Annotated in this window: 52 protein-coding genes and 1 pseudogene (2 of these 53 running past the window's edge); 27 read left to right on the forward strand and 26 right to left on the reverse strand. The window is 60.3% G+C overall.

The features are described from left to right. Window positions 1–190, forward strand: the end of a protein-coding gene (locus tag PR017_RS02485) for a zinc-binding metallopeptidase family protein (protein ID WP_111217806.1). 896 nt of this gene lie to the left of the window's left edge; only the last 190 of its 1,086 coding nucleotides appear in the window; its start codon lies beyond the left edge, outside the window; it ends in the stop codon at window positions 188–190. A gap of 29 nt (window positions 191–219) precedes the next feature. Here PR017_RS02485 and PR017_RS02490 read toward each other — a convergent pair whose 3' ends face one another. The 4 genes from PR017_RS02490 to thrC all read right to left on the reverse strand — a co-directional run bounded on the left by PR017_RS02490 (window position 220) and on the right by thrC (window position 6,507). Further along, entirely contained in the window at window positions 220–3,057 is a 2,838-nt protein-coding gene (locus tag PR017_RS02490) for a sensor domain-containing phosphodiesterase (RefSeq protein ID WP_240538896.1), read from the reverse strand. A 74-nt stretch (window positions 3,058–3,131) separates the two neighbouring features. Further along, a complete protein-coding gene (locus tag PR017_RS02495; RefSeq protein WP_111217811.1) occupies window positions 3,132–3,743 on the reverse strand; it encodes a GNAT family N-acetyltransferase in 612 nt (203 codons plus the stop codon). 47 nt (window positions 3,744–3,790) lie between these two features. Next, a complete protein-coding gene (locus PR017_RS02500; protein ID WP_111217813.1) occupies window positions 3,791–5,089 on the reverse strand; it encodes a M16 family metallopeptidase in 1,299 nt (432 codons plus the stop codon). Between the two features lie 17 nt (window positions 5,090–5,106). After that, window positions 5,107–6,507: a threonine synthase gene (gene thrC / locus PR017_RS02505; RefSeq protein WP_111217815.1), complete on the reverse strand. Its 1,401-nt coding sequence runs from the start codon at window positions 6,505–6,507 to the stop codon at window positions 5,107–5,109. 311 nt (window positions 6,508–6,818) lie between these two features. Between thrC and PR017_RS02510 the strand changes: the two genes are divergently transcribed. Continuing rightward, complete coding sequence (locus PR017_RS02510) at window positions 6,819–7,442, forward strand: hypothetical protein (RefSeq protein WP_111217817.1); 624 nt, start codon at window positions 6,819–6,821, stop codon at window positions 7,440–7,442. A 92-nt stretch (window positions 7,443–7,534) separates the two neighbouring features. On the opposite strand, the gene PR017_RS02515 is transcribed toward PR017_RS02510, so the two are convergent. From PR017_RS02515 to PR017_RS02525, 3 genes are all read right to left on the reverse strand, one after another. Then, window positions 7,535–7,837 (reverse strand): helix-turn-helix domain-containing protein, encoded by a 303-nt coding sequence (locus PR017_RS02515; RefSeq protein WP_111217818.1) that lies wholly within the window; start codon window positions 7,835–7,837, stop codon window positions 7,535–7,537. Then, window positions 7,809–8,204, reverse strand: a complete 396-nt coding sequence (locus tag PR017_RS02520; protein ID WP_164498232.1) for a type II toxin-antitoxin system RelE/ParE family toxin — start codon at window positions 8,202–8,204, stop codon at window positions 7,809–7,811. The genes PR017_RS02515 and PR017_RS02520 overlap by 29 nt, the downstream gene beginning before the upstream one ends. Window positions 8,205–8,440: 236 nt before the next feature. Further along, window positions 8,441–9,133 carry an HAD family hydrolase gene (locus PR017_RS02525; RefSeq protein WP_111217934.1) on the reverse strand — a complete coding sequence of 231 codons (693 nt, stop codon included), beginning with the start codon at window positions 9,131–9,133 and terminating at the stop codon, window positions 8,441–8,443. Window positions 9,134–9,291: 158 nt separating this feature from the next. Between PR017_RS02525 and PR017_RS02530 the strand changes: the two genes are divergently transcribed. The 3 genes from PR017_RS02530 to PR017_RS02540 all read left to right on the forward strand — a co-directional run bounded on the left by PR017_RS02530 (window position 9,292) and on the right by PR017_RS02540 (window position 11,145). Continuing rightward, complete coding sequence (locus tag PR017_RS02530) at window positions 9,292–9,960, forward strand: GntR family transcriptional regulator (RefSeq protein ID WP_111217822.1); 669 nt, start codon at window positions 9,292–9,294, stop codon at window positions 9,958–9,960. Window positions 9,961–10,135: 175 nt separating this feature from the next. After that, on the forward strand, window positions 10,136–10,720 hold the full coding sequence (locus PR017_RS02535; RefSeq protein ID WP_111217824.1) for a biotin transporter BioY: 585 nt from the start codon (window positions 10,136–10,138) through the stop codon (window positions 10,718–10,720). Between the two features lie 32 nt (window positions 10,721–10,752). Next, entirely contained in the window at window positions 10,753–11,145 is a 393-nt protein-coding gene (locus PR017_RS02540; RefSeq protein WP_240538892.1) for a DUF1284 domain-containing protein, read from the forward strand. Here PR017_RS02540 and PR017_RS02545 read toward each other — a convergent pair. After that, window positions 11,112–11,825 carry an ArsR/SmtB family transcription factor gene (locus PR017_RS02545; RefSeq protein WP_111217828.1) on the reverse strand — a complete coding sequence of 238 codons (714 nt, stop codon included), beginning with the start codon at window positions 11,823–11,825 and terminating at the stop codon, window positions 11,112–11,114. The two genes, PR017_RS02540 and PR017_RS02545, sit on opposite strands and share 34 nt — an antisense overlap. A 71-nt stretch (window positions 11,826–11,896) precedes the next feature. On the opposite strand from PR017_RS02545, the gene PR017_RS02550 reads away from it, so the two are divergent. Beyond that, the gene (locus tag PR017_RS02550) at window positions 11,897–12,226 is read left to right on the forward strand and encodes an NIPSNAP family protein (protein ID WP_111217830.1); all 330 of its coding nucleotides are present in this window, start codon (window positions 11,897–11,899) and stop codon (window positions 12,224–12,226) included. Further along, entirely contained in the window at window positions 12,223–12,561 is a 339-nt protein-coding gene (locus PR017_RS02555; protein ID WP_111217833.1) for an antibiotic biosynthesis monooxygenase family protein, read from the forward strand. The genes PR017_RS02550 and PR017_RS02555 overlap by 4 nt, the downstream gene beginning before the upstream one ends. 19 nt (window positions 12,562–12,580) lie before the next feature. Here the strand turns inward: PR017_RS02555 and PR017_RS02560 are convergent, their stop codons facing one another. Next, a complete protein-coding gene (locus PR017_RS02560; protein WP_111217835.1) occupies window positions 12,581–12,928 on the reverse strand; it encodes a HepT-like ribonuclease domain-containing protein in 348 nt (115 codons plus the stop codon). After that, entirely contained in the window at window positions 12,928–13,224 is a 297-nt protein-coding gene (locus PR017_RS02565; protein WP_111217936.1) for a nucleotidyltransferase family protein, read from the reverse strand. The genes PR017_RS02560 and PR017_RS02565 overlap by 1 nt, the downstream gene beginning before the upstream one ends. 144 nt (window positions 13,225–13,368) lie before the next feature. Here PR017_RS02565 and PR017_RS02570 point away from each other — a divergent pair, with 144 nt between their 5' ends. Further along, window positions 13,369–14,502 carry a site-specific DNA-methyltransferase gene (locus PR017_RS02570; protein ID WP_111217837.1) on the forward strand — a complete coding sequence of 378 codons (1,134 nt, stop codon included), beginning with the start codon at window positions 13,369–13,371 and terminating at the stop codon, window positions 14,500–14,502. 114 nt (window positions 14,503–14,616) lie between these two features. Here the strand turns inward: PR017_RS02570 and PR017_RS02575 are convergent, their stop codons facing one another. Genes PR017_RS02575 through mutY form a run of 3 tightly spaced genes read right to left on the reverse strand, consistent with a single transcriptional unit; the run spans window position 14,617 to window position 16,700 of the window. Beyond that, a complete protein-coding gene (locus PR017_RS02575; RefSeq protein WP_111217840.1) occupies window positions 14,617–14,982 on the reverse strand; it encodes a nuclear transport factor 2 family protein in 366 nt (121 codons plus the stop codon). 4 nt (window positions 14,983–14,986) lie between these two features. Beyond that, window positions 14,987–15,601, reverse strand: coding sequence for an HAD family hydrolase (locus tag PR017_RS02580; RefSeq protein ID WP_111217842.1), 615 nt, complete (start codon window positions 15,599–15,601; stop codon window positions 14,987–14,989). Between the two features lie 16 nt (window positions 15,602–15,617). After that, entirely contained in the window at window positions 15,618–16,700 is a 1,083-nt protein-coding gene (gene mutY, locus PR017_RS02585; RefSeq protein ID WP_425070013.1) for an A/G-specific adenine glycosylase, read from the reverse strand. Between the two features lie 96 nt (window positions 16,701–16,796). On the opposite strand from mutY, the gene PR017_RS02590 reads away from it, so the two are divergent. The 5 genes from PR017_RS02590 (at window position 16,797) to PR017_RS02610 (ending at window position 22,645) form a co-directional block, all read left to right on the forward strand. Continuing rightward, window positions 16,797–17,288: a DUF721 domain-containing protein gene (locus PR017_RS02590; RefSeq protein ID WP_111217938.1), complete on the forward strand. Its 492-nt coding sequence runs from the start codon at window positions 16,797–16,799 to the stop codon at window positions 17,286–17,288. A gap of 18 nt (window positions 17,289–17,306) precedes the next feature. Then, on the forward strand, window positions 17,307–17,651 hold the full coding sequence (locus tag PR017_RS02595) for a type II toxin-antitoxin system ParD family antitoxin (RefSeq protein ID WP_341798001.1): 345 nt from the start codon (window positions 17,307–17,309) through the stop codon (window positions 17,649–17,651). After that, window positions 17,641–17,943 (forward strand): type II toxin-antitoxin system RelE/ParE family toxin, encoded by a 303-nt coding sequence (locus tag PR017_RS02600; RefSeq protein ID WP_111217846.1) that lies wholly within the window; start codon window positions 17,641–17,643, stop codon window positions 17,941–17,943. Before PR017_RS02595 ends, PR017_RS02600 begins: the two co-directional genes overlap by 11 nt. A gap of 136 nt (window positions 17,944–18,079) precedes the next feature. Then, window positions 18,080–18,775 (forward strand): DsbA family protein, encoded by a 696-nt coding sequence (locus PR017_RS02605; RefSeq protein ID WP_111217848.1) that lies wholly within the window; start codon window positions 18,080–18,082, stop codon window positions 18,773–18,775. A gap of 411 nt (window positions 18,776–19,186) precedes the next feature. Continuing rightward, window positions 19,187–22,645: a chromosome segregation SMC family protein gene (locus tag PR017_RS02610; protein WP_111217850.1), complete on the forward strand. Its 3,459-nt coding sequence runs from the start codon at window positions 19,187–19,189 to the stop codon at window positions 22,643–22,645. A gap of 83 nt (window positions 22,646–22,728) precedes the next feature. On the opposite strand, the gene PR017_RS02615 is transcribed toward PR017_RS02610, so the two are convergent. Next, entirely contained in the window at window positions 22,729–23,421 is a 693-nt protein-coding gene (locus PR017_RS02615; protein WP_111217852.1) for a helix-turn-helix transcriptional regulator, read from the reverse strand. A 123-nt stretch (window positions 23,422–23,544) separates the two neighbouring features. Here PR017_RS02615 and PR017_RS02620 point away from each other — a divergent pair, with 123 nt between their 5' ends. Then, on the forward strand, window positions 23,545–24,180 hold the full coding sequence (locus tag PR017_RS02620; RefSeq protein ID WP_111217854.1) for a LysE family translocator: 636 nt from the start codon (window positions 23,545–23,547) through the stop codon (window positions 24,178–24,180). 93 nt (window positions 24,181–24,273) lie between these two features. Here the strand turns inward: PR017_RS02620 and PR017_RS02625 are convergent, their stop codons facing one another. Beyond that, a complete protein-coding gene (locus PR017_RS02625; protein ID WP_133255556.1) occupies window positions 24,274–24,558 on the reverse strand; it encodes a hypothetical protein in 285 nt (94 codons plus the stop codon). 170 nt (window positions 24,559–24,728) lie between these two features. Here PR017_RS02625 and PR017_RS02630 point away from each other — a divergent pair, with 170 nt between their 5' ends. The 8 genes and pseudogenes from PR017_RS02630 (at window position 24,729) to PR017_RS28395 (ending at window position 36,044) form a co-directional block, all read left to right on the forward strand. After that, window positions 24,729–25,901: a glycosyltransferase gene (locus tag PR017_RS02630; protein WP_111217856.1), complete on the forward strand. Its 1,173-nt coding sequence runs from the start codon at window positions 24,729–24,731 to the stop codon at window positions 25,899–25,901. A gap of 160 nt (window positions 25,902–26,061) precedes the next feature. Beyond that, a pseudogene (locus PR017_RS02635) lies at window positions 26,062–27,096 on the forward strand (glycosyltransferase); the annotation flags it as partial. An 87-nt stretch (window positions 27,097–27,183) separates the two neighbouring features. Then, window positions 27,184–30,414 (forward strand): glycosyltransferase, encoded by a 3,231-nt coding sequence (locus PR017_RS02640; protein ID WP_111217861.1) that lies wholly within the window; start codon window positions 27,184–27,186, stop codon window positions 30,412–30,414. Next, entirely contained in the window at window positions 30,411–32,642 is a 2,232-nt protein-coding gene (locus PR017_RS02645) for a glycosyltransferase family 4 protein (protein ID WP_111217863.1), read from the forward strand. Before PR017_RS02640 ends, PR017_RS02645 begins: the two co-directional genes overlap by 4 nt. Window positions 32,643–32,834: 192 nt before the next feature. Then, window positions 32,835–33,698: a tyrosine-type recombinase/integrase gene (locus PR017_RS02650; protein WP_111220930.1), complete on the forward strand. Its 864-nt coding sequence runs from the start codon at window positions 32,835–32,837 to the stop codon at window positions 33,696–33,698. 4 nt (window positions 33,699–33,702) lie between these two features. Further along, a complete protein-coding gene (locus tag PR017_RS02655; protein ID WP_111220929.1) occupies window positions 33,703–34,890 on the forward strand; it encodes an IS91 family transposase in 1,188 nt (395 codons plus the stop codon). A gap of 396 nt (window positions 34,891–35,286) precedes the next feature. Then, window positions 35,287–35,676, forward strand: a complete 390-nt coding sequence (locus tag PR017_RS02660) for a transposase (protein WP_111220069.1) — start codon at window positions 35,287–35,289, stop codon at window positions 35,674–35,676. Further along, window positions 35,667–36,044 carry a transposase gene (locus PR017_RS28395; RefSeq protein WP_425070035.1) on the forward strand — a complete coding sequence of 126 codons (378 nt, stop codon included), beginning with the start codon at window positions 35,667–35,669 and terminating at the stop codon, window positions 36,042–36,044. The genes PR017_RS02660 and PR017_RS28395 overlap by 10 nt, the downstream gene beginning before the upstream one ends. Before the next feature lie 19 nt (window positions 36,045–36,063). Here the strand turns inward: PR017_RS28395 and PR017_RS02665 are convergent, their stop codons facing one another. After that, complete coding sequence (locus PR017_RS02665) at window positions 36,064–36,528, reverse strand: hypothetical protein (protein WP_111220071.1); 465 nt, start codon at window positions 36,526–36,528, stop codon at window positions 36,064–36,066. Between the two features lie 482 nt (window positions 36,529–37,010). On the opposite strand from PR017_RS02665, the gene PR017_RS02670 reads away from it, so the two are divergent. After that, a complete protein-coding gene (locus PR017_RS02670) occupies window positions 37,011–37,997 on the forward strand; it encodes a sensor histidine kinase (protein WP_240538982.1) in 987 nt (328 codons plus the stop codon). Window positions 37,998–38,167: 170 nt separating this feature from the next. On the opposite strand, the gene PR017_RS02675 is transcribed toward PR017_RS02670, so the two are convergent. From PR017_RS02675 to PR017_RS02715, 9 genes are all read right to left on the reverse strand, one after another. Next, window positions 38,168–38,665, reverse strand: coding sequence for a YciE/YciF ferroxidase family protein (locus PR017_RS02675; protein WP_111220073.1), 498 nt, complete (start codon window positions 38,663–38,665; stop codon window positions 38,168–38,170). Between the two features lie 390 nt (window positions 38,666–39,055). After that, window positions 39,056–41,602: an HWE histidine kinase domain-containing protein gene (locus PR017_RS02680; protein ID WP_111220075.1), complete on the reverse strand. Its 2,547-nt coding sequence runs from the start codon at window positions 41,600–41,602 to the stop codon at window positions 39,056–39,058. Between the two features lie 449 nt (window positions 41,603–42,051). Then, window positions 42,052–43,050, reverse strand: a complete 999-nt coding sequence (locus PR017_RS02685) for an ABC transporter permease (RefSeq protein ID WP_111220077.1) — start codon at window positions 43,048–43,050, stop codon at window positions 42,052–42,054. Window positions 43,051–43,053: 3 nt separating this feature from the next. Then, the gene (locus PR017_RS02690) at window positions 43,054–44,076 is read right to left on the reverse strand and encodes an ABC transporter permease (RefSeq protein WP_111220079.1); all 1,023 of its coding nucleotides are present in this window, start codon (window positions 44,074–44,076) and stop codon (window positions 43,054–43,056) included. Continuing rightward, complete coding sequence (locus tag PR017_RS02695) at window positions 44,066–45,610, reverse strand: sugar ABC transporter ATP-binding protein (RefSeq protein WP_111220081.1); 1,545 nt, start codon at window positions 45,608–45,610, stop codon at window positions 44,066–44,068. Before PR017_RS02695 ends, PR017_RS02690 begins: the two co-directional genes overlap by 11 nt. Window positions 45,611–45,680: 70 nt before the next feature. Next, window positions 45,681–46,694, reverse strand: a complete 1,014-nt coding sequence (locus PR017_RS02700; RefSeq protein ID WP_111220084.1) for a sugar ABC transporter substrate-binding protein — start codon at window positions 46,692–46,694, stop codon at window positions 45,681–45,683. A gap of 148 nt (window positions 46,695–46,842) precedes the next feature. Then, complete coding sequence (locus PR017_RS02705; RefSeq protein ID WP_111220086.1) at window positions 46,843–48,240, reverse strand: LLM class flavin-dependent oxidoreductase; 1,398 nt, start codon at window positions 48,238–48,240, stop codon at window positions 46,843–46,845. A gap of 50 nt (window positions 48,241–48,290) precedes the next feature. Beyond that, complete coding sequence (locus PR017_RS02710; protein WP_111220088.1) at window positions 48,291–49,349, reverse strand: ABC transporter permease; 1,059 nt, start codon at window positions 49,347–49,349, stop codon at window positions 48,291–48,293. Further along, window positions 49,346–50,827, reverse strand: coding sequence for a sugar ABC transporter ATP-binding protein (locus PR017_RS02715; RefSeq protein WP_111220090.1), 1,482 nt, complete (start codon window positions 50,825–50,827; stop codon window positions 49,346–49,348). The genes PR017_RS02710 and PR017_RS02715 overlap by 4 nt, the downstream gene beginning before the upstream one ends. 239 nt (window positions 50,828–51,066) lie before the next feature. On the opposite strand from PR017_RS02715, the gene PR017_RS02720 reads away from it, so the two are divergent. After that, window positions 51,067–52,113 carry a substrate-binding domain-containing protein gene (locus tag PR017_RS02720; RefSeq protein WP_111220092.1) on the forward strand — a complete coding sequence of 349 codons (1,047 nt, stop codon included), beginning with the start codon at window positions 51,067–51,069 and terminating at the stop codon, window positions 52,111–52,113. Window positions 52,114–52,181: 68 nt separating this feature from the next. Beyond that, the gene (locus PR017_RS02725; protein WP_111220094.1) at window positions 52,182–53,393 is read left to right on the forward strand and encodes an acyl-CoA dehydrogenase family protein; all 1,212 of its coding nucleotides are present in this window, start codon (window positions 52,182–52,184) and stop codon (window positions 53,391–53,393) included. Between the two features lie 122 nt (window positions 53,394–53,515). Here the strand turns inward: PR017_RS02725 and PR017_RS02730 are convergent, their stop codons facing one another. After that, on the reverse strand, window positions 53,516–54,733 hold the full coding sequence (locus PR017_RS02730) for an SfnB family sulfur acquisition oxidoreductase (RefSeq protein WP_111220096.1): 1,218 nt from the start codon (window positions 54,731–54,733) through the stop codon (window positions 53,516–53,518). 389 nt (window positions 54,734–55,122) lie between these two features. Here PR017_RS02730 and PR017_RS02735 point away from each other — a divergent pair, with 389 nt between their 5' ends. After that, a complete protein-coding gene (locus tag PR017_RS02735) occupies window positions 55,123–56,016 on the forward strand; it encodes an MBL fold metallo-hydrolase (protein ID WP_111220100.1) in 894 nt (297 codons plus the stop codon). A 129-nt stretch (window positions 56,017–56,145) separates the two neighbouring features. Further along, window positions 56,146–57,528 carry the 5' portion of a sensor domain-containing diguanylate cyclase gene (locus tag PR017_RS02740; RefSeq protein WP_111220102.1) on the forward strand. Its footprint extends 108 nt past the window's final position, so the window shows 1,383 of its 1,491 coding nt (coding positions 1–1,383); the start codon lies at window positions 56,146–56,148; the stop codon falls past the right edge of the window.

The raw sequence follows: 57,528 nt of genomic DNA on the forward strand, positions 1-57,528 counted from the left end.
GGCGCACGATGCCGAGCAGCTTGTATCCGCCTGGGTGCCGCTCAGTGTTGCCGTCAACAGCATCCAGCGCAGCATGGGGCAGCCGGACTCGTACCCGTTTGTCCTCTCCCCGCCGGTCGTGAGAAAACTCGATTACGTGCTGCGGCTCATCCGTGACGCAGCTGCAGGTCAGACACTGCAGGCGGCCTGACCAGCCAGAGCGAGGAGGCGAGGCGTGCCTCAGGCGCGCCTTGTCAGCGGAAAGCGTTCCTTCAGCAATCGCAGCACCGATTCAGAGCCCATCGGCGGTCCGAACAGGAAGCTCTGGCCATAGGTGCAGCCCATCTTGGCGAGTTCCAGAGCATCTTCCTCGGTCTCGATACCCTCAGCGACGACTTTCATCCCAAGTTCGCGCGCCATCGAGATGACGGAGCGCAGCAGCACGGATTTCTTGTCGCTCTCGTCGCGCACCAGCCCCTTGTCAAGCTTGATCGTGTCGAAGGGGAAGCGGGTCAGGTAGGAGAGCGACGAATAGCCGGTCCCGAAATCGTCGAGCGCGAGGCCAAGGCCTGCTTCACGCAACTTCGCCAGCACGAGGCGCGCCTGTTCCGGATTTTCCATGACCATGGTTTCCGTCAGCTCGAGCTTGATGCGGGCCGGATCGCAATGGGTCTTGGCAAGCAGGGCCCGTACGTCGTCATAAAGCTCGTTGTTAAGCAACTGGGCGCTCGACAGGTTCACGGATACGAACAGCGGCAACTCCCCCGTCTGACGTGTCCAGGCCATCAGGTCGTTTGTCGCCTGCTCCATGGCGAACATGCCGAGCGGGCCGATGATGTCGGTCGCCTCGGCAATCGGAATGAATTCGGTCGGAGAAATGTTGCCGCGTTTCGGATGCTCCCAGCGCATCAGCGCCTCGAAGCCGGCGATCTCGGCATCTTCCAGGCGGACGATGGGCTGGTAGACCATCGACAACTCCTTGCGCTCGACGGCGCGACGGAGATCGGATTCCAGCTGCAGGCGGTCGGTGCCGAAGTTGCGGAAGGCCGGCAGGAACGGTTCGACCTTGTTGCCGCCGGCGCGCTTGGAACGATACATCGCAAGCTCGGCGTCGCTGAGCAATCCGGCAGCGCTTTCCTGCTGGTCGACCCAGGAAGTCAGCCCGATGGAGGCGGTCAGCACGATTTCGCGATTGGCAAAGTTCAGCGGCACCATGATGGCCTTGCTGACGGCATCGGCGAAATCCGCCACCTTGGTCGGATCGCGCTCGGACACCAGGATCAGGCCGAACTGGTCGCCGGAAAGCCGTGCCAGCGTATCCTGCGGTTTCAACAGGCGGCGCAGCCGACGCGTCAGGGCGACAAGGATATTGTCTCCGGCGGCAACGCCCAGCGCGTCGTTGACCATCTTGTACCGGTCGATATCGATGACCATCACCGTCGGCCGCACCAGATCGCCGGCGGGGGCGAGCGTCAGCACGGCCTGCAATCGGTCGAGGAAAAGCTGGCGGTTCGGCAGCCCGGTGAGGTTGTCGTGCAGCGCGTCGTGCAACAGGCGCTCGATGGAATTCTTTTGCTCTGTAACATCGACCACGGTGCCGACGCAGCGGATGATTTCACCGTTCGATCCCAGCACCGGCCGGGCGCGGATGGCCAGCCAATGGAAGTGGCCGTCCTCGGCGCGGATGCGGAACTCGTGGTTCAGCCTGCCACGACGATGTTCCAGCAGCACGTCCAGCGTCGCGCGGAAGCGGTCGCGGTCGTCGGGGTGCAGGCGTGGCAGCCAGTTGCGCGCCGCGCCATGCATGCTGCCCGGCGAAAGGCCAAGCTTCTGGGAGATGTCGGGAATGGTGACGACCCGGTCGCGGGCCACGTCCCAGTCCCAGACGGTATCGCCGGAGCCGGTAAGCGCAAGCGATTGCCGCTCCAGATCGGAAAACAGGCCCTGCTGGAAGGCACCGCCGGCAAAGGCGTGCTGCATGACGGTAAAGCCGATCAGAAGCACGATGAGCACGAGCCCGCCGCCGAGTGCCGGCTGGATTATGTCGTTGTCGAGCTTGCCGGTGACCGTCAGCCAGGCGCCGAACAGCCAGACGAGAATCAGCGCCCAGGCCGGCACCAGCAGGATCGCCCGGTCGTAGCGGTTGATCCCGAGATAGACGATGAGCAGGATACCCGCGGTCGCCGTCAGGGCCATCGACAGGCGTGCGATGCCTGCCGCAATCGACGGATCGTAGATGGCGACGCCGAAAAGCAGTGCCAGCCCCAGTATCCAGGCAAGCGTGACATAGCCGAGATGGGCGTGCCAGCGGTTGAGATTGAGATAGGTGAACAGGAAGATCACCAGGCTCGAGGCCAGCGCCACCTCGACGCAGGCCCGCCATATTCGCTGGTCGCCGGACGTGATGCTGATCAGCTTGCCGAGGAAGCCGAAGTCGACGCAGATGTAGCCGAGCACCGCCCAGGCAAGCGCTGCTGTCGCCGGCAGCATCGATGTGCCCTTGACGACGAACAGGATGGTAAGGAACACCGCCAGCAGGCCGGAAATGCCGAGCACGATGCCGCGATAGAGCGTGAAGGCGTTGACCGTATCCTTGTAGGCGTTCGGCTCCCAGAGATAGATCTGCGGCAATTCCGGGGACGACAGTTCGGCGACGAAGGTGATGACAGCGCCGGGATTGAGTGTGATGCGAAACACGTCCGCCTCGTCGCTCGGCTGCCGGTCAAGCGCAAAACCTTCACTCGGTGTGATAGCGATGATGCGCTGCGAGCCGAGGTCGGGCCAGAACATCTTTGAATTCACCAGGCGGAAATGCGGAGCGACGATGACGCGCTCCAGCTGTTCTTCCGAGACGTTGGCCAGTGCGAACACCGCCCAGTCGCCCTGATGACCCGGCGAACTCGAGCGCACCTCGATGCGGCGGCGGATACCGTCGGCACCAGCGGCCGTCGACACCTGGAAGGCCTCGCCCTGGTTGGCGTAGATCTCGGTTGTTTTCGTCAGGTCGAGCGCCGTGTCGTCGCGCGAGATCTTCACCGGCTCCGCAGCCCGCGCGCCGGTCGCAAGCATGGCGGTCATCGCAAACAGGGCAACAAGGAACGCGATCAGGGAATGGCGAAGGAAGTGTGGTTGGGAAGGAGTGTCGGCAATCATCAGCGTGTGGTCTTCCCGAGCGGGTCCGTGTCTGTGGCCAAGCGAGAAAACATCACGTGATCACGCCATTGCCCGTTGATTTTCAAGTAGCCGCGCAAATGGCCTTCCCGTTGGAACCCGGCCTTCTGCAAAAGCCGCACGCTACGCTCATTCTCCGGAATACAGGCTGCCTCGATACGGTGCAACTCCAGCCCGGAAAAGATATAGGGTATAACTATCTCAAGTGCGGCGAACATATGGCCTTGGCCGGAATAGCGCTCGCCCATCCAGTATCCGATCATGCAGCTCTGCGCGGCACCGCGCCTGATATAGCCCACGGTGAGCCCGCCGAGCAGCGTGGAATTGTCGCGCTTGAAGACTAGCAGCGGCACCGCCTGGCCGGAGTTGTACTCCTGCTTGCCCCGCACGACGCGGGCCCGATAGGCGCCCTCGGTCAGTTCGTCGGTACGCCAGGTCGGTTCCCACGGTTCCAGGAACCGGCGGCTCTCGGCTCTTAGCTTCTGCCACTGGCTGAAGTCGGAGTTGCGCGGCAAGCGGAGAATATGGTCGGCGCCCTCAAGTTCGATCGTGTCCGGCTGCCGAGACAGAAACCGAAAAACCGACTTTGGCATTCGTCCATGTCTCCCGGAACTGGATCGCGAGGGGCCTCCGGCTGGGATCAGCCGTTGGCGGCTTTGGATGCCTGGCGTGGGGTGGCCAACGAGGCGATGATGTCTTCCATCGGCGCCAGTTCGTCGAGCGGACCGATGGCGGAGAGGGTCGGCACGGCGTCGAAGAACAGCCGGCCGGCGAGATCGGTCAGCCGCTGGATGGTGATGCCTTCCAGCCGTTCCATCATCTCTGGATTGGGGATCGGGCGGCCATAGAGCATCATCTGGCGGGCGACCTGTCCGGCTCGTGCGGCAGGACTTTCCTGACCCATGAGCAGCTGGGCCCGGATCTGGGCGCGGGCGCGGTCGATTTCCTGCTGGTGGATCTTGTCGGCGGATTTGCGCAGTTCATCGACGATCACAGGCAGCAGTTCCGGCAGGTTTTCTCCGCCGGTTGCGGCATGGATGCCGAAGATGCCCGTGTCGGAAAAGCCCCAATGGAAGGCATAGACCGAATAGCAGAGCCCGCGCGTCTCGCGCACTTCCTGGAACAGCCGCGACGACATGCCCCCGCCAAGGATATTGGCAAGGATCTGCGAGCAATAAAAGTCGCGCGCATGGTAGGCGCGGCCTTCGAAGCCGAGAAGGATCTGCGCATCCATGAGGTCGCGCGTCTCGCGAACGCTGCCGCCGATATAGCGGGCTGTCTCGATAACGGGCGCTGCCGATGGTGCTGTCGGAAGGCTCGCAAAGCGGGTCTCGACCTGCTTGACGAAGCTGTCATGATCAACGGCGCCGGCTGCCACCACGAACATCCGGTCGCAGGTGTAATTGCGCCCGAGATAGCCGCGGATCTGCTCCGGCGTGAAGCCGAGCACGGTTTCCGGCGTCCCCAGAATGGCGCGCCCGAGCGTCTGGTCGCGATAGGCGACTTCCGAGAACTTGTCGAACACGACGTCGTCCGGCATGTCGTTGGCAGCGTTGATTTCCTGCAGGATAACCTGCTTTTCACGCTGCAATTCGTCCTCGTCGAAGGCCGATTCCGTCAGGATGTCGGCGAGAATATCGACGGCGAGCGGCACGTCTTCTTTCAGCACGCGCGCGTAATAGGATGTCGTTTCCGTCGATGTCGCGGCATTGACTTCGCCGCCGACATTCTCGATTTCCTCGGCAATTTCGCGTGCCGTGCGGCGAGCCGTGCCCTTGAACGCCATGTGTTCCAGAAGGTGGGCGATACCGTGTTCGGCTTCGGTCTCGTTACGCGATCCCGACTTGATCCACACACCGAGGGCGACGCTTTCAAGATGCGGCATCAACTCGGTTACTACCGTCAGCCCGGATTTCAGCCGGGTGCACTCAACTGTCATATTAGATCTTTCTGCGCTTAACGTCTTGAGGCCTGAACATGGTCACCGATAAAGCTTTCCACGGCTTTGAGGTCGGGATCCAGGATGTCGAAGCGCTCCTCCCTATGCATCAGATCAGCAAGCCACGTCGGAAGCGCCGGGTCAATACCGGAGGCTGATTTTACTGCGGCGGGGAATTTGGCGGGGTGGGCGGTGGCCAGCGTCACCATCGGGCTGTTCGGCTTTTCGAATTTACTGGCGACGAAGACGCCGATCGCGGTGTGCGGGTCCAGCAGGTAGCCGGTGTCGGCATAGGTCTGGCGGATGGTCTCGGCCACCTGCTTCTCGGTCGCCCGGCCGGCACGGAAATCGCGCTTGATGAAGCGCATGGCTTCCGGGGCGATGTCGAAACCGCTCGACTGCTTGAGGCTTTCCATGGCGGCCCGTACCCGGGAGGCATCGCGGCCATTGGCCTCGAAGAGCAGCCGTTCGAAGTTGGACGAGATCTGGATATCCATCGACGGCGAGGTCGTCGCCTTGACGGACCGCATCTCGTAGCGACCGGTCTTCAGCGTCCGCGCCATGATGTCGTTTTCATTGGTGGCAACCACCAGCCTGTCGATCGGAAGGCCCATCTGCTTGGCGACATAACCGGCAAAGATATCGCCGAAATTTCCGGTCGGTACGGTGAAGGAGATCTTCCTGTCCGGGCTGCCGAGCGCCACGGCGGTGGTGAAATAGTAGACCACCTGCGCCATGATGCGCGCCCAGTTGATCGAGTTGACGCCGGAAAGGCCGACGCCGTCGCGGAACGGCGCGTCGTTGAACATCGCCTTCACGAGGTTCTGGCAATCGTCGAAATTACCGTTGATGGCCAGCGCGTGAACGTTGGGAGCCGTCGAGGATGTCATCTGCCGCTGCTGCACCGGCGAGACCTTGCCATGCGGGAAGAGGATGAAGATGTCGGTACGATCGCGACCGGCAAAGGCATCGATGGCCGCGCCGCCGGTGTCGCCCGATGTGGCGCCGACGATGGTGGCGCGCGCCCCGCGCTCGGCCAGCGCATAGTCCATCAGCCGCGCCAGCAGCTGCATGGCGACGTCCTTGAACGCCAGTGTCGTGCCATGGAAGAGCTCCATGATAAAGCTGTTCGGGCCTGTCTGCACCAGCGGCACGATGGCCGGATGGCGGAAGGTGGCATAGGCCTCGTCGATCATGCCACGGAATATCTCTTCCGGAATTTCGCCGTTGGTAAACGGCAGCAGCACGCGGAAGGCAATTTCCTGGTAGCTCTTGCCGCGAAAGCCCCGGATGTCCTTCTTGCTCAGCTGCGGCCATTCACGCGGAACGTAGAGGCCGCCGTCGCGTGCAAGGCCTGCCAGCAGTGCATCGCAGAAACCGAGGGCAGGGGCTTCTCCCCGGGTTGAGATATATTCCAAGGTCTTTACCTCTGATGTGGACGGTCGGACGGAAGATGTGTTGTCTGAAGTCTATGCCGGAAACGGCCCGCAGATGCGCCTTTTTGCGCCAAATCCGCGGCCTGGTTTTCGCAACCGTACGATTGTGCACACCTGCGTCGAAGCGCGCCGAAAGCCGTTGCAGCGGAGGGATTTCGAAAATTGAACCAAAACGAAGCGTACCCAATCGATTTTTCGAAGCGCCGCTGATATAGACCATCGCCAAGTGCGATGAAAGGCCCGCAATTCAACCCGGGCTTGGCAAATTCATATTGTGTACAGGGTGATTTATCGTGTCAGGCAGAGCTTCGCGTCTACTTCTCGCCGTATCGTTGACAGCAGCATTGAGCGGCTGCAGCTCGCTCGGGCTCGGCAGCAAGGACAGTAAGGACCCCGCAACGCAGATCAGCGTCGCGCCGGAGGGAACGGCATCCGCTACGCCTGCCACCCAGCCAGTGGGGCAGGCCTACGTCGCCGGCAAGTGCCCGCAGATCGTCATCCGCGACGAGGGTGCGATTTACAAGACCTACGCCAAGGGTGCCAAGGACGATGCATCGCAGCTCGCCTACCAGGCGTCTCTGGTGCAGGGCACACGCCAGTGCACGACCGACGGCACGGCACTCAACATGACAATTGTCGTCCAGGGCCGCATCGTTGCGGGTCCGATGGGCGGTTCCGGCAGCGTCAACCTGCCGATCAAGGTCTCCGTCATGGATGGCCAGACCGTGCTCTACAGCGACACGACGAATTACCAGGCCTCGATCCCGGCCGGCGAGGGCGCGGCGCAGTTTCTCTACACCGACAACAAGATCCACGTGACCGGCGGCGCTGCCGGCTTCGTCAGCGTCTACGTCAGCTTCGAACAGTCGCCCGCAGCCCCGACCAAGACCGCCCGCACCGTTCGCAAGAGAAAATAACGGCCGCCGCCAGTGCCACAGACACGTAGGTCGTATCCCAATGGATGATGCCCGCACCGAGCGGGCATCTCGTCAAGGAACCGGTGGATATCCTAGCGAAGGATATCGAGTCCTTTACGCTCAACAAGATCGAGAATCTTGATCGCGGTGCTATTCGGTTTCTTGCTTCCCTGTTCCCATGCGGCAACGGTTATCTTCTTAACGTTGATAAAGCTCGCAAATACAGCTTGGCTTGCCTTTGTAGCTGCCCTGATCTTCTTGATTTCATCGGGAGAATAGTCACGCAACGGAGGGAGGCAAAGCGCGTCGAACTCTCTCATCGTCATGTCGTCCACGAAGCCTGCTTCGTGCATTCGCTCAGCAGACTTATGAACGTTTTTCAGAATCCGGCTCATTGCACTCAATCTCCAGTATGATGTTCTTTTCAAGCATCTCAACGAGCTTCTTGTCATCCGCGCTCATATAGACATTGCATAGCTTTCGAAGGGCGGCCTTCTCATTCTTCGTAATGTTATCAGTCTCGTTCTTCGCGAAACCGTGTACAAAAATGAGCCTGTCAGCTTGCCGATGGCCAACGAGAGTTCGATAACCTCCTGACTTGCCTCGGCCTGGCGCGGCAACCCGTTTCTTTATAAGAAACCCACCGAGGCGGGCATCTACGAGGCCGTCTTCAATCTCTTTGGCCGCCGCGCATAGCATAGCATCCGTCACGCCATATTCGACGGCCCAGTTGTTAAACTCAACGTCCTTAAAGACTCTCACGGGATTTATGTATCACTCCGTGATATAGTCATCAAGGTAGTGTCGCGATAAGCTCATGCGGCTGTGGCGGTCGCCACATCCTTGAGCTGTTGTATGGCGCTGTACAGAAAATTGCTCGAATCTTCGCAATAGAAAGATGTGCGAGAAGTAGCCCGACAAAGCGTCGATTGCTCACTTAATCTGCTTTATATTTCCGCGCCTCAACGGAACTGTCAGCCTATATCCAGAGCGCAAGCTCAGAGGACGCCGTCCCATTCGGCGAGGGCTGCAACGACGCCCGGCAGGTCCGTCATTCGCGAAATCACGGTTTCAGCACCGGCATCGGTCAGCCGGTCGGCGTGCGACGGGTAGGTGTGGGAGGCGCCGGTAAAGCCGATTACCCGCATGCCTGCTTCGCGGGCGGCGTGCACGCCATGGACGGAGTCCTCGACGACGACGACCTGCGACGGCGAGAGATCGAATTGCGCTGCGCCATGCAGGAAGATGTCCGGCTTCGGCTTGACGCGGTCGGGGCCCAGATCCTTGGCCGAATAGATATGCGGCGCGAAGGAGGAGTGCAGGCCGACCTTGGTCAGCATCATCTCCAGCCTCGCAGAGCTCGAATTCGAGCAGATGCAGCGCGGCAGGTCGATGCGTGACAGGGCCAGTTCGATGCCGGGAATGGCGGTCACGTCGTTGGCAAGGCGCAGGTCGAGAAGTTTTTCCGAGCGTTCGAGCAGCGACGCCGAAAACGGAATGCTCGCTTCCCGCTCGACTTCGAAGAGGATGTTCTGCCAAGTCATGCCCGAGAAGCGCTCGCCCATTTCCTCGACGCTGATCGGGTATCCTGCCTCGGTCAGCAGCTTGGATTCGACCTCCGCCGCGATGATTTCCGAATCGACGAGGACGCCGTCGCAGTCGAAGATGATGAGGTCGAAGCCAGTGTTCATGTCGATCAAGCCTTTGGATGAGCAGCTTTGGATGAGATGGTGCGGCTTTACACGACGGGGTCCGAAAGCTCAACCGACGCGCGGGCATGCCTGGCCTGCGGGTGAGGGGAGGCTTTCTCTTCTCGACAAGGCTCCGGTGCCTCAGTAAGGATCGCCGCATGGCCCGGGAAAAAGACGACACCATCGCAAACCGCATCAGCCGGGTGCTTGCCGAGCGCATCATCCATGGCGAGCTTGCGGCCGGCCTGCGTCTCCGGCAGGACCACATAGCCGAGGAATTCGGCGCCAGCCACGTGCCGGTGCGCGAGGCCTTTCGCCTGCTCGAGGCGCAGGGGCTTGCAATAAGCGAGCCGCGCCGCGGCGTGCGGGTCGCCTCCTTCGATCTGCGGCAAGTCCGCGAAGTGGCCGAGATGCGCGCCGCCCTCGAGGGGCTTGCCCTCAAGCATGCCGCACCGCATCTGACGCCAGCGATACTCGATGCCGCCGAAGAGGCGACGCGGGAGGGCGACGCGGCTGCCGACGTCCGCGCCTGGGAGGCCGCCAATCGCCGCTTCCACCGCCTCATCCTGACGCCTTGCGGCATGACGCGCCTGCTTTCCGCGATCGATGACCTGCACGCCGCCAGCGCCCGCTTTCTTTTCTCCGCCTGGCAATCCGGTTGGGAAACGCGCACCGACCAGGATCACCGCGCCATCCTCTCGACCCTTCGTCACGGCAGGGCCGACGATGCCGCCGCGATCCTCGGGCAGCATGTCCTGCGCATCGGCAAGGCGCCATCTCGCGCCCCCGGCGGCACCCCGCAAGAAATTTTCGTCATCGTCGGCTGATTTAAAATTATAGATAATCTTGTTCCTCTACAGCCGTTGCGAGGCTTGGATGTGTCACTTCCTGTGCTCATATGCTCGCTTAGTGCGGAAAAACTCTCCCATGACACTTGCGCATCCGCAAATTCCTGCGCATAAAATAGATAGTCAAAAAAATTATCTATAATATGGAGCAATCATGTCCCAATCCCCCACCATCTCGATTTTCGATCCACTGCGGCTTGGCAGTCAGTCGCGCCCGATGCAGGCGCTTTTCGTGCTGGCAGGCACGATGGTCCTCGCCCTCGCATCGCGCCTCTCGGTGCCGATGGTACCGGTGCCGATCACCATGCAGACCTTTGCTATCACCATGATCGGTGCGCTGTACGGCTGGCGCCTGGGCGTCATCACTGTGCTTGCCTGGCTCGGGCAAGCCGCCGTCGGTCTTCCCGTGCTCGCCGGCGGTGCTGGCGGACTTGCGCCGTTCTTCGGCCCGACAGCCGGTTATCTCGTCTCGTTTCCGATCATCGTGGCTTTGGCCGGTTGGTTTGCTGAAAAAGGCTGGACCGGCGCCCGCTATGTCCGCAGCTTCCTCGCCCATCTGATGGCCAATTTCCTCGGCCTTGCCATCGGCGGTGCATGGTTGGCAGTGCTGATGGGCGCGGAGAAGGGCTGGTTGTTCGGCGTGGCGCCCTTTATCCTCGGCGGTGTGCTCAAATCTGCCCTTGCTGCGGCGATCCTGATGGCCATCGGCAATCGCAGCAGCGAGACTGACGCGAATTGACGGTCAGGCTTCGGCTCCATCACCTTTTGTGCATGCTGACCTTTATCGGTGAAGGCTACGATCCGGCCTTCAGCCGGAACTACCGCAACATCGCGCGGCGGCTGACGGAAGGCGAGGACATCCTGCTCGTCTCCGGCCCGGACGATATCTGCGCGCCCTTGCTGGATAGCCCGGATGCCCACTGCCTTCTTGCCAGCGTGGATATCCGGGATAACGCAGCAGCCGCGTCCATCTCTGCGCTGCTGGGCCGCGAGGTAGGGGCCGGTTCGACGTTGCTGCCGGATGCCGCGTTGCTCGCCGCTCTCCGGACGACTTTTGCAGAAGGCACGATACGGCAGGCCTGTAGCGGTTGCGAGTGGGACGGGCTGTGCAGCCGCATCGCCTCCGGCTGCTATTCCGGAATACTCGTCGATCCCGCCAGTTGATCCACGGGGAAGTGTTTGAGAAACTGCCGCTCTCCGGCGGCGGAAAACAGGATCGAGCGGCTGCCTTCCGCGCGACGCGCCCAGCCTTCGTCGAGAAACTGGCTCAGCAGCGCCTTGCCGAGGCTGCCGGCCAGATGCGCCCGCCGTTCGCTCCAGTCGAGGCACGAGCGGCAGACCGGCCGCCGCGATGCCTTGAGCAGCGACGCATCGATGCCGATACCTCTCAGCCGGGTTTCACCCGTCGCTGTCAACGACAGTCCGTCGCCGAGCGTGTCGATCGCTCCGGTGGCGATCAGGCTGTCGAGCATCCGCACACCGTAGTCGCCGGCCAGATGGTCGTAGCAGATGCGCGCCTTCCGCAGTGCCGGCTCTTTCGGCCCCGGCTGATGGCGCAGATGCCCGCGATCGGCCGCAAATCCCATGATGCTTTCCAGCAATTTGCCGACGCTCTCGTCTGCCAGCGTGAAGTAGCGATGGCGACCCTGCTTCTGCTGGGCGAGCAGCCGTCCTGCTTCCAGCTTTGCCAGATGTGAACTTGCCGTCTGGACGGTAATCCCGCCCGCTGCCGCAAGCTCGGTTGCAGTCAGCGCCTTGCCGCCCATCAGCGCGGTCAGCATGTTGGCGCGCGCGGGATCGCCGATGAGCGCGCCGATCTGGGCAATGTCTGGTCCTTCTTTCATACTTCGACCGTAGCCGAAGCATTGTCGTTTCGCAACATGGCAAAACGGCGGGGCAGAAAAGGAGCGTCACCATGATCACCTGTTTCATCCGCTACGAAATCGACCCCTTCGGCGGCGAGGCATTTGCCGAATATGCCCGCAACTGGGGCCAGGCAATTCCGCGCTGCGGCGCCGATCTCATCGGCTATTTCGGACCGCACGAGGGCTCGGCAACGACAGCCTACGGGGTCTATTCAATCGAAAATCTCGCCGCCTATGAGACTTACCGCGCCAGGCTGGCCGCAGACCCTATCGGGCGGGAAAACTATGCCTATGCCAGGCGCGAGCGCTTCATCCTGAAGGAGGACAGGATCTTCCTGAAGAACGTATCGCTGCCGCATGCGGCAAAGGTGCAGCCATGATCGCCGTCATCTTCGAAGTCCTGCCCTATCTCGGCGAGCGCCACACCTATCTCGATCTTGCCGGCAACCTCAGGGAGGAACTCGAAAAGATCGACGGTTTCCTCTCGATCGAGCGCTTCGAAAGCCTGACGATGCGCGGCAAGCTTTTGTCACTGTCCTTCTGGCGCGACGAGGAGGCGGTCAAGACCTGGCGAAACCTCGAAGTCCACCGCGCCGCCCAAAAGGCCGGCCGCAACGACATCTTCGCCGACTACCGCCTGCGCGTCAGCCACGTCGTGCGTGATTACGGGATGAAGGAGAGGGCGGAGGTGCCGGAAGATGGATTGCGCTCATAGTCGCAACCGACATACCATTTCAAACTGCATTCATCTCGTCTTGAATTGCCTTTACTGCTACCTGCAGCCTGGGCAATTCATCAGTTAGGGCTTTCCAGATTATGTTGTCTGAAAGTCCGTGGTATTCATGGCGGAGAACATTCCCGATGCCCTTGATGCGCTGCCACGGCACTTCCGCGCGCATGGCCTTGAAATGGTCGGGGATATGACGGCTGGCCTCGGATATAATCTCGACAGCTCGCTCCATGCCTAGGCGAAACACTTGATCTTTCTGGAAATCCACAAAGGATTTTCCCTTAATCGAAACATCGACAAGATCGATCATTTTAAGAATATCTTTAACGAAGTGCAGGCTTTCGCGCGCCATCAGAATACCTGCAGCGCTGATTGCTCGATACGATCTTTGAGCATTGGATGCAGGCTGTCGCGTGTCGTGACATCGACGGGCACTTCGAATTCATCCTCTAGAAACAGCTTGATGCCCACAAGGTCGAAAGCGTTGAACCGGCTCGTCCTGTCATAATCAATAAACACATCGAGATCGCTCGTCGGGCCGGCCTCGTTGCGGGCTACCGAGCCGAACAGGAAAAGCGAGGTCGCGCCGAGCGCCTTCAGCGCATCAGCCTGCTGTTTCAACGCTTCGATGGCCTCATCTCGGGTCATGGCGGCATCATAGCAAACAAGCCGATCTCGTTCCACGCCGAAATAAATTCCCAAATCGGTCCGCGCTTCAGTGTTTGGTAACCAACTTAGGTAACCATACCCGACAGTTAAAGCGTAATGCGTAAGCGTAAGAGCGAGTATCACATGGCGTCAGTTTTCCCGCTTGCCGACCTCAAGATTTCCGAGAGGCCGGGGTCCTGGATCGACACGATCATCAAGGGCGACTGCGTCGCCGCGTTGGAGGCCCTGCCCACCCATTCCGTCGACGTGATCTTTGCCGACCCGCCCTACAACCTGCAACTCGGCGGCGCGCTCCACCGTCCCGACCAGTCGCTGGTCGATGCGGTCGATGACGCATGGGACCAGTTTGCTTCCTTCGAGGCCTATGACGCGTTTACCCGTGCCTGGCTGCTTGCCTGCCGCCGCGTGCTGAAGCCGACCGGCACCCTCTGGGTCATCGGCTCCTACCACAACATCTTCCGCGTAGGCTCGATGATGCAGGATCTCAATTTCTGGATCCTCAACGACATCGTCTGGCGCAAGACCAACCCGATGCCGAACTTCAAGGGCCGTCGGTTCCAGAACGCCCACGAGACGATGATCTGGGCGAGCCCCAGCGCCAAGGCCAAGGGCTATACCTTCAACTACGATGCCCTGAAGGCCTCGAACGACGACGTGCAGATGCGCTCCGACTGGCTGTTCCCGATCTGCAGCGGTGGCGAGCGGCTGAAAGGTGAGGACGGAAAGAAGGCCCATCCGACCCAGAAGCCGGAAGCGTTGCTGGCCCGCGTCATCATGGCCTCATCGAAGCCCGGCGACATCATCCTCGACCCGTTCTTCGGCACAGGCACGACCGGCGCCGTCGCCAAGCGCCTCGGACGTCACTTTGTCGGTATCGAGCGCGAGCAGGAATATATCGACCACGCCGCAGCCCGCATCGCTGCGGTCGATACGCTCGGCAAGGCGGAACTCGTCGTCATGACCGGCAAGAAGCAGGAGGTGCGCGTCGCCTTCAACGTGCTGGTCGAGAACGGCATGATCCGCCCCGGTCAGGTCCTGACCGACAGCCGCCGTCGCTACAGCGCCATCGTCCGCGCCGACGGCACGGTTGCATCCGGCGGAGACGCCGGTTCGATCCATCGCCTTGGCGCTAAAGTCCAGGGTCTCGACGCCTGCAACGGATGGACCTTCTGGCATTTCGACGACGGGAAGTCCCTGCGCCCGATCGACGAACTCCGTTCCATCATCCGCGCCGATCTGGCGAAAGCCGAAGCCTGACGGCCTCGCCGGATCCCACGCTCACCGCCTGCCGATTGTACCTCCAGTTGCGGCAGGCGGCGCGAGGACGCCCAGGGTCACAAACCCTGGGCGTCCTGCATTCGACTCCCTTGTTCAGAACGCCTGATAATCGGTGACTGCTACGCTGACCACCTGGCCATCCTCGTTGAAGGTGATCGTTTCCTCGCCTTCGCGCACCAGCGGCTTGCCAGTCACCGCGTGGGTCGCCCGCACCGACCAGACGGCGCGGCCGGACAGCGGCGTCAGGGTTTCGACGAGGCTGTTTACGCCCACCTGATCCGGGTAGGTCTCGAAATATTGGCGGATTGCCGCAAGCACCGCCTCGCGGCCAACAAGGCTGCCGACGCCGTTCGAGACATAGGTGGCTTCGGGCGCGAAAAACCGCTCCATTGCTGCATAGTCCATGCCGTTAACGGCTTCATGGAAAAGTTCGATGCGTTCTGCCGGATCGAATTGCATGGTCTCAAACCTCGATGCCAAATGTTGCAAGATCGGCGCGCAGCTTGTCGGCACCGGTGAAATGAACCGCGTTCCAGCCCGCAGCCTTGGCGCCCTCGACGTTGGCAAGCGAGTCGTCGATGAAGATTGTCGATGCCGGATCGAGGCCGAAGCTCTTCGCATGGGTCTCGTAGATCGCCACGTCCGGCTTGATCAGCTTGATGTCGCCCGACACCGTGACGCCGCGTGTCTTGGTGAGGAACGGAAATCGCTCCTGAGCTTCGCGAAACGTGTCGGATGCGAAGTTTGTGAGCAGCGTCACGTCGCGCCCCTCCGCAATCAATTTCTCCATGATAGAGACACTGTCCTCGTAGTGGTGCGGCACCATCTCGTGCCAGTGCTTGCGAAATGCGCGGATCTGCTCGGCCCGCTCGGGATGCTCGGCGATCAGCAGGTCTTCTGCATCCTGCCACGTGCGGCCGCGGTCCTGCTCGATGTTCCATTCGTGGGTGCAGACATTGGCAAAGAACCAGTCGCGCTCCGCCTCATCGGGAATGACCCGGGCGAAGGGGAGGTTTGGATCGTAGTGGATCAGGACCTTGCCGATATCGAAAACAATATGCTGGATATGGGTCGTCATAAAAACCTCTTATGCGCTAATCGAAAGCACGGGGAATAGCCTGGGCGATTGCTTTTTTCATGACCGTCGGCAAGGCCTGTGCGTCAAGATTTGTAACCGGCTCCCACCATCCGTCATTGCTTTTGGATCTGGCGCCGACGGAAGCGCGGAAAATCGAAAGCCGCAATTCGAAATGCGTGAAGACGTGGACGACGGTGCCGCAGGCCTGCCAGTTGGCGGCAAAGGGTGCGGCATCTACAGTCATGTCGCCGTCGATGCGGGCCGTCCAGGCTGTTGTCGGCACCTCCGTCATGCCGCCGAGCAGGCCGCTGTCGATCCGCCGTCGCAACAGGATTTTGCCGGCATCGTTGACCGCGACGAAAGCCGCACCCTGGCGCACCGGTTTCGTCTTTTTCGCCGCCTTCACCGGAAAATGCTCCGGGTCATGCAGTTGCAGGGCTTCGCAACTGCCGTTGAACGGACAGAGCGCACAGGCCGGCCGCTTCGGCGTGCAGATGGTGGCACCGAGGTCCATCATCGCCTGTGCGAAGTCGCCGGGTCGAACGGGTGGCGTCAGCGCCACGACCTTCTGCTTCATCAGCGGCTTTGCTGCCGGCAAGGGTGTCGAGATGGCATAGAGCCTGGAGATGACGCGCTCGACATTGCCGTCCATGACCGCCGCCTGCCGGTCGAAGGCAATGGCGGCGACGGCTGCCGAGGTATAGTCGCCGATGCCGGGCAGGGCCCGCAATCCCTCTTCCGTATCGGGAAAGCGGCCGCCATGCTCGCTGGCAACGGCATCGGCGCATTTTTTCAGGTTGCGAGCCCGGGCGTAATAACCGAGGCCTGCCCATGCAGCCATGACGTCATCGACAGGGGCTGCCGCGAGATCGCCAACTGTCGGCCAGCGACTGACGAACTTGGCGAAATAGGCCTTCACCGCCGCCACTGTCGTCTGCTGCAGCATCACTTCTGACAACCAGATGTGATAGGGGTCAGGCAGAATTCCCCTGGCGGCCATTGAAGGCGAAACACGCCAGGGCAGGTCGCGGTGATGCCGGTCGTACCAGGCAAGCAGCACTGCGGCGGACGGAAGCGTAAGCTGTTTCAAGGTCATCATTTGCCGCATCAGGGAGATATGGCCTATACTTGGCCGAGCTGCGTCGGCGGATCAAGGTCCGCAGCGCCAAACAATGACCCCCGAGGCGTGCTGTCGATGAGTTATCCCCGCAAAGGCGCCAAGCAGATCTCCGAAGTGGCGAACGGCCTGATCGATCCGGTGCTGGCGCGCCGGGCTGGAATCAGCACCGCCTTGCTCGGCTCGTGGGACGATATCGTCGGCGCTGATTTTGCCGATTGCACCCGGCCGGAAAAGATCGCCTGGGCCAAGCGTAACGGTCCGGGGGAGGGCGGCTACCAGCCCGGCGTGCTGACCATCGCCTGCGAAGGCGCCCGCGCCTTGTTCCTGACCCATGCCCAGGGCGAGCTAATCCAGCGCATCAATGCCTTCTTTGGCTTTTCTGCCATCCACCAGATCCGCATCGTCCAGAAGCCTGTCTCGCAGCACGCCAAGCGCTCGCGCACGCCGGTGCCGCTGAAAGGCGCCGCTGCTGTGAAGCTCCAGGGGATGATGGAGGGAATAGAGAGCGACAAGCTCCGGGCAGCCGTCCAGAGGCTCGGGACGGCTGTGCTGGGTAAAAAGAGATAACAGCCGGACTAATGAAATATGCTGGTGCCAAACGTTGCATTTTCTTATGACACTGTCATACTCACGCCCGGTAAGCGGAGTTTTTATATGCGCAGCAGCCGTCCAATTTCAGTCACACTCGGAACGCAGCAGCAAAGCGTTGATGCTCGCGTTAAATCAGGCTCCTACAACTCTGCGAGCGAAGTTATCAGGGCCGCGTTGCGCGCTCTTGATCGCGAGGACGAGGCGCTTAGCGAGATCATGCGCTTGAAAATTCAGGAGGCTATCGATGATCCGCGACCGAGCCTCGATGCGGCAGAGGTCTTTGAGCGAATCGAGAAGCTTCATGCCGAGCGAGTGAGGGCTTCGGGCAGTGAAGCTTAGGGTCGTCTACCGGCCCCTTGCCGAAGATGACCTGGTTGCAATCTATTCCTTTTTTGCGGATAAAAGTCCTCTTAGCGCAATCGCATTAATCCGGAGAATCCGGGCGCAATGCGCTACCTTGGAAACCATGGCAGAACGTGGACCACTGCGTGAGAGTTTGGGCTTAGGAGTTCGAATTTTCGTGATCGACAGGATGGTCACCGTCGCTTACCGGATCGAAGCCGGGCGCGTCCAGATAATGCGCGTTTTTTACGCCGGCCAAAACATTCCGGAAAATGTGGTTGACGATTAATGCCTGACGACATTTGCTACATTGCCCCACCGGTCACAATTCTTTGAAGAAAGTTCCGCTCCCCTGCCTTGTTCGCGGCACGGAGCCGTTATATCGCAGATATCAACAGACGATCTTCTCTCAACACGGGTGATATATGCCGATGTCCGACATGCTTCTGACCAAACGCCATCTTCTCGGCGGTGCTGCCCTCGGCGCATTCGCAATGGCGCTGGCCGCGACCGGTGCCGGCACCGCGGTTGCCGCAACTGCGCCCACGCCGGAAGGCACGGTCGACATGGCGCAGGCGCTGCAGCCCGGCAAGTCGCCCGATATGGCGGTGGGCGACCCGAACGCCAAGGTCAAGATCATCGAATACATGTCGACGACCTGCCCGCACTGTGCCCACTTTGCCGCGACCACCTTCGATCCGATCAAGACAAAATATATCGACACCGGCAAGGTCTATTTCATCATCCGCGAATTCCCGATTGCCAGCCAGGACCAGGATCCGGCAGCCTATGCCGCTTTCATGCTGGTACGCTGCGCCCCGAACGGCCCATCCGTGCCGCTGCTCGAGACATTCATGAAGCAGCAGATGCAGTGGGCTGGTCCCACGGTCACCGATGTTCGCGCTTCTCTGCTGCAAATCTCCAAAATCGCCGGTTTTACACAGGACAGCTTCGAAGCCTGCTTGAACAACGGCGCACTTGTGGATGATATAAATGCCGTGCGGGCTCGCGGCGTCACCTTCGGCGTCAACGGCACTCCCACCTTCCTGATCAACGGGAAGCGCTACTCCGGGGATATGTCGGTTGATTCTATGTCGGCCATCATCGACAGCATGCTCTGACCCGCGCCACGTTCCAATGACGGGCAGCGGCAGCAGTGCTGCGCCCGTCGTTTATTGCGAAAGGGGAATGCTCTCGAGGGGGGGGCATGGCCGTTTGCCACGCGTTGGGACAACCCCGTTTGGCCGCCTTGTTTCCTCCCCTCATTCCTGTGCTCGTCACAGGAATCCAGCCAAGGCGCGTCTGCGCGTTGAGGGGACTCTCCCACAGCCCAATCCCCTCCCGCGCCCAAGGACTTGGGCGCACTGGATTCCCGTGACGAGCACAGGAATGAGGGAGGAGAGGGTGGCACCCTTTCATGTCCAATCGAGACCAGGCGCGCCAGCTTTCCGGCCTATCTCGCAGATGCGATCGCCTTACGGGCGACATGCCATTCGAGCTGGCAGAGGCGGGTACACCACCCCGACCTCGCAATGAAATTCAACAAGCTCCGTCTCGTCGGCTTTAAGTCCTTCGTCGAACCCTCGGAATTCGTCATCGAGGGCGGCTTGACGGGCGTTGTCGGGCCGAACGGCTGCGGCAAGTCCAATCTTGTCGAAGCCCTTCGCTGGGTAATGGGCGAGAATTCCTACAAGAACATGCGCGCCTCCGGCATGGACGACGTGATCTTCTCCGGCTCCGGTCATCGTCCGGCACGCAATACGGCAGAAGTGGCGCTCTATCTCGACAATGCCGACCGCACCGCGCCTGCCGCCTTCAACGACAGCGATGAAATCCAGATCACCCGCCGCATCGAGCGCGAGCAGGGCTCCGTTTACCGGATCAACGGCAAGGAAGCCCGCGCCAAGGATGTGCAGCTGCTGTTCGCCGATGCCTCGACCGGCGCGCGCTCTCCGTCGATGGTCGGCCAGGGGCGCATCGGCGAATTGATCCAGGCCAAGCCCCAGGCACGCCGCCAGCTGCTCGAGGAAGCCGCCGGCATATCCGGGCTGCATTCCCGCCGCCACGAGGCCGAACTCCGCCTGCGCGCTGCCGAAACCAACCTTGAACGCCTTGACGACGTCACCACCCAGCTCGATAGCCAGATCGAGAGCCTGAAGCGTCAGGCCCGCCAGGCCAACCGCTTCAAGATGCTGTCGGCCGACATCCGCGCTCGCGAGGCGCTGCTGCTGCATATTCGATGGGTGCAGGCCAAGCAGGCCGAGGGCGAGGGCGAAAGCGCCCTGAACCAGGCGACGGTCATTGTTGTGGAAAAGGCGCAGGCCCAGATGGAAGCGGCAAAGGCGCAAGCCGTCGCCAGTCTGAAAATGCCGGAGCTGCGCGAGGCCGAGGCCAAGGCTGCGGCCGCGCTGCAGCGTCTGCAGATCGCCCGCACCCAGCTGGAGGAAGACGTCGGCCGCATCCTGCGCCGTCGCGACGAACTGATGCGCAGGCTGGCCCAGCTCGGCGAAGACATCAAGCGCGAGGAACAGCTGGTGGTCGACAACGCCGCCATCCTGGAGCGCCTCGATGCCGAAGAGGCTGAGCTTTCCGACATGCTCGCCGATTCCGGCCGGTTTTCGGAGGAGAGCCGCACCGCATTCGAGGCTGCAGCCACGACGCTTGCCGAAAGCGAAGGGCTGTTCGCCCGGCTGACGGCGGAGCGCGCCGAGGCATCAGCCGTCCGCAACCAGCTGGAGCGCGCCATCCGCGATCTCGGCGACCGCAAGATGCGGCTCGAGCGGCAGATGGCCGACGCAAACGGCGAACTTGCAGCCATTGCTGAGAAGATGGCAAGCGTGCCGGATCCGGACGAGCGGCGCGAGCAGGTCGAGGCCGCCGAAATCGGTGTCGAGGATGCCGAAATTGCCGCCCAATCTGTCGAGGCGGCGCTGGCAGAAGCCCGCAGCACCGAGGCCATGGCCCGGCCTCCGGTGGAGCAGGCCCGCACCCGCCTCAACGCTCTCGAAACCGAGGCCCGTACCATTGCCCGCATGCTCGATGGCGGCGGCGCTGCTGGCGGTTTTCCGCCGGTTGCCGACGATATCAGCGTCGATCGCGGCTTCGAGACGGCGCTGGGGGCGGCGCTGGGGGACGACCTCGACACGCCGCTCGACCCTGACGCGCCGGCCCACTGGTCTGACAACGGCGATGGCTCCAACGATCCTGAGTTGCCTGAAGGCGCAACCCCGCTGACTGCCCATGTAGGCGCACCATCGGCTCTGAAACGCCGGCTCCGGCAGATCGGCCTCGTCGCCGGCGGAGATGCCGTGCGGCTGATGGCAGTTCTCAAACCCGGCCAGCGGCTGGTCACCCGCGAAGGCGCTGTTTTCCGCTGGGACGGCCACATCACCGGTGCCGATGCGCCGAGCGCTGCAGCCCTGAGGCTCGCCCAGCGAAACAGGCTTGCCGAGTTGCAGGCGGAAGTCGAGCTCGCCGCCGAGATCCTCGCGGAAGCCGAGGCGCTGTTGGCGGCTGCAGCCGACGCCATCCGCGCGGAGGAGCGTCGCCTGGCTGAAGCCCGGGAACGTAGTCGCATCCTGGCACGTCAGCTTTCGGATGCCCGCGAGGCATTGGCAGCAGCAGAGCGCGCTTCTGGCGATCTCATTCGCCGTCGCGACGTTCTCAATGAGGCCGTGAGCCAGCTGACGGCGCAGATCGAGGATCTGGCGATACAGGACGAGAATGCCCGGATCGAGATCGAGGATGCACCCGACCTCACCGTCATCGACGCGCAATTGCGCGACCAGCAGGCGACTGTTGCGACTGACCGTGGCGTGCTGGCCGAGGCCCGCGCCCGCTACGAAGGCCTTAACCGCGAGAACGAGGCACGCCAGCGTCGGCTGATAGCGATCGGTCGGGAACGCGAGACCTGGTGCCAGCGCGTGGCGAGCGCCGACGGCCACATCCAGACGCTGCGCGACCGCGAATCTGAGGCCCGCGAGGAAGCCGCCGAACTGGAGCTTGCGCCCGATGAGTTCGACGACAAGCGCCGGGCGCTGATGAGCGAATTGCAGAAGATGGAGGAGGTCAGGCGCGGGGCTGCCGACCGCCTGACTGAAGCCGACATTATCCAGCGCGAGGCCGACAAGCAGGCGACGACGGCGCTCTCTGAGCTTGCTGAAAGCCGAGAGCGGCGTGGCCGGGCCGAGGAACGGCTGATGTCTGCCCGCGAGAGGCGGCTGGAAAGCGAAGCCCGGATCCGCGAGGCCCTCAACGTCGCCCCGCACGAGGCGCTGCGCATCGCCGGCAACCCGACCGGAGGCGAGCCGGACCTGCGCGAAGTCGAGCGCGAGCTGGACCGGCTGAAGATCGAGCGCGAGAGGCTGGGCGCCGTCAACCTGCGGGCCGAGGAAGAAAGCAAGGAGCTCAGCGACAAGCTGGCAGCGCTGATCAAGGAGCGCGACGATATCATCGACGCCATCCGCAAGCTGCGCGGCGCTATCCAGAGCCTCAACCGCGAAGGCCGCGAACGGCTGATCGCTGCCTTCGATATCGTCAATGTCCAGTTCCAGAGGCTCTTCACCCATCTGTTCGGCGGCGGCACGGCTGAGCTGCAGCTAATCGAATCCGACGATCCCCTCGAGGCCGGCCTCGAGATCCTCGCCCGCCCGCCCGGCAAGAAGCCGCAGACCATGACGCTGCTGTCTGGCGGCGAACAGGCACTGACGGCGATGGCCCTGATCTTCGCCGTCTTTCTGACGAACCCCGCACCGATCTGCGTGCTAGACGAGGTCGATGCCCCACTCGACGACCATAATGTAGAGCGTTACTGCAACTTGATGGACGAGATGTCCGCCTCGACAGACACCCGCTTCGTGGTCATCACCCACAATCCCATCACCATGGCCCGCATGGACCGCCTCTTCGGCGTCACCATGGCCGAACAAGGCGTCTCCCAACTCGTCTCCGTCGACCTGCAAACCGCCGAGCGGCTGCGGGAAAGCGCTTGAGCCTGCGCATTGCATTTCCCAGTACGGGGAATTGCCGGCGAGACTACCAGGACAACACTCCGCAAGACTGTCGCGACGAACTCTCAAAGCTCGAGATGGGGTGTCCACCCGGCGATCCACAGCGCCCGCAGTCGGTCGCCATCATTTTTGAAGTGGTTTCCGGTCGGGCTGCAGAGTGCCACGCGGTCGGCGCGGAAGTTGCGGATTGCCTGACGCAATTCACACCAGCCGACGATGACCGCAACCTCTGAATAGTAAATCAGCGCGAGTGGCCGTATTGTCCGGGTCGTTGTCGATTGGTGTTCGTCACAATAGTCGATCGCCAGTTTTTCTTCATCGCGGATGGCGCGCCGGACGATCCCGAAATCGGCGGCTTCAGGAGCGGGGGTGATGCTGCCCCATGCATGCAGCGCCTGTGAGGAAAAGGCCTGACGCATCGGCGGCGGAACAGCGGCAGCAATCTTGGCGACCACCTGTGCGGAGGCTTTCCTCAATTCCAGGTCGCCGGTCCGCTCTATCAAAGCCATGCCGAGCACGATCGCCTCGATTTCTTCGGCCGTGAACATCAGCGGCGGCAGGTGAAATCCCGGCCTGAGGATGTAGCCGAGGCCGCGTTCGCCCTCGACCGGCACACGCATTGCCTGAAGCGCTGCAATGTCGCGGTAGATCGAGCGTTGGGTGACCTCCAGTCGAGCGCCCATAGACGCCGCTGTGACAGGTGCTCTGGCGAGCCTCAAGATCTGGATGATTTCAAACAGTCTCGACGCCTTGCGCACCACGTTCGCCTCATCACAACTGACACATCGCTGTCAGTTGGTGTTCTGTATAGCACGGCCGAACACCATGAGAACCGCCGAGTTCCAAAGGTGAACGAACGGACAGCGCGAGACGTAACTGACATGAACTACGATCAAAATCTCTGGCTGTTTTTCATTCTGCTGACAGGTATCATTGCTGTTCCCGGCATGGATATGGTTTTCGTGCTTGCCAATGCACTCACGGGAGGACGAAGGGCTGGCCTTGCGGCAACCTTCGGCATGATGGTTGGCGGTGTCTGTCATACGCTGTTCGGCACCGTGGCGGTCGCTGGTCTGAGCGCAGTGCTGCCTGCTGTTTCCGGGCCGATGGTGATGATCGGGGCTGCCTATATGATCTGGATTGGTATCACGCTCGTTCGCAGCGCCATCGTGGTCGACGATATCGAGGGACGGGGGCCGAATTCTTTGGCAAAGGTGTTTCTCCAAGCCGTCGTCACGTGTCTCCTCAATCCGAAGGCGTGGCTTTTCATTCTCGCGGTCTATCCTCAGTTCATGAAGCCGGCCTATGGCCCGCTATGGTCGCAAGCTGTTGTGATGGGCGCCATGACGATCCTTGTGCAGCTTGTCATTTATGGCGGCCTTGCATCTGCCGCCGTGCTCGGGCGGGATCGTATCGTGTCAAATCCCCGCGTTACGATCTGGCTTGGCAGGGTCTCCGGCATCTGCCTCGTAGCAATTGCATCGTTCGTTCTGGTAAGGGGATGGAAGGCTCTTTGACAGCTGCAGGCCCGGTCTCACTCAGAGCCGATATCCCTGAGTGTTGGGCCACTGAGTGAGATGGAACCGTTTTGCCGTTGGACCGTTATCTTTTCAGCAGTTGACCTCTGCTTCAAAACAACCGGTTTCCCCTGACCGGTCGCAAAAGCCTCGCAGTAGCGGTAAGCCGTTCTGGGAGGCTTTTTTTATCGCGAGTTTACCGATGAAGTTTGCTGACCATTGGAAGCTCGACTGAGTGTTCGATCGCGAACCGGGTGACCCGTCCGACAGTAAGTTGGCCGCAGTGGTCGATGGCGAGCCTAAACGGGCCGCAGCCATGGCGGTGTCGCATCCGATGACCTGCCAGCCTAAGTCGCCTTGCCTGCGCGTCTCGGACATTCCATCCTCCACAGCCCGGTAAAGTTCCCAATCACATACGGAACTCAGCGCGCTGCAGGTTCCGTGAGTGTGTACGGCTTGAAAGGTCATGACCGTCGACTAGTTGAGTGCGCACCGGCTTTGCTTCCAATCCGTGTCAGCCTCCCAGAAAAGAATAAAGGAACGGCAACATGAGACCCAGACGTCTCGTCGTCATTAGTGACTTTCAGGGTGGCGATTATTTTGATGGTGCTGTTCCCACGGTTGCTGAATTCTACGAGCAGTGGATTGAGGGAAGACGTGGGGAAAGTCCCGGAACTACCTCTCGGCAGGATAAGGTCGAGGTAGGGGGCGGCTATATCGAGCGGCTGCCGCTTGCGGCGATGAGAGCCGAACTTGTAGATTGCGCGGAGGTTTGGACCCACTGGCGCGGGGAAACGCCACCGCTCGACAGGGCCGATGCGGCCAGCCCCTGGCTCACCCGCCGCGCCTTCCGGCTGAATGGTCCTGATGCGCCGTTCGCATCGAATGACATGCTCGCCCATATACAAGCCTTCGGGCCGCCGGAAATCCTGTGCGTCTGGGGTCTCGGTGTCAGTGAAGAAATCCTTCTCGCATGTTCCGACAGTTTCAAGATCTACAATTCCATAGATGCGCCGGCCCTGCGTATTCCCCCTGAGGTGAGTCGCCATTTCGACCTCGTTCTGACGGGCGCTGACTGGCAGTCCGAGGCGGTGCGTGCCCGCCATCCCGATATGAAGACCGTGATCATGCCGGTCGGTCCCGAATTCGCATCCGATCTGACGTTTCGGCCCTTGGACCTGCCGAAGATGTATGACGTCATCTATGTCGCGGCCGCACAAGCCTACAAGCGCCACGATATCCTGTTCGATGCGCTGGAGAGGATGCCGCGCAGCATACGTGCGCTCTGCGTCTTCGGCTATGGCGAACTGGTAGACGAATTGCGCCAACGGGCCGAAGCATCGGGTTTGAACGTCGACTTCGTCGGGCCGCCCGGCGTGGACTTCGAGGAGGTCAACCGCTTGATGAACCAGTCACGCATGGGCGTCGTCTGTGGCATCGATGACGGGGCGCCCGCCATACTCACGGAATATATGCTGGCCGGCATTCCGGTTTTGGCCAACGACGCGCTCAGTTGCGGCTTGCAGTACATCACAGATTTGACAGGGGCGACCGCCAGTTCCGTACGGTTTCACGAGGGAATCTCGGAGATGCTGGCGCGACTGGATACCTTCACCCCGCGCGAAATTGTCCAGGCAAACTGGACATGGCCTCACACCATCAGGAGGCTTGTCCCGTTTCTTCATAAATATGAGAGGGCGGCTTTGAACGGGTGGAACTAAGCAATTTCTAGCTGGTTGCAGGTTTCACTACTCAAAGAGGAACCCCATGAACCTGCTGAATCCCAATTCGCACACGTCGGAATCCCGCGACCTTACGGGCCCGCTTGTCTGTTTTTCTCATCTGCGGTGGGATTTCGTTCTGCAACGACCGCAGCATCTGATGCAGCGATTTTCGCAGCATCGGCAGGTTTTCTTTTTCGAGGAATATATCCCTACCGACCATCACCTGGCCTACCTCGAGATTCACCCGTTCTCGGGCACCACTGTCAAGTCGGTGCGGCCGAGGATCCCTCACTGGTGGAGCGAGACCGACCGTCAGGAGGCGCTCGGCCACCTGCTCGATGAACTCCTCGAACTTCATGGCGGGGGGAAGCCCATTTTCTGGTACTACACCCCGCTGATGTATGCCTTTTCCGCGCATGTCGACACTGCAGCCGTGGTTTACGACTGCATGGACGAGCTCGCCAATTTCAGATTTGCGCCGCTGCAGCTCAAAGATGCCGAAATGGAGCTGATGGCGCGCGCGGATATGGTGTTCACCGGCGGAGTCAGCCTTTACGAGGCAAAGCGTCATAAGCATAGAAACATCCATGCCTTTCCCTCGAGTGTCGATATCGAGCATTTTCGCGCCACTCGCGACGGCGTTGCGGAACCGGCAGACCAGGCCGGTATAAAAGGGCGGAAGCTCGGCTACTACGGGGTAATCGATGAGAGGCTCGATATGCAACTCGTCGCCGCAGTTGCCCAGGCGCGGCCCGATCTCTCGCTTATATTTCTTGGTCCTGTCGTCAAGATTTCGCAGGAGGATCTGCCACGCGCCCCGAATATCCACTATCTCGGGCTTAAATCCTATGCCGACCTGCCGGCATATCTCTCCGGTTGGGACGTCGCCCTTATGCCGTTTGCTCTCAATGAGGCGACGCGCTTCATCAGCCCGACGAAAACGCCGGAGTATCTCGCGTCGGGTCGACCAGTCGTGAGCACGCGGGTCATCGATGTCGTTCGTACCTACGAGGACGTCAAGGGTGTGTTTCTCGCCTCAGGTGTGGGGGACTTCGTTGGCGCTTGCGATAGGGCAATCGCGTTGGCCGATGGAGGCACCGAGTGGCTGCGGGACGTGGACGCGATGCTGATGCGTTCCTCCTGGGACAAGACTTTCAATCTTATGTCGGACATCCTCGCCCGATCGCTTATCGGCAGCGCGGGCGCGCCTGCTCGCCTCTTCACGCATCATGCCTTCGCAGAAGACATCAGCTCGACAGCTACGGTCAGGGGGTAGCTGATGCCCCGCATCCTACTGGCGACCGACAGCCTTGATCCATCTGGTATGGGGGAGCACATGCTAGCCCTCGGTCGAGCCTTGGACAGGCGATGGGACGTGACCCTGGCATTGTTGTCCGAAGATTACAGTCCTTTGCTGATGCGAGCACTCAGGCATGGCATGAGCGTGAAGCGCCTGCATTCCAACGATCATTTTGCCGCCTGGCTCAACGAGCAAGCCTTCGATGTCCTGCACGTGCATGCCGGTATCGGGTGGGAGGGTCATGGGCTCACTGCTGCCGGCATAGGGGGCGGCATCCCTGTCATCCGCACAGAGCATCTTCCTTATCTCCTGACGGATCCCGATCAGGTCGAAGAGTACCTCCAGCATATCAAGGGTATCGGTCACCACATCGTCGTCTCTGACGCGTCCAGGGAGAGCTTTGTCGATCACGTGGCAGAGGACCGAATGAGCGTCGTCAGAAACGGCATCTACCCGCTGCATCCGCAGGAAGCAGCAGCCGAGGTGAAGACGGAGATGGGTCTGGATGGGCGCACCGTTCTTCTGACCGTGGCGCGGTTTTCGACCCAAAAGGATCATGCGACGCTGATAAACGCTCTGCCGAAAGTACTGGAGGCCCATCCGTCAACAGTGCTGCTGCTCGTTGGCTCCGGCGACGAGCTAGAGGCCACAGAAGCGCTAGCCTCGTCGCTGGGGATTTCCGACCATGTGCGTTTCCTCGGCCATAGACAGGATGTTGCCGACATCGCGAACATAGCCGATCTCTTCGTTCTACCATCGCGCTTCGAAGGCCTGCCATTGGCGGTCCTCGAAGCCATGTCCCTCGCTATCCCTGTGGTCGCGACCCGTGTGGGCGGCACGATAGAGGCACTCGGCGAACATCATGACTTTTTCGCGCAAGCTGGCGACCCCGCATCCCTTGCCGCCGTCATCAACAAGGCCCTTGCCGACACCGACAGGGCGACCAGCTCGGGCAATGCAGGCCGCTCGCGCTTTGAAGCGGAGTTTTCCGCAGAGCGGATGGCTGAGCAAACTGCCGCAATTTACGACCGTGTTCTACAGGAATCGGCGATACATGATAAGAAGGATACAACCATGAAAAGGACCCGTCTCGCCTTCATCGGCGTCGGAGGCATTGCCCAACGGCATCTGGACATTCTGGCCACGTTCGACGATGTCGAACTGGTCGGCTTTGCTGATCCGGATCTCGAACGTGCCGACCGGGCAGCCATGCGTTTCGGCACAAGGTCTTTTCGGCACCACAATGACATGCTCGACGAGCAGCGCCCAGACGCGGTCTATGTTTGCATTCCACCGTTCGCACATGGCGAACCGGAGCATGACCTAATTGCGCGAGGCATCCCGTTCTTTGTCGAAAAGCCGGTCTCTCTCGATCTGAAGACGGCCGAGGCGATTTCTGCAGCGGTTGAGGCGAAGGGCATCATCACGGCGGTCGGCTACCACTGGCGATATCTCGATACGGTCGACGAGGCGCGCGCGCTGCTGGTCAACAACCCTGCACAGCTTCTTTCAGGCTATTGGCTCGATTCAACGCCGCCGCCGCAATGGTGGTGGAAGCAGGACAAGTCGGGCGGACAGATTGTCGAGCAGACAACCCATCTTCTCGACCTCATCCGCTTCCTCATTGGTGATGTCCGGGAAGTCTACGGGCGGGTCGGCCATACCGACAGGGCGGAGTTTCCGGGTCTCGACGTCCCGACCGTGACAACGGCAAGCCTCACCTTTGAGAACGGCGTGGTGGCCAACATCGCCTCAACCTGCCTGCTCGGGTGGAACCACCGCGTTGGTCTGCACATCTTTGCCGACCGGCTTGCGATCGAATTGACCGACCGCGACATCATGGTCGATACCGGGCGAGGGCGGCCGACGCGCGGCGCGGACGGCGATCCCGTGTGGCGCGAGGACCGCGACTTCATCGACGCCGTCAGCGGCGGGGAGAATCGCATACGTTGCCCCTATAGCGATGCCGTGGCGACCCACCGCCTGGCGCTTGCCATCATGGCATCTGCGCAGAGTGGCGAGCCTGTGCGTCTCGACCTGCCAGACACAAAGCGGACGGCACCGGCGCCCCTGCAGTTCCAGCCGCGCCCTGAAGAGCACCATGGAATGCCGCCTGGCCACCGCAAGATCCGCTCGCTGGGCATTGAGGGACCCGGAAGGCCCTATTTTTTCGAATACGAGGAGGGGCCTCCGGCCGATGGCCAAGTGAGGCTGGAGACGCTGTTTACGGGCCTCTCGGCCGGAACCGAGTTGACGTTCCTCAAAAACACCAATCCTTATTTCCGTTCGCGTTTCGACAGCGAGCGCGGCGTCTTCGTGGGCAACGAGCCTAACCTCCACTATCCGGTGCCATTCCTGGGCTACATGGAAGTTGCGAGGGTGTCGGAATCCCGGGCGACAGGTTTTGCAGAGGGCGCCATTGTCGCGTCCGCCTATGCCCACAAAACCGGCCACACCTCCAACCCTTACCATGACGTGCTCATCGCCATGCCTGACGCCATCGATCCGATCCTCGGCGTGCTCGTCGCGCAGATGGGGCCGATCGCCGCCAACGGCATCCTACACGCCGACGCGGTTGCCTACGGGGCCCACGTGCCGGCGTTCGGGGCAGGCGTCAAGGATCGTCCTGTTCTCGTGGTCGGTGCAGGAACCGTCGGGTTAATGACGGCGCTGTTTGCACAGGCGCATGGCGCGTCTGACGTCGTCATCGCTGACCCATCCGAATTTCGCCGGCGGAAGGCTGAGGCGCTGGGCTTGACGGCCATGACCGAAGATCAGGCATGGAACCATGCGAAAGCTCGCTGGCACGATGGCGCCATGGGGCGCGGCGCGGACCTCGTCTTCCAGACCCGCGCCCATTCGGACAGCTTGCACATGGCCCTGAAGGCGCTGCGTCCGCAAGGGACAGTGATAGACCTTGCGTTTTATCAGGGCGGCGCCGATGGCTTGCGTCTTGGTGAAGAGTTCCACCACAACGGCCTCAATCTTGTCTGCGCTCAAATTAATCGCGTGCCGCGAGGCCTTGCCCCCCTGTGGGACAGGCGTCGGCTTGCCCTGGCGACGATCGACCTGCTGACGGCGAGGGGAGCCGAAATCCGCGAACACATGATCACCCATGTCATCCCGATTGACGACGCGCCCGGCTTTCTGGTCGATCTGGTCGAGAACAGGCCGGATTTCCTTCAGGTCGTCTTCCAGGTGGGCCAATGAGTTCGAATGAAGCCCCGGTCAGAATACTGTTCGTCTTCGCCTGGCTCGTCGTTGGCGGAGAGGAGACAGAAGTACGCCTGCTGGCCGAAAATCTAGATCGGCGGCGCTATTGCATCGATGTTGTCGCGTGCTTCCGCATGGAAGGCATGCCGGAGCAGACCCACGAGCAGCTGCGAGCTCTCCGCGTCGATGTCGACACAAGACCTTACGAGCTGTCCTTCGACGATACGGTCAGATACCTCTCAGAAAAAGCAGCGGGATATGATATCGTCGTCTCCTGCCAGAACGTCGCCGACATCTACCCCGCTCTTGAACGGATGCATCTGAGGCCGTTGCTGATTGAACATGGCGGGTTGGTATCGGAGGCGCTGGCCGGGCCGAAACACCTTACGAGCCGTTATGTCGGCGTCTGCCGCTCGATCCGGGATGCGGCAGCTGCTATCATGCCAGGGCGCGAGGAGCATGCCATCGAGATCCCCTCGATGGTGGACTTGAAGGCGTTCGATACGACCCGTCGTTCAGCGCTGAGGGCGAGCCTTGGCATCACAGAAAGCCAGACGTTGACCGGTTGGCTTGGGCGGCTTGATCCGAAGAAGAACGTGGCCGACTTCATCGAGGCAGCTGCGCTGGTGTGCGCCAATGATGACAATGCCCGCTTCGTGATTGTCGGTGGCCCCGACGCCTTCATGCCGGACTATGCGGATGATCTGCGCGAACTGGCGCAGAAACGTGGCCTCGGTGCCAGGCTCGCCTTTCTTGGCGACCGCAAGGATGTCGCCGATCTGCTGTCGGCCTTTGACATCTTCGTCTGGCTCTCCGAGGGGGAAGGCATGCCGCACGTGATCGCCGAAGCTGGTGCGGCGTCCTTGCCGGTCATTGCAACGCCCGACAACGGCGCGTTGCAGCAAATCGACGATGGTGTTTCCGGCATCTTCGTGCCCTACCGCGATTATGTCGTCGTGGCCGAGAAAATCGCGTACCTAATTTCAAATCCGACGGTCCGACACCAGTATGGCTCCGCCCTGCGCCGGAAAGTCGAGGAAACCTATTCCGTCGCAACCGTTATTCCGCAGTGGGAGAGATTGTTTGCCGGAGTGCTTGCGGAACGCCGGCCGGCGTCGCCGACTGGCCTGTTCAAATCCTTCCTGCAGGGCGGCTTCGAATGTTCCACCCATAGGCTCAAGCCGCAAGAGGGCGAGGGCCGGCGGCTTGACATGATCGAAGCCATTGAGCACGACCGTTACGCCGAGCAGGATTACCGGCAATTGGCGCGTTACGGTATCCGCACGGTACGCGACGGTTTTCGCTGGCATCTGATCGACAGGCATGGCGGTTACGATTGGTCGAGCATCAGGCCAATGGTGAGGGCCGCCGTGGCGACAGACACTCAGGTTATCTGGGACCTGCTGCATTACGGCCTGCCGGACGATGTCGACATCTGGTCACCGGCATTCGTCGACCGCTTCGCGCGCTTTGCTCGGGAATGCGCGCACATCGTACGGGAGGAAACTGCCGAGATACCGTTCTATTGTCCCGTCAACGAAATCTCGTTTTTTTCATGGGGCGGGGGGGACGCCGGTTACCTCAACCCATTTGCCCATGGGAGGGGGTTCGAGCTCAAGGTACAGCTCGCACGCGCCGCCATTGCCGCCATGGACGCCATTCTTGCAGTGGATTCCCGCGCTCGTTTCGTGCATTGCGATCCGATCATCAACGTCGTCACCGATCCATCGCGCCCTTGGGACGCTGGCGTGGCCGGCGGTCACCATCAGTCACAATTCCAGGGTTGGGACCTGCTTTCGGGCCGCATCTGGCCACAGATAGGAGGCGACGAGCGCTATCTCGACATCATCGGCGTCAACTACTATTTCAATAATCAGTGGATCCACGGTGGTCCGCCCATCGATCAAGGCCATCACCTCTACAAACCGCTCAGCAAGCTTTTGGCGGAAACTTATGCGCGTTACGGACGACCCATCCTGATCGCGGAAACCGGGATCGAGAATGACCGACGCGCATCATGGTTCCGGTATGTGTCAGAAGAGGCCCGTCGGGCGCTGCAGCTGGGCGTTCCGCTGGAAGGTCTCTGCCTCTATCCCGTAGTCGACCATCCCGGCTGGGACGATGGAAGATACTGCCACAACGGTCTCCTGTCTTCGCACGTCACGTCAGCAGGCCGCGTTGTACATCAACCGCTGTGGGATCAGTTGACAGCCGCATATACCTAAAAAACGGGTCGCCACCGCGACCAGGCTGTGAGACTGCGGTGGCTGCTAGGCGGTGTGGACGGATTGCCGCATGTTTAATTTCTGCGATTGAACTAAGCCGCTGATCGCGGCGATTTGCGGCGGGCTTTGACGAGAGCGCCCTGACTGAGAGGATGGTTGTGTTGCAACCCACCCTTCAGACAGGAGGCCCCGATGGCTGAGATAAGCCCTCTTCGCCGCCGGATGATTGAGGACATGACGATCCGCAATTTGTCCCCGGCAACCCAAAGATCCTACATCAGTGCAGTCCGGAAGTTCAGCCGCTATTTCTCCCGATCACCTGATCGGCTTAATCTCGACGACATTCGCACGTTCCAGGTTCACCTTGTCTCGACGGGGATATCGTGGGCATCGTTAAATCAGATCGTGTGTGCTCTCCGATTTTTCTATGGCATTACCTTGGCCCAAGACGATGTCCCTGAGCGGATTCCATACGCGCGCAAACCCCGCAAGATCCCCGTTGTTCTGTCGGCGGACGAGGTGGCCCAATTTCTTGAGGCCGTCTCCAGTCTCAAGGCGCGTGTAGCGCTGACCACAGCTTATGCCGCTGGCCTCAGGGTCGGCGAGGTCTGTGGTCTGAAGATCGAGGATATCGACAGTTCCCGGATGGTGATCCATGTTCGTCATGGCAAAGGCGCCAAAGCCCGATACGTCATGCTGTCAAACGAGCTGCTGGGCATTTTACGCAGTTATTGGCGTCTATCGCGACCCACCGGGTTCCTTTTTCCAGGGCGCGATGCCGACAGGCCGATCGAACCGACCGTTTTGAACGCCGCCTGTCGTTCAGCGGTTGCCGCTACTGGCCTTTCAAAGCGGGTCACCGTCCATACGTTGCGGCATTCCTTTGCAACGCACCTTCTGGAGAACGGCACCGATATCCGGATCATCCAGGTCTTGCTTGGCCATGCCTATCTATCCAGCACTGCGCATTATGCACAGGTGTCCACCGACACCATCAGGTCGACCGCCAGTCCCCTTGACCGTTTGCGATTGGAGGTGACCCCGCCGGAAGCGTAGCAGGTTGCGTCCCGCCTTCGAAGTCGCCGACATCTTTCGGTGGCATGGTGGCCCTTACAGACGCGAGAACGCCGGTCATCTTGGCCGCAGCGAACGACGCGTCATGGGAGCAATAGAAGCCTGCCGGACACCCAGGCTCGGGGGTCATGTCGATGCTTGCGATCAGTGCGGCAGAACCCGCATCTCCTATAACTCATGTCGTAATCGCCACTGCCCAAAGTGTCAGGGAGCCGCTCGCAAGGATTGGGTCGACGCACGCATCGCCGATCTCTTGCCGGTCCCCTATTTCCATGTGGTCTTCACGCTACCACGTGATGTCGCTGACATCGCCTTCCAGAACAAGGCGGTCGTCTATGCATTGTTGATGCAGATCTCGGCCGAGACCCTGCAGACCATCGCAGCTAACCCCAAGTGGCTAGGCGCAGAGATCGGCGTCACCGGCGTACTTCACACCTGGGGCCAGGCGATGACCCACCATCCCCATGTCCACTGCGTCGTACCGGGCGGAGGCCTCTCACCAGACAGAACAAGGTGGATCAATTGCCGATCGGGCTTCTTTCTACCCGTGCGCGTGCTGTCACGTCTGTTTCGCCGACGCTTCCTGACAGCTCTCGCTGAAGCCTTTGCCAAAAACGAACTCCAATTCTTCAACGAACTCGCTCATCTCAACGATAGCAAGACATTCGCCCGCCATCTTGCCCGCGCTCGCAGCATCGAATGGGTGGTCTACTCAAAGCCCCCATTCGGCGGTCCAGATCAGGTACTTGCCTATCTTGGCCGCTACACCCATCGTGTTGCCATCGCAAACAGCCGCATCGTCCATGTCGATGACGACCATGTCGCCTTCAGATGGAAGGATTATCGTGGAGACGGTCGCGACCGTGAGAAGATCATGCGTCTTCATCCCCACGAGTTCATCCGGCGCTTTCTCCTTCATGTGCTTCCGGATGGCTTCCACCGCATGCGCCACTTTGGCTTCCTCGCCAATTGTCATCGGCGCGATCGTATCGCTCTCTGCAGAAGCCTCCTCGGCCAACCATCACCGACAGGCGAGCGATCCCATTCGACAAAATCTCAGCAGGCCCATTCCTTCGAATGCCCCGATTGTCAGCGTCCCATGCGTCGAACTGGCGTCACCGTTGCCCCTGTACCACCGCCTCGGCCATCATCCTTCTGGTGCGATACTTCATGATGTCAGACAACCGCAAACATCACAGCATATTCCCACTCGTCCAGCGCTGTGCCGGCGATCGATATCGCTCGACCCCCGCAAGATCGAACCGCTTCAGATCCCGGTACATTTGGCCCACAGGTTGCAAGGTCTCCGGCAAAACGCTCCCGAATGTCCATTCTCAGGATCAGCGACACCCTCGGAGCAATCGGGACGGCATGGTTCCGGCTCCGCCGACATAGGGCCGCTTCTCAATTCCCCATAGCAGCGTCCAACAACCCGCGTCTTAGTTCAATCCGGCTTACATGAGGCCGCCCGAACCCGCCGCGCTGTCCCATGCGACCTCAAATAACCCTCCAGATTCCCAAATCAGTATTTGAATGATTCATGGGTTGCCGGTTTCAGAGGAGATCGGCGATGCTGACGAAGATGACAGAGGCGGACTGGGCGGTCGCACTTGAGGTTTTCCGCGTCTCGCTTCCACGGCGGGGCGACAAGGGTCGAGATGACCGGCTGTTTTTGGAGGCCCTGCACTATTTCTCCGTCAACAATATCACCTGGCGCGGTCTGCCGGAGCGCTATGGACATTGGAACAGTGTCTGGAAGCGCTTTTCCCGATTGAGCAAGGCGGGTGTTTTTGAGATTTTCTTCGAGCACCTTGCCAGCCTGAGCACGTCGGCCGATCTGGTTCAGATGTTCGACAGCACCGTGGTGCGCGAGCATGTTTCGGCAGCGGGAGCAAAAGGGGGCAATATGGCCAAGCGCTTGGCCGCTCGCGAGGCGGCTTCTCGACCAAAATCCACCTGAAGACCGATTTCGACGGACATCCCATCGCCTTTGGTCTGACCGGGGGCGAGAAAGGTGACGCTCCGCACTTTCCAATCCTGCTTGGCCTTGGCCCCGATGTAGATCCCCGCGCCGCCACGGGCGACAAGGGCTATGACAGCAAGGCTAACCGGCAGACCGCAAGAAGACGGGGCGCGGTTCCCGTCATTCCTTATCGTTCAACGGCAAAATCAAAGCCGACGTTCTTTCCCAAAGCGCTCTACAAAGGTCGCGCCCGCATCGAGCAAGCAGTCGAAAACTCAAGCGCTTCAAGCGCGTCGCGCTACGATGCGAGAAGACCAAACAAAATTTCTCCTCCATCGTCGCAATCGCCGCAGGCTTCATCTTGATCAAATCCGTCCACACTGACTAGGCAGCAATGGGGGTGAAACCGACTTCTTTCAAATGATATTGCATCTTCCAGAGAATGATGTCGCGCGGATTGCTGGTCGAAACCAAGACCCAGGACATTGATACATCGCCGACGACGAGTTGAACGGATGATACAAAAATTTCCGAGAACTTTGACAACGCTTCCTCCGCATCAAGGCCCAGTCTTTGAAAATCGGGAGTCTCGTAGGCGAAATACATGTCCGCTTTCGGCATCTGAACTAGAAGCTTCTCAAGGTGATCAAGCGAAAACAGTCTGAGTTCTGAAGACGGGGATGCCTGGTGGGGTTGGTTCTGATTGTAGCTCCAGGCTGAAAAGAGGTTTTTCCGATCTCCATTGTCGATACTTGAAGAATGTGTTTCCACCCGCAACGTTGCCGTTCCGCGCATGACATCGCAAATGAGTTTCGTTGCCAGCTTCCAGTCAGCTTCTCGTTTGAACATTATGTCGCTCTGCTGTCGAAGCTCTTAAGTCTCCGATGAGGAAGTTCACGGGTATAGACCGATGCCGTGTGTAAGAAGAAGACCCCTGCAATCGGCTAGGGGCTTGATCGAAGTAGTTGAAAAGCAAGCTTTCCTTCCATATCGCTAACCCTTGGCCTTGGACTTTGTTCCGATCAACGCGCACTGTCTGGGGGCGGTCACACGACCAGAAGAGCACTAACCGGGCGCGCAAAGGTCACGCTCGTCATTGCACCGACTTCCACGGGGAGGATGGCGGCGGTTGCAATAAATGCGCAAGCTATCAGTTAGCTGGCGTTTCCTGTGCGAACGGGCATGCCCGTTAATTCCCCACGAGTCGACCGAACATTTGTGGCCGACTGGAAGATAGGTGTGTTACTTATAGTTGTTGAGGCAGTCTAACCGGAGCCCAAAGAGCGTTCGGCTGGTTATTAAACGAGGAAACTGAAATAGATACTGAAACCGTGGAGGATCAAACCTGGGGCATCGACGAACTTCGGCGCGCCATCGAAGCGGCGGGTGTTGCCCTGTGGACATGGAATGTCGATGACAACACGTTAGTCATGGATGCACGAGGATATGCGCTGTGGGATGTGCAAGGTCAGCGATCTGTCAGCTTGGAGCATCTTTCTCTCAAAATACATCCCGCGGACCGAGATAGGGTCAGAGCAGCCTTTTCCGCGACCAGAGCTGTCGTGGGTCCTTACGAGATCGACTTTCGCATCATGGTTGGGCCAGATGTCAGGTGGATATCTGCGCGCGGGCAGGGGAACGATGCCGGAATACTCCGGAGAACCATGACGGGCATTTTCCTGGATGTGACGGGTCGCAAGCAAGCGGAAGAGAGCCACGAGCTGCTGGCGGGAGAGATGAGCCACCGCGTCAAAAATCTTCTGGCTGTTGCCAGCGGGCTCACGCAAATCACGTCGCGCTCCTCGTTGTCCATCGAAGATATGTCCCGGCAACTGACGCAAAGATTGAGCGCCCTTGGCCGAGCACATGATCTAGTGCGCCCCCTCCCGGGAATTCAGGGCAAAGCTGCTCTACTTGGAGACCTGGTTACGGTGCTGCTTGCGCCCTACGACGAAACGGGAGCATTCGCAGGACGCATCCGCGTGGCAGTTCCCCGTATGGGTGTCGGTGACAACGCTGCGACAGCGCTAGCACTCATCGTCCACGAACTGGCAACGAATTCGCTAAAGTATGGCGCCCTTTCAGTCGCCACCGGAACGCTGGACGTGTCTGGAACAATGGTCGGAAACGACGTGGAAATAGTGTGGTCGGAGCAGGGAGGTCCGGAGGTTAAGCCGCCGACTGGACCAAGCGGTTACGGAAGCAAACTCGTTCAACGAACTATCTCGTCTACGCTCGGAGGCGTGATCTCGATCGACTGGACCAGGAGCGGAGTGCTTGTGACAATGCGGATCGATGGCGACAAGGTATCGCGTTAGGATGCCGTGCGCTTCTTCCTAGCCGTGAGATTTCACCGACGGTCAAGCGATTGACGTTCAATCTGAAAACGATCAAATCCGATTTCAGGTTGAAATACCGCAAGGTTTCAACGGGCTGGCCAGTTAAAAACCATGCGGCGCCGCCGCATGGCGTGTCTGTTATCTGCAAATCAGCCTTCGGCTTTCTGGTTGACCACCTTCGTCGCGATCGAGGTGAGTGCGATGTCCGTGGCTTGCTCCTCGTCTAGCGTGGTCTGAAGCAGTTTGGCAGCATCTTTCAATCCCAGTTCCAAGGCCCAAGTCCTAAGGGTGCCATAGCGGGACATTTCGTAATGCTCGACGGCCTGAGCGGCGGCGAGAAGGCCAGCATCGAGAGCGGGGGAACCCTCGTACTCTTCCATGATTTCGGCACCTTCATCCGTGATGCCCATGATCGCGTCGCAGGTCTTTTGCTCGGGTTTCTTTCCAATGATTTTAAAGACTTCTTCGAGCCGCTCGACGTGCACCTTGGTTTCAGCCAGATGCTTTGTGAAGGCATCCTTGAGCTGTTTGCTCTTAGCGGCCTCGTTCATCTTAGGGAGTGTTTCGACGATCTTGTTCTCGGCGAAATAGACGTCTTTAAGCGTGTCGTGAAACAGTACGTCGAGTGTTTTGACAGCTTTGGCCATGATTGGCTCCTTTGTTTGAATTTCCGTTGGCAGGGGGTATCGTTCAATACCCGATATCGCTCGAACTGCAGGCGGACGGATAATGCGATCATGCTTTTGCTGGCTCTGATCAGCATTGTAAGCTGGTGTCCTCCTCCGTCAGGATCGATCACGCGTCCGTGAGCAAACAACTTTTAGGAGTAGGAAATGTTCCCCGTCGCGGATGGTGCAAGTGGGTCTGTTTCCCAACCGGTGTCTCTAGCAGCTTGCTTGGCCACGGTCAGAGACATCGGGAGACACGGATCGACACGGCTTCAGTAAACCGTCAAACTGCGCGAACGGGATGTGACAAATCGATCGACGATCGCATCACGTTCAACCCGACCAAGACGCGACTGATATGAAATGAAGCTACAAGACCGTCGCTGGAAAAGCCGCCTGCAAGGCCGCCGACAGTGCCTTCACTGATGCCGGCTTTCTCACGACAGGAGCAGATGCAAAGTCTATCGGTATACCTGTGCCCTCGCGATACCCGGTCGAAAAAATGAACGGAATGTTCCGTGCGCGCAGTTCCACCGCAATCGCTTCGGAAGTCTCCTTGCCGAGATTGAAGTCAAGGACCGCAGCGTCGGGCCTGGATGCTCGCAAAACTTCGAGGGCGTCGTCCAGCCGATGCGATGTGATGACCTCCGAGGCTCCGATTTCAAGCAGCATTTCCTCCATGTCCATTGCGATGAGTGCTTGATCCTCCACAAGCAGGATGGACAATCCCAGCAAAGGCTTCACGTTGGCGTCTGCAACGGTTCTTTGCAGCGCTCGAGGAGCAACCAGATGAAGGTGAATCGCAGGCACCCGAAAACTGGCGCGCAATCCGATCGGGTCGTAATGCAGATCGGCGGTTCCGCCGAGATCGGTGACGATCGTTTTGTCTATAAGGGTCGATCCAAACCCCTTTCTGGTTGGAGGGGTGACTGTAGGACCTCCCGTTTCTCTCCATGTAAGGACACAGTCGCCATTCGTTTCGAGCTGCCACGAGATTTCCAAGACCCCTGTCGCGGCTGACAGGCTGCCGAACTTCGCGGCGTTGGTCATCATCTCGTGGAGGAGCAATGCGAATACGCTGAACGCATGGGCGGATAGAGCGATGGAAGGACCCCTGATGTAAAATCGGTGAGGGAGCTGCTGAAAGCGGTGCATGCTCGCCTCGGCATCGATCAGCGCGCGCAACTCGCCGCCGTCATGGCCAGCGAATGACATGTCGTGAGCGTAAGATAGTGCATCCAGTCTTCCTGCGAACGACGTCGCAAATTCATCGTAGCTCGAGGTATGGATCCCGGTTTGTTTGGCGATCGATTTTACCAAGGCCAGGACATTCTTGTTGCGGTGGTTCAGTTCGGCGTTGAGCAGTTCGCGCTGGCCATCAGACCTCGATCTTTTCGCCTCTGCGGCTTCCAACTGGCCAGTGACGATATCACGAAGATAGCTGCGCACACTTTCTGCAACGACCTTGTTGTCAATGGTCCACGGCAGCGAACGGCCCCTGACATCCTCTCGCCAGGTCTCAAAGCTTGCGCGCGGCGTTAGTCGATCGCCGAACGGACTTGAGATCGTCTGCTTGCCGGGTTCGCCCGCCCATTCGATCTCGTGGGCTTCTTCACTGCGAAATAGCAACAAATAGGTGTCCCTTGTGGCGGAGACGGGTATGGCAAGCAGTCCCGCTACCCTGCCGCCGAGGGCGGACTGCGGAAATCGTGCGCTCAGTTCCTGTGTTTCCCAAATATGGTTGCGAGCTTCGATCCTCAGAACGTCCATGATCGGTTCCACCTCTTCCTGCGAAGGAACCGTACCCAAAGCCGTCCATTCGCCGTGCGACCAGATGGCAGCACCGTCACAGGCAATGAGCGTCGACAACTCCTTCAATCGCTCATGCAGTGTTTCCTCGATAGACCGCCCTGGATCGATCGTCGTCACGATCGCATCGAGCCGACGGTTTGCGTAGGCCGTAGCGCGCTGGAACTGTCGACTTTCGGCCGCTGCAATCTGAAGGGAAAAGTATTGCGCAAAAAGCTCGGTAGCGACGCGCAGCGGGATCGAAAGTTTCTTGGGGCTGTCGTGGTGGCATGCGATCAGACCCCACAATTCGTCACCGATCACGACCGAAATGGACATGGATGCAGAGACACCCATGTTCTGCAGATATTGGCAATGTATGGGCGAAACACTTCTGAGGTGAGCGTAAGACATGTCAATCGGCGACTGCCCGTCTGTCAGCAGAGGCGACAGGGGCACCGGCTCGAACGAAACGTCGGCGATCAGGCGCGTCCAGTTTTTCCGATAAAGCTTGCGCGCTTGGGCCGGAATGTCGGCATAGGGAAAATGCTGCCCGAGAAAGCTTTGCTGTTCCGGAGCCTTGGCTTCCGCAACCACACGGCCTGCTCCATTGTGCAGAAACTGGTAGACCATGACCCTGTCGTATCCGAGCAGCGCCCGGACGAGTTTCGCGACAGATTTGACGAGATCATTGACCTCGTTGTCATTGTCGATCCGCCGCACGAGAGCTTGCGTCATGCTCAGGGCGATTTCGGTGTCGCCGATGGACGCTGCAGCCTCGAACTCGACGAAAATTCTATTCTGGTGTTTGTGAATGGTAATGTCGGCGAGACGCCCGCCAAGAGGTACGCTGAGGACGACGCCCGCCACATGACCGTAGCCAGCTTTTGCTGCTGCATTGCCGATCTGATGGGCGACGTCGGAGCCAACGACCGCATTCAAGGTTTGGCCGATGACCAGCTCGATTTTGGTGTCGAGGTATTCAGCAATGTTGACAGACGCGAACTGCACGACGCCTGTTGCCGCCTCGACGACCAGCATTGCCCCATGGGGTTGAATGCTGCCTGGAATATGGATCGGCTCCCTATCGCAATTCGACAGGTTGGTATCGGTTGTCTGCGTATCCATTCAAAATCCCCCGAAAACCCCGTTCAGTCATGACGGTGTCTCTTGCAGGGTCTTTCTCTATAACCAATGCAACCCGCAGCATTCTCTGGCCATGAGCAGTTGTAGTACTCGCCATTCGACGAATTTCCTAGCGATGGTTTCAAAGCATCGGAACCAAACACTGATCGGCAAGTACGGATGAACTGAGTATGCCGGAGAAAAAAGCGGAAACGCCCTTGGATGATCATGCCCGAGGAGGGAACGTGGCGTTTCGGATCGTAGATCACGAAATTATAGGCACTTCAAATGCCGAGCGTACCGGCCGAGAAGCCGACACATCGGTGTTCGGCAACCGGCTCCGATTGTCCCATCCCGGACAAGGTTTTGATCCGACTCTGAATTTGCGCCGATGTAAACGTCTGACGAAGGGCACCCATGCCGCCATCGCTGCGGCAAACGGAAGCGTCACGTCAAGCGTGGGCTTTCTTGCTGGCAAAGCTGACGGCAAGAACGGCGAAGATGAGCAATCCTGTTCCGACCTGCTGCCAGTAGAAATTCAGGTCGCTGAGCAGCAGGCCGTTGGCAACGATGGCGAGCAGGAGGACGCCCAGAACGGTGCCGGGGATGTTCGGGCGGCCGCGTGGACTAAAGGTGGTGCCGATGAAGGTCGCGCCGATTGCGTTGAGTAGGAAGGCATTCCCGGATGAAGGGATGTAGACGCTGACGGTCGCTGTCAGGATCAGGCCGGCTGCGGCAGCAATCGTCCCGACCAGGATGAAGACGACGGCGACATGGGCCCGGATCGACAGGCCGGAATAGCGCACTACGCTGGGTTGGATGCCGGATGCCAGCAGCACGCGCCCGAACCGGCTGCGGGCAAGTAGGATGGCTGCAGCCATGATGATGAGGAATGCGACGACCAAAGGTGTCGGCACGCCAGCGATTGTGCCATGGCCGATGAAGCGGAAGGAATCGGGAATGCCGTTCGGAGGAAGATAGACCGGGTTGCCACCGTTCGTGAGCATCTGCTGGATACTGCGACCGATAAACAGCGTTCCCAGCGTCGCCAGGAACGGTGATATGCCAATGCCGGAAATGAGCAGCGCATTGAATGCGCCGACCAGCCCGCCGGCGACAAGCCCGGCCAGTGCAGCTATCGCGACCGGCTGCCCCGCCAGCACCACCGAGACGAAGGCAAAACTTGCCATGTCGACCGCCGTGCCGACGGATAGATCGATGCCGCCTGAGGCGACTGCGAAGGTCATCGCCACGGAGACGATGGCAAGCAGCGTGAAATTATTGACGAGTACGCTCTGCAGGTTGGCGATGGTCAGAAAGGTCGACGTTGTGAGGCTGAAAACGGCAAAGACGACAATCAGCGCCAGCACCAGTCCATAGCGACCGATGTTGCGCGGGATGCGCCGGGCCGAAGCAGCTTTTGCAATAGGCAACTGTGCGGTGAGGGGCATCGATCAATTCTCCTGTCGACGCAGCAATGTGGTCGCGGACACGACGATAAGGATCAGCGCGCCCTGGACGCCGCTGACCAGTGTGCTCGAGATGTTGAGCAGTTGAAACCCGTTGACCAGGAAGCCGACCAACAGCGCCGACAGTAGCGTTCCCGGGATGGTCGGCACGAGACGACGAGAAAAGACGGATCCGAGCAGTGCGGTCACAACGACCGGAAGCAGCATCTCGCCAGCGCCCGTCGTGCTCCCGCTCAGGTAGGAGACCGAAAGGATTCCAGCGAGGCCGCCGCAGACGCCGCTGGCCACAAATGCTCCCGCCACCAGCCGCTTGAGGGGCAACCCGGCGGCCCGCGCCGCCTCGGCAAATTCTCCGACAGCGTAGAGGCGCAATCCGAGTGGCGTGAATTGCACGATGCCGGTCACCAGCAGTGTGAAGCCGAGCAGGACATAGGCGAGAACGGGGATGCCGAACGGGTCTGTGGCGGAAAGGAGGGAAAGAAACGGCGTCGATGCAGGCAGCACGGTGTTCTGGGTCAGCACCAGTTCCAGGCCGCCGACAACATTCATCACCGCCAGCGTTGCCAAAAGCGGCACGATGCCTGCAAGCACGACTGCGGCTGCATTGACGGCCCCGATCAACGCCCCGGTCGCGATGGCGGCCACGATGGCCGTTGCATCGCCGAAACCGAGCTGGATCAGGCTGGCATAGACTGCGGCACTGAGACCCATATTGGCTGCCAGCGACAGGTCGATGCCACCCGTCACCACATTCGACCCGCCGGCGATGAGAACGAGGGTAAGTCCGATCGCCAGCACGCCCGATATGGCCGACTGGCCAAGCACATTGCCGATATTGCCGACGCTCAGAAAATAAGGAGCGGTCAGCGAAAAGATCACCAGGATTGCCGCAAAGGCAAGGATCGAGCCGCCACGAAGGGCCGCAGTCGTGAAATTCCGACCGACCTTCGGGCGTATGTCTTGCGCCTGTTCGAAATCGATACCCGCATAGTGAGCGTCAGCCGACATGGCGCAGTTCCTCCTTCGAGCCGGTCGATTGGGCCAGCACGGCATCGGGCGTGGTCTCGCGCGACGCGAATTCGCGCACGATGCGGCCTCGGAAGAAGACGAGGATGCGGTCGGTTATCCCGACCAGTTCGGGCAAGTCCGAGGACAGCACGATAATGCCGGCGCCCCTTTCGGCGAGGTCGCCGATCAGCGTGTAGATCTCGACCTTGGAGCCGATATCGACGCCGACGGTCGGCTCGTCCAGGAGGTAGATCTCAGAATGCCGGCTCAGCCATTTCGCGATGGCGACCTTCTGCTGGTTGCCGCCGGAAAGCGTCCGAACCAGCGCCTCGCGTCCTGCGGTCTTGATCTCGAGCCGCTGGATCAGCCGCTCCGTTTCGGATGCCTCCCGGCTCCGGTCGATCAGTCCAAACCGGGTGAAACGCGGGAGGGAGGCGAGGCTGATGTTCTCGCCGACATCCAGATCGAGCGCCACTCCATTGATACGGCGGTCCTCTGGCACCAAGGCTATTGCGCGGTCGGTGGCTTCAGACGGATCGGCAGGTTGTATTGTCTTGCCGAGCACCGCGATGGTACCGGCGGTGGCGGTCTCCAGGCCGAACAGTGTGCGGATCAGCTCCTTCGCGCCCGAACCGAGCAGCCCCGTCAGCCCGAGAACTTCTCCACGCCGGAGTGTGAAAGAGACATCGGCATATTTGCCGGGTGATGTCAGATGTTCCAGCTGCAGCAGATCCTCGCCGACAGTCACCACTCGTTTTGGAAACATGTCTTCGATGTCACGCTCGATCATCAGCCGCGCAATTGCGTTGGCGGAGGTGCTCGCCATCGGTAGCGCGGCAACGGTACGGCCATTGCGCAAGACGGTGACATCGTCGCAGATAGCTTCGATTTCGGCGAGGTAATGCGAGATATAGATGATTGTCACGCCTTCGTCGCGGAGGCGGCGGATCAGCTGGAAGAGGATTTCCGCTTCCCGGTGCACGAGCGCGGCAGTGGGTTCGTCGAAAACGAGGATCTTGGGCTGGTTTAGCAATGCCCGGGTGATCTGGACGATCTGCTTTTCCGCAGTCGACAGTTCGCCGACCAAGGCGCCGGTGGGCAAGTTGATGCCAAAATAATCCTCGAGTATTGCGGCTGCGCAACGCTGCATGGCACGGCGATCCAGAAACGGCGTTCCTGCGATACGGGGCTCCCGCCCGAGGAAAAGCGCCTCGCCGACGGTAAAGGTCGGAACCAGCAGGCGGTCCTGGTGGATGAAGTGGATACCGAGCTCTTCCACCAGATGCGGCGTCAGCTTTTCGAATCTCTGGCTGTCGATGACGATGCTCCCGGCGTCTGGCTGGTGCAGTCCCGCCAGCAGCTTGATGAGCGTCGACTTGCCTGCCCCGTTCTGGCCTACGAGGCCGTGGACGGTGCCACGGCGGACCGAGAGCGACGCCCCGGACAGCGCCTGTGCCCCACCGAAGTGCTTGTCGATACCTTCGAGGCGGATGATTTCGCGGCTCTCAGGCGTAGTCGTGGATGTGGTCGTCATGGAACCCTCGCGCGGCCCGCAGCCTCGGAAATGATCTGCGGCCGGGCCGCAGATCATGGATGACCCGAGATCAGCCGATGCCGAGCTTCTTGGTGATTTCGTTGACATTGGCCTTATTGGCGAGCAGAGCCGGGACGTAGGTTTCGCGCGGCAGGGTCTGGCCGGCGAGCAGCTTTGCGACATTGTGGATGGCTGTGCGTCCGATCTCTGCCGGTTGCTGTGCGACATCGGCGCCGGCCGGCGAGTTCGGATCTGCGACGAGCTGCAGCACTTCCGGGCTGCCATCGACACCGTAGGTCCTGATTTCCGTGCGGCCGGCAGCCGCCAGCGCCTGGGTGGCACCGAGTTGCGGGATATCCCATGCCGACCAGATTGCCTTGATCGATCCCTTTTCCGGAAACTTGTTGAGCAGGGCGGTGACCTGGGTGAAGGCATCCTGCACTGTATTGGGGATGACGTCGCGCAGTTCCGGCTGGAGGATTTTCACCTTGGGGAAATATTTAACGACATTGACCAGCTGGTCGTAGCGGATGGCGCAGGGCGTGACGCCATAAAATCCGTTGAAGGCGACGATGTTTCCTTCACCGCCGATATCGGAAATCAGCTGCAGTGCCAGATCCTTGCCGATGCCCCAGTTGTCCGAGGTCGTGTTGTTGAGCGAGTTGGTGGAGCCGACATCGATCGTCAGCACCGGTATGCCGGCGTCGCGAGCCTTCTTCAGCCATGGATCGATGACGCTGAGCGTGCCGAGAATCTGGACTATCGCATCCGGCTTCTGGGCAATCAGAGTTTGCAGCTGCGACACAAGCTTGCCGTCGTTGCGGCCGGCATCGACGGCGATCGGCTCGCCCCCAAGGCGCTTCACTTCGGCAATCTGGGCGTTGTAGGCCTGGAGGTCGAAGAAGTGATCCGTGCCCGTGGCACTGATCGCGATGCGCTTGCCCGTCAGCGACAGTTCGCCATCGGCGGCCGATGCCGGCGCCCGCCCGACCAACGTCGCTCCCGCCACCGCAGCTCCGGCTATTGCCGACAGCTTCAACAGATCACGCCGGCCAATTCCGCCGCTAGAATGTTCGTTTCCCATATCCCGCTCCTTATGAATATAATCTATAGACTAAGTATTCTAAGGGTGCAGGCGAGGAACAGCTTTTCAAATTTCAGCGGAACCGGGCAATGTCCGCATCGAATTGCGCCCGTGTTTTGGCGTAATACGCCTCGCACCCAGAGGCGCGTCAGCCGCTCGCCCGCAGCTGTTCGAAGTCGCGAGCAAGATTGCGATATCCGGCCCCCGGATGGGGTGCTGCCAGTCGCGGTCCCCCGGCGCCGAGTTTTTCTCGCAACGTCCCGGCCGTGTACTCGGTTTTGTAGACCCCGCGCTTCTGTAACTCCGGCACCAGCAGGTCGACGGCATCCTCGAAACTTTCCGGCGTCACGGCGTAGGCGAGGTTGAAGCCGTCGACATCGGTGTCCTCGACCCACTCCTGCAGGAGGTCGGCGACGGTCTGTGGCGAACCCACGAACACCGGACCAAAGCCGCCGATGCCAACCCAGTCGGCCATCTCGCGCACCGTCCAGACCTTGTCGGGATCGATGGTGGTAAAGGTTTCGACGGCCGATTGAACGGCATTGGTATAGCGATGCCGCAGCGGCTCGTCGGGGCCGAACTGGCTGAAGTCGATGCCGGTCCAGCCGGAGATCAGCGTTAGCGCACCCTCGTAGGAGACGTATTTCCGGTATTCGTCGAACTTCTTCTTCGCTTCGGCGTCGGTTTCTCCGAGGATGACGGTCTGCAGGTTGAAGGCGAGGATCTCGCGCGGATTGCGGCCGTTGCGCTCTGCTGCCTCCCGCACATTGGCAACGTAGCGCTTGAGCACCGGCTTCGATGGCGCGGCTACGAAGATGCATTCGGCGTGCGCCCCGGCAAAATCCTTGCCTCGGCTAGAGGCGCCTGCCTGGTAGAGCACCGGTGTGCGCTGTGGCGACGGTTCACTGAGATGGATGCCCGGCACGGTGAAGTGCTTGCCGGCATGGCCGATCGGGTGGACCTTCTCGGGGTGGGTGAAAATGCCGGTCGCGCGGTCGCGGACAACGGCGTCGTCCTCCCAGCTGCCCTCCCAGAGCTTGTAGCAGACTTCAAGATATTCCTCCGCCAGGTCGTAGCGGTCGTCGTGCTTGGACTGCGCCTGCTGGCCGATGTTGAGTGCGCCGCTGTTCAGATAGGAGGTGACGATATTCCAGCCGACACGGCCCTTGGTCAGATGGTCGAGCGTCGAGATACGGCGGGCGAAGGTGTACGGGTGTTCAAAGGACAGCGACGCAGTCAGGCCGAAACCGAGATGCTCGGTGGCGTGCGCCATGGTCGGGATCAGCTGCAGCGGATCGTTGACCGGCACCTGTGCGGAGTGGCGCAGCGCCGCATCGACATTGCCGTTCAACACGTCGTAGACGCCGAGCACGTCGGCGATGAACAGTCCGTCGAACTTGCCGCGCTCAAGCGTCTTTGCTAGATGCACCCAGTAGTCGAGATCCTTGTATTTCCACGACTGGTCGCGCGGATGGGTCCAGAGACCCGGCGACTGGTGGCCGACGCAGTTCATGTCGAAGGCATTCAGCCTGATTTCGCGGCTCATGATATTGGTCCTTTCGCAGTAAAACGATGCTACCGCAGCAGTTGCTAGCTTCAGGCATTGCTACGGTTGAGGCCGTAGGTGAGGGCGAGGGCACCGACCAGCACGGCGCCCTTGACGAAATCCTGGGTGTAATAGGGGGCATTCAGCATGGTGAGACCATTGAGCAGCACGCCGACGAAGACGGCACCAGCAATGGTGCCGAGCACGTTCGGACGGCGCAGGCCGAGCACTGCATAGCCGATCAGCGAGGCCGCAACGGCGTCCATCAGCAACGATCCGCCCGAAGACACGTCACCGCGGCCAACCCGGGCGGCAATGATGATGCCACCGAGCGCCGCAAGCGTGCCGGAAATCACGTATGCCAGCGTTTTCAGGCGCACTGTCGAGGCGCCGGCCAGTCGCGTGGCCACTTCGTTGCCACCAGTAGCAAACAACAGCCGGCCGATGCGGGTCCTCTCGGTCAGCACGTAGAGAGCAAAGGCCACCAGCGCCATCAGGACGACGGAGACCGGTACGATGCCGAACAGGCTGTGGCGGCCGATAAGCAGGAAAGAAGGGTCGTAGGCGCCGGATGCCTTCGATCCATCCGGCAGCACCAGCCCCGCCGAGATCGACCGACCGGCCGTCGGAATGAGCTGCAGGCCGGACAAAAGGAACATCATGGCCAGCGTCGCCAGCAGATCCGGCACCTTCAGCCTGACGATCAGCAGTGCATTCAGCAGGCCGACGACAGCGCCGAGCGCCAGGACCAGAGGGACGGTCTCGTAAACGTCGAGCCCCCAGACAATCATAGCATAGCTGGCCGCCATGACGCTCGAGGCGGCGACGGCACCGATAGAAAGGTCGAAGCCGCCGACCGCAAGCGTCACCGTGACGCCGGCGCCGAGGATGGCAACGACGGAGACGGCCTGCAGGATGCTCATCAGGTTGCCAAGGTTGATGAAGGCCGGCTGGGCGCTGGTGAAGATGACGATAAGCGCGGCGAGAAGGATGAAGACGGCGCCAGTGCGCACAAATGAGTGAAGGCTGGCGATCCACCCGCGACCGCCGATGCGCTGTTGTTGGAGGCCGTTTTCCGTTTCGAAAGATCTGCTGTCGGTAGCGGTCATGCCGGTACTCCTTCTCTGGTGTCTGCGTTGCGGTCTGGCGCAAGCGACTGCAGCCCGTGGCGATCCATGACGAGGATGCGGTCGGCCACTTCAATCGCTTCTTCAGGATCGGAGGTGGCAATCAGCGTGGCGCGATCTTTGCGGGTGCGGATCGCCTGGATGATGTCCTGACGTGCACCGACATCGACACCCTGGAAGGGTTCGTCGAGAAGCAACAGGCGGCTCGGTTCCGCCTCCCACCGAGCCAGCACGACCTTCTGCTGGTTACCGCCCGACAATGTCCACACGGATGCTGAGGGTCCGGTGGCCTTGATCCGCAACCGGTCAATTGCCTTTTCACCCTCGCGACGCTCGCGGTCGCCATCGAGGAACCCATGCCGGGACCATTTTGCCAGATGCGGCAGGCTGATGGTTGCAGCGATGCTGTTGCCAGGCCAGGAGGGCGGCATCAGCGACGAACGGTGCCGGTCCTCGGCAGCCATGGCGACGCCGGCGGCAATGGCGTCGGCGGGGCGTTTCGGGCGGTAGGGCAAGCCGCCGAGCGCCATTTCGCCAGACGAAAGCGGCAAAAGTCCGAAGATCGCCGACAGGAGCCGGCTCTTGCCGGCACCAAGGACGCCGGTTATCGCAACAACTTCTCCGGCCGACACGTCAAGATCGAAAATTGGGCTTCCGGGTAAAAGGCGCGCGCGCCGCATCGTGAACACAGCTTCGCCTTGCGCCACCCCCACGCCCGGACGCACAGACCGAAGCGGGCGACCGATCATCGCCTCTATGGCGCGGTTAAAGTCGATCGGTTGCCCGAAAGCGCCGACGATGGCACCGCCGCGCATGACCAGTGCCCGGTCGGCAATAGCCTGCAGATCCGCCGTGCGATGGGAAATGTAGAGGATCGCGAGCCCCTTCAACCGGGTTCGCCGCAGGATATCGAACAACCGGCTGCTCTCGTTCGCCGACAGGCTGGCAGTGGGTTCATCCAGGATCAGCAAATCTGCCCTATTTGCCAAGGCTCTCGCAATCGCCACAAGTTGACGTTCCGCGGCCGACAACTTTCCAAAATCTCGGTCAAGTGGCAGCTCGAAGCCGGCGATGTCCAGGATTGCCTGCGCCTGTCTGCGAATGCTGGCTCGCGAGACGAAAAAGGGCAGGCTGCCATCGGCGAAGCTGTTGAGCAGAAGCGCATCAGCCACCGTTTGCCCTGGTGCGCCGACAAGATCGGTCGATTGGTGCACCGTCACTATACCGGCCATGGCCGCCTCGGCCGGGCTGCCGGGCGCAAATTTCTGCCCCTTGAGCCGCATTTCGCCGCCATCGGCCGGCAGCACACCAGCCAGTATCTTCACCAAAGTTGATTTTCCGGCACCGTTCACTCCCATCAAAGCGACGATCTCGCCGGGCTCGATGGACAACGAGACGCCATCGAGCGCCTTCGTCTCGGCAAAGCTGCGGCGGAGGTTGAGGACATCGACTAGAGGCACGGGCGAACTTTCGTTGTTTCGACAATTCTGCCAGCTGCGATGCCGATGAGACAGGCAAAGCCTTGCTGCCAAGAAGCTGCCCAGGAAACAAACAATCTCCTTCAGCCGGAAACAACGCATCAAACAGTCTACAAATTCAATAGGGAATTCGATCTACTGGAATCGCGTCACCTGGGCGGTCAAACGGTCTGTCGCACGACGCCCGATGGACCCGACGGACATGGAAAAGGAATGCGAACATGAGATCTTATCTACGGCTCGCCGCCGGCGCCGCCATCCTTCCACTTCTGATGAGCCAGGCGTCTATGGCCGGTGGCATCACCGGCGCTCCTGCGCCGTTCGACAAGGGTGGCGTCAAGCTGGCCCTGATCAGCTACATCTCCGCCGGTGACTTTTTCCAGGCCTACCAGGCCGGGGCAGTGGCCCAGGCCAAGGCGCTCGGCATCGACCTTCGTATCTTCCCGGGAAGACAGGACGCATCGGAGCAGCGCGAGCAGATCCTGCAGGCGATCAATCTTGGCGTCCAGGGCATCGTCGTCGACCACGGCCTGCCGGAATCGCTCACAGACGTGGTGCAGCAAGCACTCGACAAGGGCATCAAGGTGGTTGCCTTCGACGTCAACCTCAACAATCCCAAGATCCCGCAGGTAGAGCAAAGCGACCATGCTCTCGCCAGGCAGGCGCTTGAACTGGCCGCAAAAGAAAATGGCACCGCGTTCAATGCCGCCTACGTCTATGTTGCCGGTTTTGCGCCTCTCGACCGCCGCAATGAGGTCTGGGAAAAATTCAAGGCCGACAATGCCGGCGTCGTCGAGAAGGCGCGTTTCGGCAATGTCAGCGACACGACGGCGACGACGACCGCTGATCAGGCAAAGGCGGCCCTGACGGCAAACCCGGACATCAAGGTGGTCTTTGCGCCCTACGATGAATTTGCCCGTGGCGTAAAGCTGGCGGCCGGCGATCTCGGCATCAAGGACAAGATCCGGATCTATTCCGCCGACGTGTCGACAGCCGACATCCAGGAGATCACCGAAGAGGGTAGCCCATGGGTTGCCACCGTCGCGACCAACCCGGCAGTCGTCGGAGCGGTCTCGGTCCGCGCGGCGGCCCTGGAGATTGCCGGTCAGCCCGTGCCTCACCAGATCACGGTCGAGCCTACCCTTTTGACCCAGGCAGCTCTCCGCACCGCCGGCGTCAAAACAATCGAAGACCTGGCTGCCAAGCTGCCGGCCTTCAATACGAGCGGCGCGGCCACTGCCAGCTGGATCCCGCAGGCATTGTTCTGATCATCGGCGGCGAGGGCAGGGCGTTTCCTACGCCTTGCCCTCCGCATTTTTCAATTGGAGGATTTGAAATGAGCCAGTCGAATGTCGTCTTCGCCGCAACCCACGGCATCGGGCGCGAAGCACTGTTTTCGAGGGCGGTCGAGCTTTCCGCAGATTTCGCCCGTCGCGGTGCGGAACTTGATCGTGATGGCCGGCCGCCTATCCCCGAAATTGTCCGGTTGAAGAACGCCGGTCTTCTCAATGCGCTGCACGCGGCCGAGATCGGCGGGGGCGGCCTAGACTGGATCGATGCGCTGAAGCTTGTGAGGATCATTGCCCGTGGCGAAAGCTCGCTTGGGCAGCTGCTTGGCTATCACTACGTCAACAGCCAGTCGATCTACTGGTCCTTCGCCGACCAGTCGCGCGCCAAGGCGCTTGGCATTGAGACGGTTGCGCGCAGCCTCTACTGGGGCGCTGCCGTCAATCCCCGAGATCCGGGACTGGTGTTAACGTGGCGCGGCAACGGCTATGTGCTGAACGGCCGGAAAACGTTTTCGACCGCTGCACGCGTCTCCGACTACATCAACGCCAATGCCCTGCTCGATGGCCAGATCGTCAATTTTGCCGTTCCGACCGACCGACCCGGCTATATCGCCAATGACGACTGGGACAACATGGGCCAGCGACTGTCGGACAGCGGCAGCGTGGAGTTCCGCGATTTCCCGGTCTATGAGGGCGATTTCGTCGCGCCGCCTGCGGATGCCGATGCGCCGCCGCCCGTGCTCGCGACCTTCAATACGCCGCTCATTCAGCTGGTGTTCGTCAATTTCTACCTCGGCACCGCCGAAGGGGCACTGGCTGCGGCGCTGGATTATGTTCGCACGACCACGCGTCCCTGGATCACCTCCGGCGTTGCTCGCGCTGGCGACGATCCCTATATCCTGGAGCGGGTCGGCGAATTCACGGCATCCCTGAAAGCCTCGGTCGCACTTGCGGATCTCGCCGCAACGGCCGTTCAGGCAGCCCTGTCCCGCGGCCACGATGCAACCGCCCGTGAACGCGGTGAAGCGGCGGCAGAGGCCTACGCTGCCAAGGTTCACGCAACGCATGTTTCGCTCGACATCACTTCGAAAGTCTTCGAGATCATAGGCGCGCGCGCAACGGCCTCGAAATATCGTTTCGATCGCTACTGGCGCAATGTGCGGACCCACACCCTTCACGACCCGGTATTCTACAAGGCCAGGGAAGTCGGTGACTTCGTGCTCAACGGGACGATCCCGGAGGTCAGTCTCTACAGCTGATCTACATTCGAGAAAAGTTGGAAGGCCTCGTTCGCGACAGCGAGCGGGGCCTTCTGAGATCGACGCTGTCCGACACATGGAGCTTCCCGCGATCTGCGGGGAGGCTTTTTTCTAGGCGTGCTCTATAGCGCGCCGCTCCTCGGCGGCTTGACGCCGTTCAGATGATAATTGCCGATGACGTGATATTTCCAGCGGACGGGGTCGTGCAGCGTATGGGTGCGCGCGTTACGCCAGTGGCGATCCAGATTGAGACCTGCCCGGGTCGATGACGTACCGGCGAGCTCGAACAGCGTCGTCGACGCTTCCAGGGCAATTTCGGATGTCAACACCTTGGCTGTCGCGACTGCTAGGGTCGCGTCGATGGCATTTGCTTCCGTCGGGTCGATTTGGGCGATGTCGATCTTTCGCCCGGCCCGTTCGACAACGGCAGACGCAGCCTCGATGCGGATCGCGATCTGGCCCAGCTTGGCAATGGTCAAAGGGTCGTCCGATGCCTTGTCGACACCGCTGTTCGTCCATGGGCGTGACTGGGTATTGACGAACGTGATGGTGTCCTGAAAGGCAGCGCGGGCGATGCCGAGATCGATGCCGGCGTGAATGATCTGGCCGACAGAGCCGATCGTGGTCGCCCGTTCGAAACCTTTGTGGTGTGCGACGACGGCATCGGCCTGCACATAGACGTTGTTGAGGATCGTGGTGCCGCTGCCGGTGGTTCGCTGGCCAAAGCCATCCCAGTCATCGATAATCTCGACGCCTTCCGTGCCCCGCGCCACGAATGACATGGTCAGCCTGTCGTCGGCATCGAGCGCGAAGATCGTAACCCAGTCGGCAAAAAGAACGCCCGTCGAATAGAACTTGCGACCGTTGATACGATGGCCGATGCCGTCCCTGGTAATGCGGGTGTTGTAGTGGCCGACCGTCTTGGTGCCTTTTTCCGATAATGCATTGCCGAACCGGTCGCCTGCCAGCGCCCGACCGAAGAAAAAGCGTTTCTGCTCTTCGCTGCCGTCGACCCGCAGCGCTTCAAGAATATAAAAATGGTTCTGGGGAATCTGCCCGATCGACGCATCCGCTTCGGCAAGGATGGCAGTGACCTCGGCCAAGACAGCATTTGAGACATCGAGACCGCCATATTCGGATGGCACAGTGATCGCGAGCAGTCCGGAGCGCGACAAGGCATCCAGTTCGGCAAAGGGCATCGTCCGCTCCAGATCTCGAGCGGACGCCGTTTGGGCAAAGACCTTTGCCAGCGTTCTCGCGGTCGAAATCGCGTCTTCCTCGCTCTTCAGCGCGAGCACCGGTTCCGCACCGTCTCGGTTAAGCAGCCGCAGTTCACCCATAGGCTTTCCTCCCGTCGCATCTTCCTGCAAAGGTACGGACGAGCCGTTCGGCTTAAAAGTTAAAACCACCTATTTTATAGACCTAGTGAAGAAATTCTGACTTCATTGTACCGACTTTCCAGTCGGTGCACCGGGATGCGAACGTTCCCAGTCCGTCGCTTATCAACATGATTTTCGGCCAGACGTGCTTTGGCGACGAACTGCCTGCCCAAGCGATGGTGTTCAACCGAACCCGGCGGGCAGCCGAAAACCTCGACTGGTGATATTTGTACGTATTCAACATGCGTGGGATATCCGCGCACAAATGGAATCCTCAACCAGGCTCCTTTGTTTCAATCATTCCACTATCAGCGCCGTTCAAGGCAAAGCCCCCGACGAAGGTACCCCCGATGTCTGATTTCACTGCGTCGCTCCGTGTTGTCGAACCCTATCCCGGCATTTTTGCCTATTACGACGGACGGATCGAGGGCAGGCGGCTTCATTCGACCAAGCCGAACTGGCTGGACGACGGGGCCTATTCGCTGGGGATTGCCTCCTATGCCATCCTCGATGGGACCGAGGCGCTGGTCTACGACACTCACATGTCGCTGGCCCACGCAGCTGTCATCCGCGATCATCTCGAGGCGCTGGGTGCAAGATCGATCCGCGTCGTGCTCAGTCACTGGCACACCGACCACATCGCCGGTAACGCCGTGTTTGCCGACTGCGAGATTGTCGCGCTAAGGCTGACGGCAGATGCGATGGAGGCCAATCGCGAAAAGCTGGAGAGCGGCGATCCACCGATTGCGCCATTGGTCATGCCCACCCGGCTTTTCGAGACGAAACTCGAGCTGACGGTCGGCAGGCGTCGCATTGAACTTCATCATTTCGACATCCACAGTGCCGACGGCAATGTTCTCTGGTTGCCGGATGAGGGCATATTGCTCGCCGGCGATACGCTGGAAGACACGGTCACCTACATTTCCGAGCCGCAGAATATCGCCACGCATATCCGCGAACTCGCGCGGATGTGCGAATGGCCGATCAAGCGCATTCTTCCCAATCACGGCGCCTTCGAGCGCATCGCCGACGGCGGCTACGCGCCCACGCTGATCGATGCCAACCGCCGATATCTCGTCGCAATCAGCGACGTTGCGGTCGGAAAAACGGTGGCGGATGATGATCTCGCAAGCTTCGTCGCCGATGACATCGCAACCGGCGCAATCCTGTACTTCGCGCCCTACGAAGCCGTGCATGCCGAAAACAATGCAGCCGTCCTATCCGGGAACAAGTCGGCAAGTTAAGAGCAGTTTTGCAATAGCCATCTGTCAGGCGACACTTGTCCCGCAATAGGCCGCTTCCATTGCCATCTTCGGCGACAAGCCATAGAGAATATAAGTGTTTTCGTAACTATTCACGGATAGTGTTTTCGCATGAAAAATCATCGCGTTAAACCGAAAGAGGAAGGAAATCGGGACTCCGAGCAGCTCAGGCTTGAAACGCTGGAGATGCTGGGTTTGCTGGATCCCGTGGCCGAACGTGACTTCGATGTCCTGATCTCGATGGCGCGCCGGACACTCGGCTGCAGTATCGCCCTGCTTTCTCTCGTCGGCTCCGATCGCCTGTTGTTCAAGGCAAGGGCCGGCATAAAGTTTACCGATACCCCGCGTGAACATTCGTTCTGCTCGACGACCGTGGCGCTTGAAGAACCGCTGATTGTTCCGGATGCCAGTCTCGATCCGCGTTTCGCAGAAAGTCCGCTCGTGAAGGGCGAGCCTCATTTCCGTCTGTATGCCGGCGTGCCCATACGCGCTAAAATCTCCTACGGCAGCGATGTGTCCGTCGCGATCGGCACCGTGTGCGTCATCGATGACAAGCCGCGTGTTCTCAGTGCGGAAGAACTGGAGTCCATCTCGGACATTGCGCATCTCGTCGAGTCGATCATCAATGCACGCCTGACCGCGCTGTTTACCGCGCAGATTGCCGATGAAAGCGAAGGTCTCGTTCGCAGTCTCTATCGCGAGCAGATACAGCTCAAGCAAGCCGAACGCATGGCCAATATGGGCTCATGGCGGTTGATGCTCGGCAACAATCGACCGGAGTGGTCCGATCAGGTTTTCGCCATTCACGAGTTGCCGGTGGGCCAGATGCCGCCGCTTGAAAAGGCATTGGACTTCTATCCGCCGCATGCTCGCGAGACGGTGTCCGCGGCTATAGAGCGAGCAATCAAGACAGGCGAACCCTTCGAAGTCGAGACCGACTTCATCACTGCCAAGGCCAATGCACGCAGGGTCAGGTGCGTCGGGGAAGTCGAGCTTAGAGAAGGCAACCCGGTGGCAGTCATCGGCGTCTTTCAGGACGTTACGGCTCGATACGAAATGGAGCAGGCTCTCCGCCGCATCGCCGGCACCGACGACCTGACCCAGCTGGCAAATCGGGCGCAATGCAATCTGGTTCTCGACGCGCGGCTCGATCATGCGCGGGCGCATGATGAAACACTGGCGTTGCTGCTGATCGACCTCGATGGTTTCAAGGCAATCAACGATCAATGCGGACACCTTGCGGGCGACGATCTCCTGCGCCTCATCGGCGACCGGCTGAAAGCACCTTATCTCTCCCGTTGCTTTGTCGCGCGCCTTGGCGGCGACGAGTTCGTCGTCGTTGTTTCGGACCCGGCTGATGTCGCCGACTTCGAAAAGCTGCTCGAGCGTTTGCTATCCGATTTGAGACACACCGTCATCAAGGGGAACGGACTGCTACAGATATCGGGCAGCATCGGCATATGCTGGCTGGATGACACGGTCACCAGCCGCAGC

Origin of the sequence: Rhizobium tumorigenes, from assembly GCF_003240565.2 — a bacterium.
GTDB lineage: Bacteria > Pseudomonadota > Alphaproteobacteria > Rhizobiales > Rhizobiaceae > Rhizobium > Rhizobium tumorigenes.

Bases quoted from the DNA above. Each gene is read 5' to 3' on its own strand.
- PR017_RS02500 (WP_111217813.1), bottom strand. From the start codon at position 5,089: ATGACAGTTGAGTGCACCCGGCTGAAATCCGGGCTGACGGTAGTAACC.
- PR017_RS02675 (WP_111220073.1), bottom strand. From the start codon at position 38,665: ATGGCCAAAGCTGTCAAAACACTCGACGTACTGTTTCACGACACGCTT.
- PR017_RS02725 (WP_111220094.1), top strand. From the start codon at position 52,182: ATGAGCCAGTCGAATGTCGTCTTCGCCGCAACCCACGGCATCGGGCGC.
- PR017_RS02690 (WP_111220079.1), bottom strand. From the start codon at position 44,076: ATGTCGGCTGACGCTCACTATGCGGGTATCGATTTCGAACAGGCGCAA.
- PR017_RS02685 (WP_111220077.1), bottom strand. From the start codon at position 43,050: ATGCCCCTCACCGCACAGTTGCCTATTGCAAAAGCTGCTTCGGCCCGG.
- PR017_RS02680 (WP_111220075.1), bottom strand. From the start codon at position 41,602: ATGGATACGCAGACAACCGATACCAACCTGTCGAATTGCGATAGGGAG.
- PR017_RS02525 (WP_111217934.1), bottom strand. From the start codon at position 9,133: ATGAACACTGGCTTCGACCTCATCATCTTCGACTGCGACGGCGTCCTC.
- PR017_RS02555 (WP_111217833.1), top strand. From the start codon at position 12,223: ATGATCGCCGTCATCTTCGAAGTCCTGCCCTATCTCGGCGAGCGCCAC.
- PR017_RS02550 (WP_111217830.1), top strand. From the start codon at position 11,897: ATGATCACCTGTTTCATCCGCTACGAAATCGACCCCTTCGGCGGCGAG.
- PR017_RS02590 (WP_111217938.1), top strand. From the start codon at position 16,797: ATGAGTTATCCCCGCAAAGGCGCCAAGCAGATCTCCGAAGTGGCGAAC.
- PR017_RS02575 (WP_111217840.1), bottom strand. From the start codon at position 14,982: ATGCAATTCGATCCGGCAGAACGCATCGAACTTTTCCATGAAGCCGTT.
- PR017_RS02700 (WP_111220084.1), bottom strand. From the start codon at position 46,694: ATGGGAAACGAACATTCTAGCGGCGGAATTGGCCGGCGTGATCTGTTG.
- PR017_RS02495 (WP_111217811.1), bottom strand. From the start codon at position 3,743: ATGCCAAAGTCGGTTTTTCGGTTTCTGTCTCGGCAGCCGGACACGATC.
- PR017_RS02665 (WP_111220071.1), bottom strand. From the start codon at position 36,528: ATGTTCAAACGAGAAGCTGACTGGAAGCTGGCAACGAAACTCATTTGC.
- PR017_RS02535 (WP_111217824.1), top strand. From the start codon at position 10,136: ATGTCCCAATCCCCCACCATCTCGATTTTCGATCCACTGCGGCTTGGC.
- PR017_RS02625 (WP_133255556.1), bottom strand. From the start codon at position 24,558: ATGTCCGAGACGCGCAGGCAAGGCGACTTAGGCTGGCAGGTCATCGGA.
- mutY (WP_425070013.1), bottom strand. From the start codon at position 16,700: ATGATGACCTTGAAACAGCTTACGCTTCCGTCCGCCGCAGTGCTGCTT.
- PR017_RS02645 (WP_111217863.1), top strand. From the start codon at position 30,411: ATGAGTTCGAATGAAGCCCCGGTCAGAATACTGTTCGTCTTCGCCTGG.
- PR017_RS02565 (WP_111217936.1), bottom strand. From the start codon at position 13,224: ATGACCCGAGATGAGGCCATCGAAGCGTTGAAACAGCAGGCTGATGCG.
- PR017_RS02640 (WP_111217861.1), top strand. From the start codon at position 27,184: ATGCCCCGCATCCTACTGGCGACCGACAGCCTTGATCCATCTGGTATG.
- PR017_RS02710 (WP_111220088.1), bottom strand. From the start codon at position 49,349: ATGACCGCTACCGACAGCAGATCTTTCGAAACGGAAAACGGCCTCCAA.
- PR017_RS02695 (WP_111220081.1), bottom strand. From the start codon at position 45,610: ATGACGACCACATCCACGACTACGCCTGAGAGCCGCGAAATCATCCGC.
- PR017_RS02560 (WP_111217835.1), bottom strand. From the start codon at position 12,928: ATGGCGCGCGAAAGCCTGCACTTCGTTAAAGATATTCTTAAAATGATC.
- PR017_RS02720 (WP_111220092.1), top strand. From the start codon at position 51,067: ATGAGATCTTATCTACGGCTCGCCGCCGGCGCCGCCATCCTTCCACTT.
- PR017_RS02545 (WP_111217828.1), bottom strand. From the start codon at position 11,825: ATGAAAGAAGGACCAGACATTGCCCAGATCGGCGCGCTCATCGGCGAT.
- PR017_RS02630 (WP_111217856.1), top strand. From the start codon at position 24,729: ATGAGACCCAGACGTCTCGTCGTCATTAGTGACTTTCAGGGTGGCGAT.
- PR017_RS02620 (WP_111217854.1), top strand. From the start codon at position 23,545: ATGAACTACGATCAAAATCTCTGGCTGTTTTTCATTCTGCTGACAGGT.
- PR017_RS02540 (WP_240538892.1), top strand. From the start codon at position 10,753: ATGCTGACCTTTATCGGTGAAGGCTACGATCCGGCCTTCAGCCGGAAC.
- PR017_RS02515 (WP_111217818.1), bottom strand. From the start codon at position 7,837: ATGAGCCGGATTCTGAAAAACGTTCATAAGTCTGCTGAGCGAATGCAC.
- PR017_RS02735 (WP_111220100.1), top strand. From the start codon at position 55,123: ATGTCTGATTTCACTGCGTCGCTCCGTGTTGTCGAACCCTATCCCGGC.
- PR017_RS02730 (WP_111220096.1), bottom strand. From the start codon at position 54,733: ATGGGTGAACTGCGGCTGCTTAACCGAGACGGTGCGGAACCGGTGCTC.
- PR017_RS02570 (WP_111217837.1), top strand. From the start codon at position 13,369: ATGGCGTCAGTTTTCCCGCTTGCCGACCTCAAGATTTCCGAGAGGCCG.
- PR017_RS02580 (WP_111217842.1), bottom strand. From the start codon at position 15,601: ATGACGACCCATATCCAGCATATTGTTTTCGATATCGGCAAGGTCCTG.
- PR017_RS02530 (WP_111217822.1), top strand. From the start codon at position 9,292: ATGGCCCGGGAAAAAGACGACACCATCGCAAACCGCATCAGCCGGGTG.
- PR017_RS02605 (WP_111217848.1), top strand. From the start codon at position 18,080: ATGCCGATGTCCGACATGCTTCTGACCAAACGCCATCTTCTCGGCGGT.
- PR017_RS02595 (WP_341798001.1), top strand. From the start codon at position 17,307: ATGCTGGTGCCAAACGTTGCATTTTCTTATGACACTGTCATACTCACG.
- PR017_RS02660 (WP_111220069.1), top strand. From the start codon at position 35,287: ATGCTGACGAAGATGACAGAGGCGGACTGGGCGGTCGCACTTGAGGTT.
- PR017_RS02490 (WP_240538896.1), bottom strand. From the start codon at position 3,057: ATGACCGCCATGCTTGCGACCGGCGCGCGGGCTGCGGAGCCGGTGAAG.
- PR017_RS02705 (WP_111220086.1), bottom strand. From the start codon at position 48,240: ATGAGCCGCGAAATCAGGCTGAATGCCTTCGACATGAACTGCGTCGGC.
- PR017_RS02650 (WP_111220930.1), top strand. From the start codon at position 32,835: ATGGCTGAGATAAGCCCTCTTCGCCGCCGGATGATTGAGGACATGACG.
- PR017_RS02610 (WP_111217850.1), top strand. From the start codon at position 19,187: ATGAAATTCAACAAGCTCCGTCTCGTCGGCTTTAAGTCCTTCGTCGAA.